Annotated in this window: 49 protein-coding genes and 1 riboswitch (1 of these 50 only partly in view); of the genes, 30 read left to right on the top strand and 19 right to left on the bottom strand. The window is 69.0% G+C overall.

Going from position 1 to position 57,249, the window contains the following annotated elements; translation table 11 throughout:
* Both ACH4EW_RS22895 and ACH4EW_RS22890 read right to left on the bottom strand, forming a co-directional pair.
* On the bottom strand, positions 1–650 hold the 5' portion of the coding sequence (locus tag ACH4EW_RS22895; protein WP_398259668.1) for an LLM class F420-dependent oxidoreductase. It extends 280 nt beyond the left edge of the window; the window shows 650 of its 930 coding nt (coding positions 1–650); it begins with the start codon at positions 648–650; the stop codon falls past the left edge of the window.
* Positions 651–662: 12 nt separating this feature from the next.
* Entirely contained in the window at positions 663–956 is a 294-nt protein-coding gene (locus ACH4EW_RS22890) for a hypothetical protein (protein WP_398259666.1), read from the bottom strand.
* A 423-nt stretch (positions 957–1,379) separates the two neighbouring features.
* Between ACH4EW_RS22890 and ACH4EW_RS22885 the strand changes: the two genes are divergently transcribed.
* The 12 genes from ACH4EW_RS22885 (at position 1,380) to ACH4EW_RS22830 (ending at position 18,180) form a co-directional block, all read left to right on the top strand.
* Positions 1,380–3,917 (top strand): Pls/PosA family non-ribosomal peptide synthetase, encoded by a 2,538-nt coding sequence (locus ACH4EW_RS22885; protein WP_398259664.1) that lies wholly within the window; start codon positions 1,380–1,382, stop codon positions 3,915–3,917.
* 63 nt (positions 3,918–3,980) lie between these two features.
* On the top strand, positions 3,981–7,235 hold the full coding sequence (locus ACH4EW_RS22880) for an amino acid adenylation domain-containing protein (RefSeq protein ID WP_398259662.1): 3,255 nt from the start codon (positions 3,981–3,983) through the stop codon (positions 7,233–7,235).
* Between the two features lie 23 nt (positions 7,236–7,258).
* Positions 7,259–8,263: a TauD/TfdA family dioxygenase gene (locus ACH4EW_RS22875; protein WP_398259660.1), complete on the top strand. Its 1,005-nt coding sequence runs from the start codon at positions 7,259–7,261 to the stop codon at positions 8,261–8,263.
* Complete coding sequence (gene sbnB, locus ACH4EW_RS22870; RefSeq protein ID WP_398259658.1) at positions 8,260–9,330, top strand: 2,3-diaminopropionate biosynthesis protein SbnB; 1,071 nt, start codon at positions 8,260–8,262, stop codon at positions 9,328–9,330. The genes ACH4EW_RS22875 and sbnB overlap by 4 nt, the downstream gene beginning before the upstream one ends.
* A 213-nt stretch (positions 9,331–9,543) precedes the next feature.
* Positions 9,544–10,620, top strand: coding sequence for a 2,3-diaminopropionate biosynthesis protein SbnA (gene sbnA, locus ACH4EW_RS22865; protein ID WP_398259656.1), 1,077 nt, complete (start codon positions 9,544–9,546; stop codon positions 10,618–10,620).
* A gap of 394 nt (positions 10,621–11,014) precedes the next feature.
* Complete coding sequence (locus ACH4EW_RS22860; RefSeq protein WP_398259654.1) at positions 11,015–11,314, top strand: hypothetical protein; 300 nt, start codon at positions 11,015–11,017, stop codon at positions 11,312–11,314.
* A gap of 174 nt (positions 11,315–11,488) precedes the next feature.
* Positions 11,489–11,929 (top strand): CBS domain-containing protein, encoded by a 441-nt coding sequence (locus ACH4EW_RS22855; protein WP_398259652.1) that lies wholly within the window; start codon positions 11,489–11,491, stop codon positions 11,927–11,929.
* Between the two features lie 504 nt (positions 11,930–12,433).
* Positions 12,434–14,248: an ABC transporter ATP-binding protein gene (locus ACH4EW_RS22850; protein ID WP_398259650.1), complete on the top strand. Its 1,815-nt coding sequence runs from the start codon at positions 12,434–12,436 to the stop codon at positions 14,246–14,248.
* 209 nt (positions 14,249–14,457) lie between these two features.
* Positions 14,458–15,564, top strand: coding sequence for a spermidine/putrescine ABC transporter substrate-binding protein (locus ACH4EW_RS22845; RefSeq protein WP_398259648.1), 1,107 nt, complete (start codon positions 14,458–14,460; stop codon positions 15,562–15,564).
* Positions 15,561–16,385 (top strand): ABC transporter permease, encoded by an 825-nt coding sequence (locus tag ACH4EW_RS22840; RefSeq protein WP_398259646.1) that lies wholly within the window; start codon positions 15,561–15,563, stop codon positions 16,383–16,385. The genes ACH4EW_RS22845 and ACH4EW_RS22840 overlap by 4 nt, the downstream gene beginning before the upstream one ends.
* A complete protein-coding gene (locus tag ACH4EW_RS22835) occupies positions 16,382–17,179 on the top strand; it encodes an ABC transporter permease (protein ID WP_398259644.1) in 798 nt (265 codons plus the stop codon). Before ACH4EW_RS22840 ends, ACH4EW_RS22835 begins: the two co-directional genes overlap by 4 nt.
* Positions 17,176–18,180, top strand: coding sequence for an ABC transporter ATP-binding protein (locus ACH4EW_RS22830; RefSeq protein ID WP_398259642.1), 1,005 nt, complete (start codon positions 17,176–17,178; stop codon positions 18,178–18,180). Before ACH4EW_RS22835 ends, ACH4EW_RS22830 begins: the two co-directional genes overlap by 4 nt.
* 227 nt (positions 18,181–18,407) lie before the next feature.
* Here the strand turns inward: ACH4EW_RS22830 and thiD are convergent, their stop codons facing one another.
* The 3 genes from thiD to ACH4EW_RS22815 form a co-directional block, all read right to left on the bottom strand.
* Positions 18,408–19,250 (bottom strand): bifunctional hydroxymethylpyrimidine kinase/phosphomethylpyrimidine kinase, encoded by an 843-nt coding sequence (gene thiD / locus ACH4EW_RS22825; protein ID WP_398259640.1) that lies wholly within the window; start codon positions 19,248–19,250, stop codon positions 18,408–18,410.
* A riboswitch (TPP riboswitch) is annotated at positions 19,242–19,336 on the bottom strand. Its footprint overlaps the gene before it by 9 nt.
* A 97-nt stretch (positions 19,337–19,433) precedes the next feature.
* Entirely contained in the window at positions 19,434–19,694 is a 261-nt protein-coding gene (locus ACH4EW_RS22820) for a hypothetical protein (protein WP_398259638.1), read from the bottom strand.
* Between the two features lie 263 nt (positions 19,695–19,957).
* Complete coding sequence (locus tag ACH4EW_RS22815) at positions 19,958–20,242, bottom strand: SHOCT domain-containing protein (protein WP_398259861.1); 285 nt, start codon at positions 20,240–20,242, stop codon at positions 19,958–19,960.
* A 1,113-nt stretch (positions 20,243–21,355) separates the two neighbouring features.
* Between ACH4EW_RS22815 and ACH4EW_RS22810 the strand changes: the two genes are divergently transcribed.
* The gene (locus tag ACH4EW_RS22810; RefSeq protein WP_398259636.1) at positions 21,356–21,856 is read left to right on the top strand and encodes an ATP-binding protein; all 501 of its coding nucleotides are present in this window, start codon (positions 21,356–21,358) and stop codon (positions 21,854–21,856) included.
* 219 nt (positions 21,857–22,075) lie between these two features.
* Here the strand turns inward: ACH4EW_RS22810 and ACH4EW_RS22805 are convergent, their stop codons facing one another.
* Positions 22,076–22,660 carry an IPT/TIG domain-containing protein gene (locus ACH4EW_RS22805; protein ID WP_398259634.1) on the bottom strand — a complete coding sequence of 195 codons (585 nt, stop codon included), beginning with the start codon at positions 22,658–22,660 and terminating at the stop codon, positions 22,076–22,078.
* A 964-nt stretch (positions 22,661–23,624) separates the two neighbouring features.
* Here ACH4EW_RS22805 and ACH4EW_RS22800 point away from each other — a divergent pair.
* From ACH4EW_RS22800 to ACH4EW_RS22790, 3 genes are all read left to right on the top strand, one after another.
* Positions 23,625–23,771: a DUF5988 family protein gene (locus ACH4EW_RS22800; RefSeq protein WP_398259632.1), complete on the top strand. Its 147-nt coding sequence runs from the start codon at positions 23,625–23,627 to the stop codon at positions 23,769–23,771.
* A 186-nt stretch (positions 23,772–23,957) separates the two neighbouring features.
* The gene (locus ACH4EW_RS22795; protein WP_398259630.1) at positions 23,958–25,241 is read left to right on the top strand and encodes a beta-ketoacyl synthase N-terminal-like domain-containing protein; all 1,284 of its coding nucleotides are present in this window, start codon (positions 23,958–23,960) and stop codon (positions 25,239–25,241) included.
* 331 nt (positions 25,242–25,572) lie between these two features.
* Positions 25,573–26,958: an MFS transporter gene (locus ACH4EW_RS22790; RefSeq protein WP_398259628.1), complete on the top strand. Its 1,386-nt coding sequence runs from the start codon at positions 25,573–25,575 to the stop codon at positions 26,956–26,958.
* Positions 26,959–27,012: 54 nt separating this feature from the next.
* Here the strand turns inward: ACH4EW_RS22790 and ACH4EW_RS22785 are convergent, their stop codons facing one another.
* The 4 genes from ACH4EW_RS22785 to ACH4EW_RS22770 form a co-directional block, all read right to left on the bottom strand.
* A complete protein-coding gene (locus ACH4EW_RS22785) occupies positions 27,013–27,492 on the bottom strand; it encodes an NUDIX hydrolase (RefSeq protein ID WP_398259626.1) in 480 nt (159 codons plus the stop codon).
* 30 nt (positions 27,493–27,522) lie between these two features.
* Entirely contained in the window at positions 27,523–29,124 is a 1,602-nt protein-coding gene (lnt, locus tag ACH4EW_RS22780) for an apolipoprotein N-acyltransferase (protein WP_398259624.1), read from the bottom strand.
* A gap of 177 nt (positions 29,125–29,301) precedes the next feature.
* Positions 29,302–29,865 (bottom strand): hypothetical protein, encoded by a 564-nt coding sequence (locus ACH4EW_RS22775; RefSeq protein WP_398259622.1) that lies wholly within the window; start codon positions 29,863–29,865, stop codon positions 29,302–29,304.
* Between the two features lie 57 nt (positions 29,866–29,922).
* On the bottom strand, positions 29,923–30,708 hold the full coding sequence (locus tag ACH4EW_RS22770) for a glutamate racemase (RefSeq protein ID WP_398259620.1): 786 nt from the start codon (positions 30,706–30,708) through the stop codon (positions 29,923–29,925).
* A 58-nt stretch (positions 30,709–30,766) separates the two neighbouring features.
* Here ACH4EW_RS22770 and ACH4EW_RS22765 point away from each other — a divergent pair, with 58 nt between their 5' ends.
* Positions 30,767–31,939, top strand: a complete 1,173-nt coding sequence (locus tag ACH4EW_RS22765) for a glycosyltransferase (protein WP_398259618.1) — start codon at positions 30,767–30,769, stop codon at positions 31,937–31,939.
* 52 nt (positions 31,940–31,991) lie between these two features.
* Here ACH4EW_RS22765 and ACH4EW_RS22760 read toward each other — a convergent pair whose 3' ends face one another.
* Positions 31,992–33,305 (bottom strand): TerD family protein, encoded by a 1,314-nt coding sequence (locus ACH4EW_RS22760; protein WP_398259616.1) that lies wholly within the window; start codon positions 33,303–33,305, stop codon positions 31,992–31,994.
* A gap of 257 nt (positions 33,306–33,562) precedes the next feature.
* Here ACH4EW_RS22760 and ACH4EW_RS22755 point away from each other — a divergent pair, with 257 nt between their 5' ends.
* From ACH4EW_RS22755 to ACH4EW_RS22745, 3 genes are all read left to right on the top strand, one after another.
* Positions 33,563–34,033: a DUF6643 family protein gene (locus tag ACH4EW_RS22755; RefSeq protein WP_398259614.1), complete on the top strand. Its 471-nt coding sequence runs from the start codon at positions 33,563–33,565 to the stop codon at positions 34,031–34,033.
* A gap of 353 nt (positions 34,034–34,386) precedes the next feature.
* Positions 34,387–34,896, top strand: coding sequence for a hypothetical protein (locus ACH4EW_RS22750; RefSeq protein WP_398259612.1), 510 nt, complete (start codon positions 34,387–34,389; stop codon positions 34,894–34,896).
* A 151-nt stretch (positions 34,897–35,047) separates the two neighbouring features.
* Complete coding sequence (locus ACH4EW_RS22745; protein WP_398259610.1) at positions 35,048–37,474, top strand: right-handed parallel beta-helix repeat-containing protein; 2,427 nt, start codon at positions 35,048–35,050, stop codon at positions 37,472–37,474.
* Here the strand turns inward: ACH4EW_RS22745 and ACH4EW_RS22740 are convergent.
* Positions 37,444–39,840 (bottom strand): hypothetical protein, encoded by a 2,397-nt coding sequence (locus ACH4EW_RS22740; protein WP_398259608.1) that lies wholly within the window; start codon positions 39,838–39,840, stop codon positions 37,444–37,446. The two genes, ACH4EW_RS22745 and ACH4EW_RS22740, sit on opposite strands and share 31 nt — an antisense overlap.
* A gap of 189 nt (positions 39,841–40,029) precedes the next feature.
* Between ACH4EW_RS22740 and ACH4EW_RS22735 the strand changes: the two genes are divergently transcribed.
* On the top strand, positions 40,030–40,866 hold the full coding sequence (locus ACH4EW_RS22735; RefSeq protein ID WP_398259606.1) for a DeoR/GlpR family DNA-binding transcription regulator: 837 nt from the start codon (positions 40,030–40,032) through the stop codon (positions 40,864–40,866).
* A gap of 427 nt (positions 40,867–41,293) precedes the next feature.
* A complete protein-coding gene (locus tag ACH4EW_RS22730; protein WP_398259604.1) occupies positions 41,294–41,773 on the top strand; it encodes an SRPBCC family protein in 480 nt (159 codons plus the stop codon).
* Positions 41,774–41,811: 38 nt separating this feature from the next.
* On the opposite strand, the gene ACH4EW_RS22725 is transcribed toward ACH4EW_RS22730, so the two are convergent.
* Entirely contained in the window at positions 41,812–42,945 is a 1,134-nt protein-coding gene (locus ACH4EW_RS22725) for a PLP-dependent cysteine synthase family protein (protein WP_398259602.1), read from the bottom strand.
* A gap of 207 nt (positions 42,946–43,152) precedes the next feature.
* Here ACH4EW_RS22725 and ACH4EW_RS22720 point away from each other — a divergent pair, with 207 nt between their 5' ends.
* Positions 43,153–43,470, top strand: a complete 318-nt coding sequence (locus ACH4EW_RS22720) for a hypothetical protein (RefSeq protein ID WP_393702976.1) — start codon at positions 43,153–43,155, stop codon at positions 43,468–43,470.
* A gap of 183 nt (positions 43,471–43,653) precedes the next feature.
* The gene (locus ACH4EW_RS22715; protein ID WP_398259600.1) at positions 43,654–44,175 is read left to right on the top strand and encodes an ATP-binding protein; all 522 of its coding nucleotides are present in this window, start codon (positions 43,654–43,656) and stop codon (positions 44,173–44,175) included.
* A gap of 131 nt (positions 44,176–44,306) precedes the next feature.
* Here the strand turns inward: ACH4EW_RS22715 and ACH4EW_RS22710 are convergent, their stop codons facing one another.
* Positions 44,307–45,521 (bottom strand): ROK family protein, encoded by a 1,215-nt coding sequence (locus ACH4EW_RS22710; RefSeq protein ID WP_398259598.1) that lies wholly within the window; start codon positions 45,519–45,521, stop codon positions 44,307–44,309.
* A gap of 121 nt (positions 45,522–45,642) precedes the next feature.
* On the opposite strand from ACH4EW_RS22710, the gene ACH4EW_RS22705 reads away from it, so the two are divergent.
* The gene (locus ACH4EW_RS22705) at positions 45,643–46,857 is read left to right on the top strand and encodes an MFS transporter (RefSeq protein WP_398259596.1); all 1,215 of its coding nucleotides are present in this window, start codon (positions 45,643–45,645) and stop codon (positions 46,855–46,857) included.
* A 180-nt stretch (positions 46,858–47,037) separates the two neighbouring features.
* Here the strand turns inward: ACH4EW_RS22705 and ACH4EW_RS22700 are convergent, their stop codons facing one another.
* Complete coding sequence (locus ACH4EW_RS22700) at positions 47,038–47,742, bottom strand: TetR/AcrR family transcriptional regulator (protein ID WP_398259594.1); 705 nt, start codon at positions 47,740–47,742, stop codon at positions 47,038–47,040.
* A 129-nt stretch (positions 47,743–47,871) separates the two neighbouring features.
* On the opposite strand from ACH4EW_RS22700, the gene ACH4EW_RS22695 reads away from it, so the two are divergent.
* Positions 47,872–48,324: a nitroreductase/quinone reductase family protein gene (locus tag ACH4EW_RS22695; RefSeq protein ID WP_398259592.1), complete on the top strand. Its 453-nt coding sequence runs from the start codon at positions 47,872–47,874 to the stop codon at positions 48,322–48,324.
* Between the two features lie 54 nt (positions 48,325–48,378).
* Here the strand turns inward: ACH4EW_RS22695 and ACH4EW_RS22690 are convergent, their stop codons facing one another.
* Positions 48,379–49,593, bottom strand: coding sequence for a geranylgeranyl reductase family protein (locus ACH4EW_RS22690; protein WP_398259590.1), 1,215 nt, complete (start codon positions 49,591–49,593; stop codon positions 48,379–48,381).
* A gap of 183 nt (positions 49,594–49,776) precedes the next feature.
* Between ACH4EW_RS22690 and ACH4EW_RS22685 the strand changes: the two genes are divergently transcribed.
* Positions 49,777–51,141, top strand: coding sequence for a dipeptidase (locus ACH4EW_RS22685; protein WP_398259588.1), 1,365 nt, complete (start codon positions 49,777–49,779; stop codon positions 51,139–51,141).
* A 318-nt stretch (positions 51,142–51,459) separates the two neighbouring features.
* Entirely contained in the window at positions 51,460–52,170 is a 711-nt protein-coding gene (locus ACH4EW_RS22680; protein ID WP_398259586.1) for an MBL fold metallo-hydrolase, read from the top strand.
* Here ACH4EW_RS22680 and ACH4EW_RS22675 read toward each other — a convergent pair.
* Positions 52,129–53,166, bottom strand: a complete 1,038-nt coding sequence (locus ACH4EW_RS22675) for an NUDIX domain-containing protein (protein WP_398259584.1) — start codon at positions 53,164–53,166, stop codon at positions 52,129–52,131. The two genes, ACH4EW_RS22680 and ACH4EW_RS22675, sit on opposite strands and share 42 nt — an antisense overlap.
* Before the next feature lie 192 nt (positions 53,167–53,358).
* On the opposite strand from ACH4EW_RS22675, the gene ACH4EW_RS22670 reads away from it, so the two are divergent.
* Positions 53,359–53,511, top strand: coding sequence for a hypothetical protein (locus tag ACH4EW_RS22670; RefSeq protein ID WP_398259582.1), 153 nt, complete (start codon positions 53,359–53,361; stop codon positions 53,509–53,511).
* Positions 53,512–53,549: 38 nt separating this feature from the next.
* Here the strand turns inward: ACH4EW_RS22670 and ACH4EW_RS22665 are convergent, their stop codons facing one another.
* On the bottom strand, positions 53,550–54,500 hold the full coding sequence (locus ACH4EW_RS22665) for an ROK family protein (RefSeq protein WP_398259580.1): 951 nt from the start codon (positions 54,498–54,500) through the stop codon (positions 53,550–53,552).
* 179 nt (positions 54,501–54,679) lie between these two features.
* Here ACH4EW_RS22665 and ACH4EW_RS22660 point away from each other — a divergent pair, with 179 nt between their 5' ends.
* Complete coding sequence (locus ACH4EW_RS22660; protein WP_398259859.1) at positions 54,680–55,708, top strand: LacI family DNA-binding transcriptional regulator; 1,029 nt, start codon at positions 54,680–54,682, stop codon at positions 55,706–55,708.
* A 48-nt stretch (positions 55,709–55,756) separates the two neighbouring features.
* On the opposite strand, the gene ACH4EW_RS22655 is transcribed toward ACH4EW_RS22660, so the two are convergent.
* Positions 55,757–57,055, bottom strand: coding sequence for a DUF6986 family protein (locus ACH4EW_RS22655; protein ID WP_398259578.1), 1,299 nt, complete (start codon positions 57,053–57,055; stop codon positions 55,757–55,759).
* Between the last annotated feature and the right edge of the window lie 194 nt (positions 57,056–57,249).

Genomic DNA, 57,249 nt, shown 5'->3' with positions numbered 1-57,249 from the left:
TCCTCGGCCAGCCGAGCGGGGCCCATGGCCAGGGGCATCCAGCCGTCCGCCCGGTCGACGAGACGGCGGGTGGCGCGCGGGCTGTTCGCTGGCAGGTAGACAGGAATGGGGCGCACAGGCTTGGGGCCGACCTCGGACGGGGCGATGGTGGTCAGCTCTCCCTCGTAGGAGACAGGGTCCGGGCCCCAGACGGCCGCGCACACGTCCAGCAGCTCGTCCAGGACCGCACCACGCCTCTCGAAAGGCGCGACGGAGGCAGCTGCATACTCGTCCAGAGACCATCCCGTGCCGAGGCCCGCGATCACCCGCCCACCACTCGCGACGTCGAGCGAGGCGAGCGTACGGGCCAGTTGGAACGGCACGTGCAAAGGCGCGACCAGGACGCTGCTGCCGAGCCGGGCCCGGCCGGTGGCCGCTGCGGCCAGCGTGAGCGTGACGAGCGGGTCGGCGACACTGCGGTACTGGTCGGGCCACGGCAGCCCCGGTACGCCGTACAGTCCCTGGGTGGCGGGCTCAGGAAACAGGACACGCTCGAAGACCCAGAGACTCGCGTAACCTGTCTCCTCCGCCGCGCGTGCCACGGTGGCCACGTCGCGGCCGATGTCGTACTGCTTCATCTGCGGGAGACCGAGACCGAGCGAGATCGTCATGTGCGCACTCCTTCATGATGACTGCGGGCCAACCAACCTTAGGTCGACAGGCAGACGGAATTCGGCGACCAGCACGGTCAACCGGCTCTGGTAGCCCTTGTGGGGCAGCGGCTCCTTCGGCAACGCCTGTGCGACGCGGACCTCAATGCGAGCCTGCTCGCCCGCCTGCACCACTCGATCGGCCCCGACCTGGGCAGCCGTCACCCCGGAGGCGGCGCCCGTCCCGACTGCGCCCGGTTCACCCAGCGGTCCGATCAGTCGGTCGTCACGGTGAGCAAGTCCAAAGAGGGCGGGCGCGTTCGCCATCGACTCCGACCAACTTGTACGCATCCACGCGACCCTGCGGGTCGGTCGCCCTCTTTTGGCGGACCGGACACACGCCACTCGCATGCAGTACGGCCAGCCCCGTACGCAGCTCAGCGCCGTCCCGCACGGCGGGATCGTGGATGAGGGATGAGCCTGGCGGCGGGCGCTCCTCGCTCCCGACGCCAGGCGTCCGGCAGCGAGAACCCCTCTGGCCCCTTCGAGAGCTGCTGCCGCACCTACGCGATCGAGTTCGAGTGGCAGCCCGACGGGTGGGCGGCTAAGACTGAGGCGACGGTTTGGGAATCGGACGACGAATCCCGGCCTCGTGACTTCCGGACTACTCGCTCCGGCCATCGAATACCGCGAGTACAGGGCGCCGACCGTAATGGACGACGGCGCTCGAAAGTTCCTCAAGGAGCTCGCATGGAGGAGAAATCCATCGAAGTCTTGACGCCGCCCGGGCCAGATGAATCTGCGATCGACGCACGCAGGTACACCGGCCCGACGACCGGCATCGAGACAGATCTCGTCGCGGTGCTGGCTGACGTCATGTGCGTCGAAAAGGTGTCGGTCGACAGCAACTTCTTCGAAGATCTCGGCGCCAACTCGTTGGTGATGGCGCATTTCTGTGCACGAGTCAGAAAGCAGGCGGACCTTCCATCGGTGTCGATGAAGGACATCTACCGTTACCCGACGATCCGAAGTCTGGCGACGGGGCTCGCGGACACCGCGCCCACCCCTGTCGAGTCGTCGGTCCCGGCGTCGACCGAGACGGTCACCCCGGCCGGCACGGTGCAGTACGCCCTCTGCGGAACGCTGCAGTTCCTGCTTTTCCTGGGATATTCCTTCCTCGCCGGACTTGTTGCCGACCGAGGCTTTGCATGGGTCTCCGCCAGCTCGGATGCGACCGATATCTACCTGCGATCATTCGTCTTCGGCGGCGTCGGCTTCGTCGGTCTGTGCACTTTCCCGATCGCGGCCAAATGGCTCCTCGTCGGCAGGTGGAAATCGCGCGAGTTCCCGGTCTGGGGTCTGACGTATCTGCGCTTTTGGACCGTCAAGGTGCTGATCCATGCCAACCCGATGATGCTCTTCGTCGGTAATCCCTTGTACGTGCTGTACCTGCGAGCCCTGGGCGCCCGGATCGGCAAGGATGTCACGATCCTCTCCCACAGCATGCCGGCCTGCCCCGACCTGCTCACGATCGGCGCCGGCACGGTGATCCGCAAAGACTCGTTCTTCCTCTGCTACCGGGCGCACGCCGGCCGTATCCAGACCGGCCGGGTCACCCTTGGCCGGGACGTGTTCATCGGCGAGAAGACCGTGCTCGACATCGACACGTCGATGGGCGACGGAGCACAACTCGGCCACACGTCCACGCTGTACAGCGGCCAGTCGGTCCCGGACGGCCAGCACTGGCACGGATCCCCGGCCCAGCACACGGAGCACGACTACCTGAGGATCGCGCCGGCCGAATGCGGAACGCTGCGCCGGGCCGGCTTCGGCCTCGTCACCGTGCTTCAGCTGTTCTTCCTCTACGTGCCGCTGACTGTCGGGGGCGCGTACATGCTCGTGACCCTGGTTCCGGCGTTGCACAACCGACTGGGACCGGGCGCGATGGGGTCCACATGGCCCGATCTCTGCATCGACGCCCTCGTCCTCTCCTCCGTGCTGTTCTTCGGTTTCGTCGTCGTGGGCCTGGCCCTGATGTTCACCGTTCCGCGCCTGCTGAACCTGGTCGTCAAGCCGGACAAGGTCTATCCGCTGTACGGGTTTCATTACTCGACACACCGGGCGATCGGGCGCATGACCAACATCAAGTTCTTCAAGTGGCTGTTCGGTGACAGCTCCTACATCGTCCACTATCTGCGCGGCCTCGGATACGACTTGTCCCGGGTGGAGCAGACCGGGTCGAACTTCGGCACAGAAGTGCAGCACGAAACCCCGTATCTGTGCTCCATCGGCAGCGGAACGATGGTCGCTGACGGGCTCTCCATCGTCAACGCCGACTACTCGAGCACGTCCTTCCGGGTGTCCCGGGCCTCGATCGGGCCACACAACTTCCTCGGGAACAACATCGCTTATCCCTCAGGGGCCAGGACGGGCGAGAACTGCCTCCTCGCGACAAAGGTGATGATTCCGCTCGACGGCGAGGTGCGTGAGGGGGTGGGCCTGCTCGGCTCACCGTGCTTCGAGATTCCCCGGTCGGTCGAGCGTGACACCCGGTTCGATCACCTGCGGACCGGCGACGAGTTGCGCCGCAGCCTCGCCGCGAAGAACCGCTACAACATCCGCTCGATGCTCTTTTTCCTGCTCGTGCGGTGGCTGCACGTCTTCGTGCTCACGCTGCTCGGCCTGGCGAACATCGAACTGTACGATTCCTACGGGCATGTGCTGATCGCCGCGTACCTGGTGTTCAGTGTTGGGTTCACCGCCGTCTATTTCGTACTGGTGGAGCGCGGCATCGCCGCATTCCGTGCGCTGCGACCGCAGTTGTGTTCCATCTACGACCCGTACTTCTGGTGGCACGAGCGCCTCTGGAAGGTGCCTGACGAGTACCTCGAAGTCTTCAACGGCACCCCTTTCAAGAACGTGATCTGGCGGATGCTGGGGGTTCGGCTCGGCAGCAGGGTCTTCGACGACGGCTGCTACGTGACGGAGCGGACGCTCACCACCATCGGGAACGACTGCACGCTCAACGCGGGAAGCAAGATCCAGTGCCACTCGCAGGAGGACGGCACCTTCAAGTCGGATCGCAGCACCATCGAGGCCGGCTGCACTGTCGGTGTGGGAGCCCACGTCCACTACGGCGTGACGATGGGCGCCGGCGCGGTGCTCGAGCCCGACTCCTTTCTCATGAAGGGCGAGGAGGTCCCCCAGCACGCGCGCTGGGGAGGAAACCCCGCCACGGAACTGCGGGATGCCCTGTATCAGCCCGAGGCGCTGACGCGGAACGGGTAGCAGCCCCGCCCTTGTCGGTGCTGAACAGCACGGTGGCGACGGTGAATGGAGAGGGACGACCAGATGGGAATGCAAGTGCAGGCCGGCCGGGAGTTCTGGCGCGCTGTGCTCGTCGCCGGCGGATTCACCGCAGTCCCGCGGTGGACGCGCAATCCGGTGACGGGCATCGGCGAACACGACGCGACGGTCCCGGACGACGTCGTGGCTGCGTTGGGCCGGTTGGCCAAGGAGCTGGCGGTGCCGCTCGACTCGGTGCTGCTGGCCGCGCACGCCAAGGTGCTCGCCGCGCTGTCCGGCGAGCACGAGGTCACGACCGGCTACGTCACTGCGGAGGGCGTCCGGCCGCTGCCCTGCCGGCTGACCACCGAACCCGACTCGTGGCGAGGGCTGCTGCTGGACACCCATCGCGTCGCGTCAGATCTGCTGCTGCACAAGGACTTTCCGGTCGATGAGCTCAGGCGCGAACTGGGCCTGGCCGAAACGTCGATCGAGACCGTGCTCGATCCGCACGACCTGGGCGGCGAACTCGCCGGTAGCACTGTGCTGCGGGTGGGATTCTCACAACGCGGCGGCCACTTCGTGCTGCGGATGCGGTATCGGACCGACGCGCTCGACACGGACTGCGCCGCCAGGATCGCCGGATACCACCTCACCGCGCTCGCGCTGATCGCCGCCGATCCGGACGCCGAGCACAGGCGGCAGAGTCTGCTCTCCGCCGAGGAACTCCGCTTCCAGCTAGAAGGGCTCGCCGGTCCGCGCCGGGAGCTGCCGGACCACCGGTTCCACGAACTGTTCGAGCAGCGGGTGGCGGCACACCCGGACGCCGTCGCGGCGGTGCATGGTGAGCGGCAGCTGACTTATCGGGAACTCAACGCGCGTGCCAACCGGGTGGGACGAGCCCTGCTCGCGAGGGGGCTGCGCCCCGAGGGTGTCGTCGCGGTGGTGACGGAGCGCAACCTGGACTGGATGGCCGCCGTCCTCGCAGTCTTCAAGGCCGGCGGCGTGTACCTGCCCGTCGAGCCGCATTTCCCGGCCGATCGCCTCGCGGCCATGCTCTCCCGTGCCGCATGCGGGCTCGTGCTGACCGAACCCGGCAGCACCTCCACGCTCGACCAGGCCCTCGACTCGCTGTCCGGGGTCCAGAAGCTCCTCGTCGGCACAGCCTATGAGGAAGACCATGCGGACAATGATCTGGGCCTGAGCGTCGCACCGGACCAGCTCGCCTACATCTATTTCACCTCCGGCTCCACAGGTGAGCCCAAGGGCGCCATGTGCGAGCACGCCGGCATGCTCAACCACCTCTACGCCAAGATCGACGACCTCGAGATCGGCGAGGGACAGGTGGTCGCCCAGACCGCACCCCAGTGCTTCGACATCTCGCTGTGGCAACTGGTGTCCGGGCTCCTGGTCGGGGGGCGGACCCTGCTGGTGGAGCAGGAGGTGATCCTGGACGTCCAGCGGTTCGTCGACAAAATCGTCGACGGCCGGGTCGCTGTCCTCCAGGTCGTACCGTCCTACCTGGACGTCGTCGTGTCCTTCCTGAATGAGCACCCTCGCGAACTGCCGGACCTGCGGTGCGTGTCCGTCACCGGCGAGGCGCTGAAGAAGGAGCTCGTGCAGCGCTGGTTCACTGCCCAGCCCGAGATCAAGCTGGTCAACGCCTACGGGCTGACCGAGACCTCGGACGACACCAACCACGAGGTCATGGACCGCGTGCCCGACGGAGACGCGGTCCTGCTGGGTCCCGCGGTCAACAACGTGCGCGTCTACACCGTGGACGAGCACCTGAACCCGGTGCCGCTCGGCGCTCCCGGCCTGATCGTCTTCTCCGGCGTCTGCGTCGGCCGCGGATATGTCAACGACCCCGAGCGCACCCGGCAGGCCTACCTGACCGATCCGCACGGTGAGGGTGCCCGGCTCTACCGGGGCGGCGACTACGGCCGCTGGCAGCCCGAGGGGAAGCTGGAGTTCCTCGGCCGCCGGGACAGCCAGGTAAAGATTCGTGGCTTCCGGATCGAAATCGGCGAGATCGAGAACACCCTGTTGCAGGTGCCCGGTGTTCGCGACGGTGCCGTGGTCGTCGCCGAGCGGGCCGACCAGAGCAAGCACCTGGTCGCGTTCTACTCCGGTCGGCGGCCACTCGATGTGGACGTACTGCTGGACCGGCTCGGTCGGTCGCTGCCCGAGTACATGGTCCCGTCGGCCTTCCACTGGCGGAAGAGTCTGCCGCTGACAGCCAACAGCAAGATCGACAGGAAGACTTTGCGGTCGCTCGCCGGAGAACTCGGCATCGTCCAGGACGACTACCACGCGCCGAATACGCCGACCGAACAGCAGCTGGCGGCCGCATGGGCGAAGGTGCTCGGCATCCCGCAGAACCAGATCGGACGGCGCGACCACTTCTTCGACCGGGGCGGCACGTCCCTGTCGGCAGTGAAGCTGGCGATCACCCTCGACCGTACGGTGTCCCTCAACGACGTCACCCGTCACCCGGTCCTTGCCGATCTTGCCGGGCTGGTCGACGGCCGGTCCGAGCGGCGCTCCGGGCTGCTTCAGTCGCTGTCGGAATCGGACGGTGTGCAGACCACTGCCCTGGTGTGCTTCCCCTACGCCGGGGGCAACGCGGTGAACTTCCAGCCGCTGGCCACGGCACTGTCGGGCGGCGGGCCGGCAGTCTACGCAGTCGAGCTGCCCGGTCACGACGTGGCCGCCTCGAGCGAGCCGTTCACCCCGATGACACAGGTGGTCGAGCAGGTCGTCGCCGAGATCATCCGGCATGGCCTGACCAGGGTCCTGCTGTGGGGCCACTCCTCGGGCACCGCTCTGGCCGTGGAAACCGCCCGAAAGCTGCAGGAGCGCGGGGTGGACGTCCAGCGGGTGTTCCTCGGCGCGCAGCTGCTCGGCGACGCCGCCGACCGGCGCGCCACCATCACCGAGCTCACCGCACGAAGCAACTCCGAGATCGCCGCGAAGCTGAGCGCGGACGGCGGATACACCGAACTCGGTGAGCTGGATACCCAGCACGCCGAGCACGTCGGTGCCGCCTACCGGCATGACTGCCTCTGCGCACACCGCTATTTCGCCGACGCCCTGGACAGCCCGCCGGCGCTGAAACTGCCCGCGCCGGTCACCGTGGTCGTCGCCCCCGACGACCCGAGCACGGCGGAGTACCGGCACCGCTACCGCGACTGGCAGCTCCTGGCCGAGCAGGTCGACCTGCACGAGCTCACAGACGGCGGCCACTACTTCCTGCGCACCCGTCCGGCCGAGGCGGCACAGGCCGTGCTGCGCGCCGCCGAATTGTTCGCTTCCTCCTGAGTGGCAACTGAAAGGAAATCGAGATGTCGTCCGTATCCACGGCGTCGCTGGTCGACGTGGAACTTGAGCCCGGAAGACCTCCGCTCCTGCGGGCCGATGCCACCGGCGACGCACTGAGCTGGGCGGCCGAGCACCGGGACGCGCTGCGCGCTGTCGTCGCCGAACACGGTTCGGTCCTGGTCCGCGGCCTCGGGCTGCGCGAAGCGGCCGAGACCGGCGCCGTCTTCGCGAGGCTGGCCACCGGTCTGATGACCGAGAAGGAGGTCTTCGCGCCCCGGCAGACCTACTCCGACGGCGTGTACTCCTCATCGAAGTGGCCGCCGAACCAGCCGATGTGCATGCATCACGAACTGAGCTACACGCTTGAGTTCCCCGGCCTGATGATGTTCGCCTGTCTCAGCGCGCCGACCGATGGCGGGGCGACCGCGGTGGCCGACTCACCCACCGTGCTCGACGCGCTGCCCGCAGAGTTGACCGAGCGGTTCGAACGGCAGGGCTGGGTGCTCACCCGCAGCTACAACGACGAGATCGGGGCGTCCATCGCCGAGGCATTCGGCACCGACGACCGTGGCGCCGTCGAGAGTTACTGCCGCGCCAACGCGATCACGTTCGAGTGGCAGCCCGACGGTGGACTGCGCACCAGGCAGCGCCGCAGCGCCGTGGTGCGTCACCCGGTCACCGGCCGTCGCTGCTGGTTCAACCAGATCGCGTTCCTCAACGAGTGGACGATGGCTCCCGAGGTGCGCGAGTACCTGGTGGACGTCTACGGCGTCGACGGACTGCCGTTCAATACCCGCTACGGCAACGGCGACCCCATCGGCGAGGACGTCGTGCAGCTGCTCAACAGCGTCTACGAGGCCAACACCGCGCGCGAGCCGTGGCAGGCCGGCGATCTGATGCTCGTCGACAACGTCCGCACCGCGCACAGCAGGGAGCCGTTCGAAGGACCGCGCGAAGTGCTCGTCGCCATGGCCGACCCGGTGCGTCTGGCCGACTGCTCGCCGACCATCGAGGTGACCGCAGGATGACCACCCTCAGTTCCACCGCAACGGATTTCGCGATCGCCGCTCCGATCAGCGTGCCACCATTCTCCGTGATCTCCGGTGCCCAGGTCCGGCGCGCGCTGCACGGACGCGAGAAACAGATCGTGGAGTTGGTCGAGGCCACCTACCGGGTGCACGGCGCCGGTGATTCGGTGAACCCGCCGTCGTACTTCCTGCGTTTCCCCGATCGCCCGTCGTCCCGGATCATCGCGCTGCCCGCCTCGATCGGCGGGAAGGTGCGGGTGGACGGCCTGAAGTGGATCTCCAGCTTCCCGGAGAACGTGACGGCAGCCATCCCGAGGGCCTCGGCCGTGCTCATCCTCAACGACCACGACACCGGCTATCCGTTCGCCTGTCTGGAGAGCTCGATCATCAGCGCCACCAGAACGGCCGCCTCGGCGGCGTCGGCAGCCGACTGGCTCAGCCGCGACCGGCCGCGACCCAAGCGTGTCGGGTTCTTCGGAGCGGGCCTGATCGCGCGCTACATCCACACCTTCCTGATCGGCAATGGCTGGTCGTTCGAGGAGATCGGCGTGCACGACCTGTCCGCCGACAGCGCGGCAGGCTTCCGGTGCTACCTGGAGCAGTCGGGCACCACCGGCCGGATCACCGTGCATGACAGCGCCGAGCAGTTGATCCGAAACAGCGACCTGGTGGTCTTCGCCACCGTCGCCGGTCAGCCGCATGTCAGCGACCTGTCATGGTTCACACACAATCCGCTGGTGCTGCACGTGTCGCTGCGCGACCTCGCGCCGGAGATCCTGCTCGCCTCGACCAACTTCGTCGATGACATCGAGCACTGTCTGAAGGCCAACACCTCGCCGCATCTGGCCGAACAGCTCACGGGCAGCCGGGACTTCCTGAACGGCACGCTGGACGACGTGATGGCCGGGCGGGTGACGGTGCGGGCGGACCGGCCGGTGGTGTTCTCGCCCTTCGGCCTCGGGGTGCTCGACCTCGCGGTGGGCAAGTACGTCTACGACGAAGTGGTCCGCAGCGGAGAGTTGCACGTCGTCGACGACTTCTTCCACGAACTGAGCCGGTACGGATGAGCCGGCCGCAAGCGCGGGAGGCCTCTCCAGGGCTGACCCCGGGAGAGAACACCGGTCAAGTCGCAGCAGGTCAGGACGGACGAGACAGCGGCCGCTGACACAGGGCCCCGTCCGGCTTGGTCGCACACGGGCTCCCGCCCGCACAAGCGAGAAGCCCGCCCACGGTCGGCTGGGCGTTCCGAAAGTGCTCTGCTTCAGATAGAGGAGACCATCGTGCCCATCATATCCGTTCCCTACGCGTTCAACGAAGAGCAGCTCTATGTCGACCTTCGGTCGATCTTCGGGCACTCGCTCTTCCTGAAGTGCGAGGGCTTCAACTTCGCCGGCTCGATCAAGTTGAAGGCCGCGACCGAGATGGTGGAGGCCGCTGAGCGGGATGGAATCCTGACGCCGGAATCGATCCTGGTCGAGTCCTCCTCCGGAAACCTCGGCGTGGCACTGAGCATGATTGCGGCGAGCAAGGGCTACCGGTTCCTTTGCGTGACGGACTCCCGCGGCAACCTGTCGAACAGGATGATGATGGAGGCGTTGGGCAGTCAGGTGCACGTGATAGCCGAACAGAAGGCCAACGGAGGCTTTCTCGGCGCGCGGCTCGAGTACGTCCGCGCGCTGTGCGCCTCCGATGACCGGTACGTGTGGCTCAGCCAGTACACCAATCCGAGCAACTGGAAGGCGCACTACCGCAGGACAGCGCCGGAGATCGCCCGTCAGTTCCCGCAACTGGACGTGCTGTTCGTCGGGACCGGCACCACCGGCACCCTGATGGGCTGCGCGCGCTACTTCCGGGAGTGGCACCGACCGGTGCGGATCATCGCGGTGGACAGCGTCGGCTCGGTGTCCTTCGGCGGTCCGCCGGGCCGCCGGATGATTCCCGGCCTGGGGATGAGCATGCGCCCGCCACTGCTCGACGAGTCCTATGTGGATGAGGTGATAAGTGTCGAGGAGGCGGACACCATCCGTGCCTGCCATCGTCTGGCCAGACGCGGATTCCTGTTCGGCGGCTCCACCGGCACGGTGGTCAGCGCCGCAACAGACTGGTTGGCCCGGCATGACGCGCACGAACTCACCGCAGTGGCCATCGGCCCGGACCTCGGCGAGCGCTACCTCGACACCATCTACCAGACCAACTGGCTGCAGGATCTTTACGGCGAGGACGTGCTCAACGCCGACAAGGAGGCCGCTGGTTCCTGGGCAGACTCCCCCTCACCAGCGAACCGGTGGGGCCGGCGGCTGGACCCTGCAGACCGGCGACCGCAACCGCAACCAGCACCATCAGCTCCGGGATCGTAACGAACTCACCCACGATCGGCAGTGGGAGAAGGAGCGGAGCCTGGGGCCTTCGAATCCAAGGCGGAGGAGGGAGCCGGATGGGGTCTCCCCTGCTCGAACGCAGCTGAGAGCTTGGGGAAGGAGCGTCGGCAACTGACGACTACGCCGGAGGCGGAGGTCCCGGACACCGCGACGCCGCTGACAATCGTGGGCGAGGTCGTAAGACCTGGGTGTTCTGTCCACGGGCCGACAGCCCCGACAAGGTGGTGTCCCACCACGCGAATCGTCCCGTCCCCCGCTCTGGAAGCGGTGGCCACGGCTGCCTCGGCATGCGGCGTGCGGCATGCCGGAGCACTCTGATGCTGAGGCTGTCTGTTCCCCGCGACCGGCAGCCGGCCAGGAAGGGGTGGCAGCGATGTTCGCGAGGCTGAGCACCTATGAGGGATCACCGGTTCCTGCGCAGGGAGAGCTGACGGCGAACTGGGATGCGACTCTCAAGCAGGTCCAGGACGTTCCCGGCTTCCGGGGCGTGTACTACCTCGTCGACCGGGCCTCTGGCAGGGCCAAATCGTTGACCTTGTGGGATGACAAGCAGACCATGCAGGCCAGCGAGGAAAGGACTACCGAACTCCGCGAGAAAGTCGCGCGGCGGGAAGGCCAACGGGTTGTCTCGGTCGAGCGCTTCGAGGTGGGATTCAGTCACCTGGAGCCGTAGCGGTCGTCGCACGGCCGATGACACCGGAGGCATTGTACGAGTGCCTGGATCCGTGCGCGATCGCGGCAGGGCTGGGTTCCCCCGACCTGCTGACGCTTCCAGGGAGCGGTGTTGAGCCATTCGTGTTGTGATCGATGACGAAGGACACAACGGCGTCGAGAACGGGAGGAAATCATGACTGAGAAGCTACGAGCGCGAGACATCATGTCCAGCGGCGTCCAGTGCGTCGGTGCGCACCAGTCGTTGTTCGACGTGGCGAAGATGATGCGCGATCTGAACGTCGGTTGCCTGCCCATCTGCGGCGACAACAACAAGCTCACAGGCTTGATCACCGACCGTGACATCGTCGTCAAGTGCTGCTCCGAGGGCGTCGACCCGGCCACCGTGCAGGCCGGATCGCTCAATGCCAAGGTGTTCTGGATCGATGCCGAAGCGGACGCCACGGATGTCCTGACGACCATGGAGGAACACCAGATCAAGCGGTTGCCGGTGATCGATGTCCAGGGCGGTCACCGTCTGGTCGGCATGATCACGGAGGCCAATCTTGCGAAGAATCTGAGCGACGAGCAGATCGCCGAGTTCGCGAGCCGTGTATACGCGGGTGCCCGGGTGTAACGGTCGGTCCGCGAGCTGAGGTGCCTCGTCGCAACCCCGGTCTCCGTGGTCCACCGGCAGGGCGCCAATGCGAGCCGGTCCGCTCGGCGACCGGCTCGCATGAGCCGGCCCGTGCGAGCGTGGGCAACATGCCGGTCAGGCCCTCGGCCGGCTCGCCGGCCGAGGGCCTGGACGCCGGACCGGGCCTGTTCTCCGGCGAGGTATTCGTCGGGACGTCGGCCGTCTCCGACGTCTGCGGGGCGCCTGCGGGATGGCCGTCGGCTGAGAAAAACGCTTGGACACCGCGGGCGCCGTCGCGGGACACTTCGTTTCCCGGCCTCCCCGTACTCGCACGGACGTGTCGCCGCGAGCAGCGCGGGGGGCTCCGCCGTCGTGCCCCCGCCTCCGGAAGACGACCAGACGACCCGGGCGAAGGCACTCACTCGAACCCAAGCTCCGCACGGCCGGGGGCAATGGCTTCGCCCCGGAGGGCACGTGGCGGGCTGCCGAGGACAACACAGGGGGATGGGGTTGCCTGAATCGCACGAGATTCCGCCCGGCAGGGGCTCGGTGCTCCTCGCCCTTCGTTACTACGGACGGGAGTTAGCCCGGCTCCGGTGGCTGACGGTGCCCGCGATGCTACTGCCGGCGCTGGGCAATATCGGCATCAGCTACATCGCGCCACTGCTTGTCGCGAAGCTTGTCGGCCGAATCGCCGACGACGCCGCAATCGCCATCGGCCCGACGCTGCCCTACATCCTCGGCTTCGCCGGCGTCCTGCTTCTCGCGGAGACGCTGTGGCGCATCGGCCTGCACTGCCTGAACCGTGTTGACGCCCTCGGCATCGAGCATCTGTACGTATTCGGCATGGATGAGCTGTTCACCAAGGACGCCGCGTTCTTCCACGACAACTTCGCCGGATCGCTGACCAAGCGGGTCCTGAGCTTCGCCTCCCGTTTCGAGGAGTTCGTCGACACGCTGACGTTCTCGATCGTGGGCAGCTTCGTGCCCCTGGTGTTCGGTTCGGTGGTGCTGTGGCACTACGAACCGCTGCTCGTTGTCGGGCTCTTGGCGATGATCGCACTGACGGCGCTGTGTGTGACGCCCCTCATCCGCCGCCGCCAGGCGCTCGTCGACCAGCGCGAGGAGGCGATCGCCCAGGTGTCGGGCCACGTCGCCGACAGCCTGATGAACATGGACACGGTCCGCGCGTTCGCCGCCGAGGAACGCGAGGCCGCCGAGCACCGCTCCCGCGTCGCGGTGTCGCGGCGGCTCACGCTGCAGTCGTGGGACTACGGCAACCTGCGCATCGACACGCTGGTCGCGCCGATGTCCGTGCTGACCAACGCGCTGGGCCTGCTGCTCGCTGTCGCGATCGGCGGGCGCGGGCACGGCGTGGAGGCGATCGTGGTCGCCTTCACGTACTACACCAACGCGACGCGGATCATGTTCGAGTTCAACCAGATCTACCGCCGCCTGGAGGGCTCGATGACGGAGGCCGCTCAGTTCACCGAACTGCTGTTGAGGCCGCCGACCGTGCTGGACCCGGCGTCGCCGGAGCCACTGCTTTCCCGGGCCGCCGACGTCCGCTTCGAGCACGTGACCTTCGCCCACGCGGGCGCGGAGCCGCTCTTCGAGGGCCTCGACCTGACTGTGCCCAGCGGGGCGAAGATCGGTCTCGTCGGCCGGTCCGGCGGGGGCAAGACCACGCTCAGCCGGCTGCTGCTGCGGATGACGGACATCGACGCCGGCCGGATCCTGATCGGGGGGCAGGACATCAGCATGCTGCGCCAGGCCGACCTGCGCAGCTTGATCGCCTACGTGCCGCAGGACCCGGCGATGTTCCACCGCACGCTGCGGGACAACATCGCGTTTGCCCGGCCGGACGCCACCGACGCCGAGATCCGCCGCGCGGCCGAGGCGGCGCACGTCACGGAGTTCGCCGACGCGCTGCCGGACGGCTTCGACACCATGGTGGGCGAGCGCGGTGTCAAGCTGTCCGGCGGACAGCGCCAGCGCGTCGCACTCGCCAGGGCGATCCTGCGCGACGCGCCGATCCTGCTGCTCGACGAGGCGACCAGCGCTCTGGACTCCGAGAGCGAGAACCTCGTCCAGGAGGCGCTGTGGCGGCTCATGGAGGGACGAACGGCGCTCGTGGTGGCGCACCGGCTGAGCACGGTCGCCACCATGGACCGGCTTGTCGTCCTCGACCACGGACGGATCGTCGAGCAGGGCACGCACCAGGAACTGCTCGCGTCGGACGGCGCCTACGCGAAGCTGTGGCAGCACCAGTCGGGCGGCTTCCTCGACGACAGCCCCGCGCAGGCCGGCCTGCACTGAACGCCGGCCCGGGGGGGGTGTGGCCCTGCGGCTGCCGACAGCCTCATCCGTACCGGTCAGACGGTTCTGCATGCTTCGTGGGGTTTACCCCGGCCCGTCGGTCCGGCGTCCGGCCGCCTGACGTGCCCCGGCCAACGCACCATTGTGAAAGATGCGGCGTGATGCGAGACTCGCGCTGCAACTGGAGCTTCGGCGGGGGGAGTTGTGATATGAGAGGCATGCGTGCGGTGAGTGCGGTGGCTACGGGCCTTGCCCTGTTACTGCTCACCGGTTGCGGAGAAGGCGAGACCCGGAGCAACGGCCCGGACACACTCGACCCGAAGGCCGACATCACCAAGCAGTCCCTCACGGTCTCCATCTGGGACGGCTACAGCCCCGAGGACCTACCCGAGCGGGTCAAGAAGAATCTCGGCGTCCCGATACAGATAGCGCACCACGCCACCAACGAAGAGATCATGGCCAAGCTGACGGCCGGCGGCGCGGCAGGGAGCGACAGCGGTGTCGACGTCGCCTTCGTCTCCGGCCAGTACGCCCAGGCCCTGAACGAGGCCGGACTGCTTGAGCCCATCCACGCGGACCTGGTCCCGAACCTCAAGAATCTCTATCCCGAGGCCCGGCAGCTCGCCTACGACAAGGGCAACACCTTCTCCGTCCCCTACACCTGGGGGACGACCGGGATCTGCTACCGCACCGACTTCGTGAAGCAGCCCCCGACCAGCTGGAACGACCTCCTCAGGCCCTCGCCCGCGCTGAAGAAGAAGGTCACGATGATGACCACCGAGCGCTGGCTGGCCCTCCCCGCGCTCAAGGTGCTCGGTCACTCCGTCAACACCACCAGCGACCAGGAACTCACCGCCGCCCGTACCCTGCTCCTCGACGCAAAGAAGAACCTGCTCGCCTACGACGACACCACCTTCGGCGACCGGCTGACCGAGGGCGAGTCGGCGATGGCCGAGGCCTGGGACGGCTGGTGCCCCACCAGCGACCCGAAAATCAAGTTCACCGTCCCGAAGGAGGGCAGCGACCTCTGGGTCGACACGATGGTCGTGCTGAAGTCCTCCAGGAACAAAGAGGCCGCGCACGCCCTCATCAACTACATCCTCGCGCCGGAGATCCACAGCTGGGCCGCCGAGAACATCCTCTACAAGGTGCCCAACAAGGCCGCGATGGAACAACTCGACCCGAAAGTACTCGCGGCCAACGCACCACTGCGCATGACCCCGGCCGAGCTGCTGAAGGGCGAGTCCATCGTCGATGTAGGCGAGGCGGCCACGAAGTACACCCGGCTGTCGACCGAGGTGGCCGCCGGCTCATGAAGCGGTGGCCGCTGACCGGGCCCGGCCTGACCTATCTGACCGTCCTCATGGCCGTCCCTCTGGGCCTGGTGCTGAGTTACGCCTTCCTCCGGCGTGGCCGCTTCGGCGGCGTCGTGTACGAGCCGACCACCGAAAACCTCACCCGCCTCGCCGACCCCCTCTACGCCGACGTCGTCCTCCACTCCACCTGGATCGCCGCCCTCACCACCGGCCTGGCCCTCCTGATCGGCTATCCGACGGCGTACGTGATCGCCGGTCTCCCGCGCCGCCGGCAGACGATCGCCCTGATCGCCGTCGTCCTGCCCTTCTGGACCAGCTTCCTGATACGCGTCTACGCGTGGATCGTGCTGCTGAGCGGGCCCGGCTGGCTCAACAAGGCGCTGGGCGCGATCGGCCTGGGCCCTATGGATGTCCTCTACACGGACGGCGCCGTCGTCGTCGGTCTGTTGTACGCGTACCTGCCGCTGATGATCCTGCCGCTCTACGCGTCCCTCAGCCGGCTCGATCCGCAACTGCGCGAGGCCGCCGCGAATCTGGGCGCCGGGCCATGGACCACCTTCCGTACGGTGACGCTTCCCCTCACCCTCCCCGGGGCCCTCACCGGCTGCCTCTTCGTCTTCGTACCGAGCTTCGGGAACTTCGTCGTCCCCGAACTGCTCGGCGGTGGACGGTCGGTGATGGTCGGCAACCTCATCCGCGACCAGTTCCTCAAGGCACGCGACTGGCCCTTCGGCTCGGCGCTCGCGCTCGCACTGCTGGCCGTGCTGATGCTGTTGCTCTTCGCGCAGGCGTGGGCGGCGAGGAGGTACGCGCCCCGATGACAAACACCCCGAACCGGCTGGTGACACGCCTTCCGTTCTGGCTGACGTACGTCTTCCTCTACGCGCCCGTCGTCGTCCTCGTCGCCATGTCGTTCAGCGCGGGCGGCTCTCCGTACGCCTTCGAGGGGTTCAGCCTGCGCTGGTACGGCGAGCTGGCAGGCGACGACGAGATCCTGCACGGGCTCGTCAACACCTTGATCGTCGCGGCGGGGTCCGCGGCGCTGTCCACCGTCCTCGGTACCCTGCTCGCGGTCGGCGCAGGCCGTGACAACCGTTCACGGCTGCTGGACGCGGTGACCCTGCTCCCCGCCGTCGTCCCCGATCTGCTGCTCGCCATCGGCCTGCTCGTCTTCTACGCGGCCGTCCAGCTCACTCTCGGCCTGCACAGCGTGCTGCTCGCGCACACCGTCTTCGGCACCGCCTTCGTCGCCGCGCTCGTAAGGACCCGGCTGGCACACACCGATCCCTCACTGGAGGAAGCCTCCCGGGACCTGGGTGCCACGCCGCTGGCGACGTTCGTCCGCATCACCCTGCCGTCCCTCGCGCCCGGCATCGCGGCCGGGGCGCTGCTCGCCTTCACGCTCTCCGTCGACGAATTCGTCATCGCGTTCTTCACCGCCGCTCCGACCGAGCCGACGCTCCCGGTCGTTGTGTACTCGATGGTCCGCTTCGGTGTCACCCCGGAGATCAACGCGCTGGCGACACTGCTGCTGGCGGTCAGCTTCACCGCCGTCGTGGCCGCGCAGCGGCTCACCCGTACGACCGACCCCGGTGCTCCGGAGGCGACAAGTTGATCGAGATCAAGGGCATCGACCACCGCTTCGGACGGACGCGGGCGCTGGACGGCGTCTCGCTGGACATCGGCGAGGGCGAGTTCTGCGCACTGCTCGGGCCGAGCGGCTGCGGCAAGACGACCCTGTTGCGTATCCTCGCCGGTTTCGAGACCCCGGACGCGGGCACGGTCACACTGGACGGGGAGGACCTGCTGGCCGTGGAGCCGCACCGGCGCCCGGTCAATCTGATGTTCCAGTCGTTCGCGCTCTTTCCGCACATGTCGGTCGAGCGCAACGTGGCGTACGGGCTGGAGCGGGAAAGGCTCCCGCGCCGTGAGGTACGCGACCGGGTCGACGCGGTCCTGGCCACCGTCGGTCTGACCGCGTACGCCCGCCGCAGGCCGCACGAACTCTCCGGCGGACAGCGCCAGCGGGTCGCGCTCGCCCGCGCGATCGTGAAGCGGCCCCGTCTGCTGCTCCTCGACGAGCCGCTGTCCGCGCTCGACAAGCAGGTGCGGGCTGAGATGCAGCTGGAGCTGAAGCGGCTGCAGGACGAGGTCGGTATCACCTTCCTCGTGGTCACGCACGACCAGGAGGAGGCGATGTCGCTCGCCGACCGGATCGCCGTCATGAACGCGGGCCGCATCGAGCAGACCGATGCACCGGTGGCGCTGTACGAACGCCCGCGCACCGCCTTCGTCGCGGGCTTCGTCGGCGCGAACAATCTCCTTCCGGGCCCGTACGGCATCACGGCCGTGCGCCCGGAGCGCATCCACATCGGCGCCGGTGAAAGCCACGGCAGCGACGTCGGGGACGACCGGCTCACGGGCATGGTCGTCGACGTCAGCTTCCACGGCGGTACGTCACACCTCGCCGTGCGCGTCCCCCACCTGGAGGAGCCGGTACTCGTCGCCGTCCAGGGCCCGTCCCGTGTAGTGCCCGGCGAGCGGGTCTCGCTCTCCTGGCCGTCGGAGGCCGCCGTCCGCATACCTGCCGGACCGATCGAGGGGGAAGAGCCATGACAGAGCACCGGCTCACCGCGCTGTTCGTACCGGAGAGCGCGTACGGACCCAGCAACAATTGCGTCGCCATCGGCGATGAGGACCTGGTCGGCCTCGTACCCGCAGGCGAGCAGGACGGGGGCCGGTTCGACCTGCTCGACAGCCCGAACCGCAGGAATGTCTCCGCACAGTCCGCCACCCGGCGGGGCCAGGTGACGGACCGGCAGTGCGCGACTCGTCCGCTTGCGTCAGTTGCGCGCTCGGATCCGCCAGCCGTGGTCCACCGGCCCGGTGCCGCCCCCCAGAGCGAACCCCGCCGCGATCGCCGCGGTGGCGTAGTCCTTGGCCTGGCTTACGGCATGGGGAACCGGGCGGCCTTGCGCCAGGCCCACCGCGATGGCCGAGGCGAGCGTGCAGCCCGTACCGTGGGTATGGCGGTTGTCGTGCCGGGGCGCGCGCAGCCAGTGCTCTTCTTCGCCGTCCGTCAGCAGGTCCACTGCCTCGCCCGGCAGGTGACCGCCCTTCACCACCACCCAGCGGGGACCGTACGTGAGCAGCAGCGCGGCGGCGCGGCGCATGCCTGCTTCGTCCGTCACCGCGATGCCGGTGAGCTGCGCGACCTCGTCGAGATTCGGCGTGGCCACCGTCGCAACCGGCAGCAGCGTGGTCCGTACGGCATCCAGCGCGTCGTCGGCCAGCAGCTTGTCTCCGTGCTTGGACACGCTCACCGGGTCCACGACGACCGGGGCCGCCACATCCGACAACAGCTCGGCGACCGCCCTGACCAGTTCGGGCGAGGAGAGCATCCCCGTCTTGACCGCCTGGACACCGATGTCGTCGACGACACTGCGGTACTGCGCGCGCACCGCTTCCACGGGGACTTCCCATGCGCCCTGCACACCCAGGGAGTTCTGTGCAGTGACAGCCGTGAGCACGCTCATTCCGTGGGCGCCGAGCGCCAGCATGGTCTTCAGGTCGGCCTGGATTCCGGCTCCGCCGCCGGAGTCGGATCCGGCGATCGTCAGGACGCGGGGTGGCGCGGTCTGCCGGCCGTCGGCGGGCAGCCCGCCGGAAACATGCGCCAAAGGCATGGATGACATCCCTCCGCCAGTACGAACTGGTTCAGGTTCGACGGGTGTGATCTCAGCCCTGGGATGGGGCACCCCGTGTCCGGTACGGCGGACAGACTAACCCGATCGCTCCGGCTCTCACATCGCCGGGACCAGTACTCGCACTCCCTATCGGCCCCCGATGGCCTCCCTCCTTGTACTCGCTCACTTCTGGCTGAGCTTGATCTGCTGGGTCAGGTTGCCGACCTCACCGCCGAGTTTCTGCGCGGGGGCGGCGAGGGCGGCCAGTGAGGACTCGACATCGACCGCTGCGGCCGTGTGACGGTCCATGGCGGCTGCGTGCTCCAACTGTGCCCACACGGCGGCTTCGGCCACCAGCGCGTCGCGCTGAGGACTGGCAACCGGATGCTGGGATGCCTGGGTAAGCAGCTCGCGGGCCTTCCGGCCAGGGGTGCTGTCGGTCATGGACCGAATCTTGCCAGCGGACGCGAGGCGACGGACGGGTTTCGGAGGTGGGCGCGGCTCGCGGCCCGGCGAGCATGCCTTGGCCGGCACATAACTCCGTTGCACCTCCGAGCCGGTGGTGTACACGCTGCTTTCGCCCCGCAGCCGACAGGCCCGGGCGTAGACGTCTGCACCCGAGTAGGGGCCTGCGAGGCGGCCAGGAGGTCGGCAGCCGATCTCCCGGACCTTCCACGTACGGTCAGCCGCCGGTCTGCGGCTGAGATCTACGCCGGGCCCGGTCGTGAGCCGCGAAGGGTAGCCAGGCGACGCTGGTATTCCTCTTCGTCGATCTCGCCGCGCGCATACCGCTCGGCGAGGATCTGCTCAGGTCCGCCCGGCGGGGGTGTCTTGTGCCAGGCGGGGTGCTCGCTGCTGGGCGGGGCGGGGCGGGCCAGGGCTCGGTAGAGCAGGACGCCGACGGTGATGATCAACGCCCAGAACAGCACCGTGCCCACGGCCATCGCGAACCAGCTCCAGCCGCTCATGCCGTGGTCGTACCAGAACATCATTTGCACGTCACTTCCCCAGGTCATCCCTCGTAGGGGGACCGACGGGACAAACCGCTTCGCCATCCATCATCGCTCGCCGCGGGTCTGGCAGCGAAGGGCCGCACGGCCTCGGCCCCCAGGGCCGCCGGGCCCGCCTTCGCCAGGCGATGCATGCTGGAGGTGAAGGCGGTTTCCGACAAGGCGCAGGAGGCCCGTGACGGTATCGCCGACATCGTCGCGGCCATTGGAGCGGCGGGGGACTCAAATTCCAACTAGGTGGATCACAGATGGAACGGAACCCTGGGGCCCGCACGAGGCCTGCTCAACTCCTGCTGGCCGCCTCACGTTCATCCGGTTACACAGAGCAATATCCAACGAGGGACCTTTTGGCCGAATCGATGCGATGACGGCAAAGCTCCCTCCCTTGACTCATCTGCAAGAACCAAGCGTGATCACCTTAACCGTGAAAGGAGTCTCACTTTCCCGTAAATGCGCGCTCTCGAGATCCGGGCGGGCACTTCGGGATGAGCAAAGGAAACGGTTTGTCTGTGATGCAGACATGGATGGAGAGCATGGCTGGATCTCACTCACCCGACACGACGTCACTGCAGGAAGCCTGTCGCTCTGGCGTCCAATCCATGGCCGAGCCCCTCACCGCCGTTCACTTCATTCGCAGCACCGAGGCTGCACTAAAGCGGTTCGGCGCGGGGCACTCATATTGCTACGACTACGCCATTCGAGTGGTAGCCTGTCAGCTTTGTTGCTGTCATATCTGACGCAGAGGATAACTATCACTATCCAAACCGGTGGGCCGCCCACCCTCTCCGGGGGAGCGGCTGCTCATTTCTCTTGTAGCTGTCCAGGCGCGGTGAAGGCCTGGGGATCTGCCGAGGGGGGTCTGCCGCAATGGGCACCCCCGTGGGAGGGGTTTGGATCCGCCAGTCGGTGCCGGCATCCGGTGCCGACTGGCCGCTTCCTACCGCTGAACGCCCCTGGGCTCCCTGCACGGTGGCCCCGTCCGGCGCACATCGCAGGGCAGGAAATTCGCAGCCAGCGGCTTGTGCCGCGTCCCGTCCGGAAGCGCGAACCTGCCTCCCCGCCGTCTGAGCAAGGCCCAGGACGAGAGGAAGAGCAATGCTGCCGACTGCTTGGTCGGGGGCACAGATCGCACTGTCCCCCCAAGAGATTGAACAATGGCCGAAAACGGCATCAGCCCGGGCCCTGGCCGACGACAGGCCTACGAGACAGTCCGCCTCGTTCCGCGTGCCGTCACTGGAGCGAGCGGTGCCGGTCTGCCGCCATCTGGCCCGGGTGTGGATGGATTCCGAGGACGTGACAAATGAGGGTGCCCGATGTGCGGCCCTACTCGTGATCTCTGAGCTGATGACCAACGCCATCGTCCACACGAACAGCATCTCGATCACCTGCCGCCTGCGAACGGACGGCGACTGGCTTCTCGTGGAAGTCCAGGACGAAGGCGGCACATCGTTCGTCCCGTACCCGCGTCGCGTCGGCAACGCCAACGAACATGGTCGAGGTCTGGTGGTGGTCGCGCACTCCGCCCAGGCACTGGGAACGCGGTTGGAGGCCGACGGCGGCCGCACGTTCTGGGCACGGATCTCACTGACCGGGTGAAGTCCGTCCGGGTTGCGTTCCGCGACGGGCTCATCCCCCGGCACTCTCATGGGCTCCAACGCGTCGGCGTGCGGCCTGGTCACGCCCGGCCGGGACCGAGTTCACCGGGCCCGGAGCCGCCCCGATTCCGAACAGCGCCGGCCTGCGCGTGGAACTCGCAGGCCGGCACTGTTCGAAGCCCTGGCCAGTCGGTGTGGCGACGCGGCAGGAGAGAGGTGGTCAGATGTAGGTGTACCCGCCGGGGACGGTGGCGGTGCCGCCGGCGGTCGTCACCATGACCGGGACGTTGCCCACGGTGGAGCCTGCCGGGGTGATCCCGAACAGCAGGATCCCGGTGGGGTCGCTGCCCAGCACGGTGGCCGGAACTCCGTTGACGGTGACGGTGGCACCGTTGAGGTCGGTGCCGGTGATAACGAACGGGGTGGCGCCGGCGACCGGGCCCGAGGCCGGGTTGATGCTGGTGGCGGTGGGCGGTGCAGGCGTGGACGGATCCACGTAGGTATAGGACACCGGGTTGCTCGTGCCGTTGCTGGTGGTCACGGTGACCTGAACTGCGCCTGCGGCATGCGCTGGGACCACGATCGTGAGAGTGAGCCCCAGTACGTCCTGGGAGACGATGGTGGCCGGCGTGGTGTCGAACAGAACGCTGGTGGCACCGCCGAGGCCCAGGCCGAGGAGCTGGACCGTGTTGCCGCCTGCGACCGGGCCGGAGTTGGGCAGGACCGCCAGGATTAACGGACCGAGGGCGAAGGGCAGTTGGGCGACCGACCGGGACTGGTCGGACGAGGTGACGTTGGTGGACATGATGGGTCCTCCTGCGACAGGCGGACCGTCAGGTCCGCATAGGAACTGGCCGAGAGCGACGACCGGCTTCCCTCGTGACCGACACCGGGCCAGGGGTGAGACGAAGAACGGCTGTCGGTTCCGGGCGGGGCCGACCGGGCAGTGGCTTGCGGCGGCGAGCCCGCTGGGGTGGGGCGGACTCGACGGCGACCGAGGGGCCGACGGGCACCAGCCGCGATATGCGCACCACTGCCCGGTCTCAAGCAGGGCGGGCCGCTCCACCAGCCGATGGCCGGGAGCGCCCATTGGCTGGCGGCTCTCCGGAACAGCCGCCGCGGCAGTTGCTCCACTCGCCGAGCCCTGCCAGCAGGAAGGGCCGAAACGGGCGGGCCAATTGCCGAGCTTCCCGGAGAGGGATGGGCGGCCCACCGGTTAACGACTTCAGTAAGCCTAATGAATGAACTGCCATCAACCCCTGCGCCGATGAGTCACCCGATTGGCTCAGTCCATAACTTTCCCAGAGGGAGGGGACGAGCTGCCGGCCAACACCACCGTGATCCCTTCGGTCGAACCGGCGAGAGCATTTCCCCGAAGCATCCGATACAGGCCGACCACCCGGTGCGGGCCCTTTCTCTTCAGCCGTGACATTTCGGCGACAAATCACCATGAATCCGACTTCGCGACCCAGTGAGACGCGTTTTGGAGGACTCACCGAGAAGCAGGTGCTCCTCATTTACCAAATTACGCCATACGGATGAACTGCCATCGGCCTCATTGCAACGCTATCCAACTCCATGGGATAACCGTTCTGAATCCAACCGGTGGGCTGCCCTCCTCTCCGGGGAGCGAGGCAACCGACGATCCGCCGCAGCACTGGCCGGCCAGTAGTGAGCAGCATAGAGATCGTTCGTCGCAATCAGCACCCCTCGGCAATTGCCTGCACCCCTGCGCTCCGCCCTGAGACCACGCCGGTCAATGCGGGGAAGTGAAGCCGCCGGAAGACGAGACAAGAGTGGCAGTCCCCCGAGGGAACGGTCATGGGCATTTTGAGTCTGCGGATCACCATGCCGAATTCGATGGCGAACTGCTGCCGGTCCATCGCTGGATCTACCGCACATACATTGCCGAATAGCGCCTGTTGAGATCTGTCGGCCGCTGTTGGGAAATCTCTTCCCCAGCAGCAGGACACAACCTCTTGCATGTGGGTGCTACCGACTGATCCGGAGTGGATCAAAATGAAGAATTCTCTGTTGCACGTAGGTGTGTCGTGAGTGGGGCAGCCCCCCTATCGGGCGATGGCAGGCAAGCGCGGGATGCCGTGGTCACTGGCATCGGTTTCTGCCTTCCTGGTGACGGGCGACCCGTCTTCACCGCAGACGACCTGTGGAACATCGCCTCCCGAGGAGCCTCCTGCCTCAAACAGCGCGGCACCTATTACGGCTCCGTAGACCTCTCGGACGCGATGTTCGACGAACGGCTCCCCGCTGTCGCCCCGTTCTTCTCACGCCACTACACCGCAGCGCATCGGTTCGGCCTGGTGTCCATGGCGGAGGCATGCTCGGACGCTGAGCTGGATCCCCTCTCGGGCGACCTGGCCGACGCGGCGATCCTGGCCGGACGCGGCGGTGTGGACGGGAACATCGACAGCTACCTTGCCGTGCTGCGAGCCGACCCCGAGACCATTCGCGTGACGGAGGCGCTGGAACTGTTCGTCGCGGCGGAACAGGCCGTGACTCCTTCCGACGTCGCTCTGGTCCAAGGCGCGCTGTCCCGATCGAGAGGCCCCAACTTCACGGTGTCGTGCGGCTGCGCGTCATCCGCGGTGCAGATCGGCAACGCCCGACGTCTGATCGCCACCGGCGAGGTCGATATCGCCGTCGTGACCGGAGTCGACATCTTCAGCGTCGAACTCATCCATAACATCCAGCGCCTGCTGCAGGGCGCGCAGAAGACGTACGAAATCATCCGGTCGGACGGCATGCCCGCACGGCTGCCGTCCTTCGACTCCCTCATGCGCCCCTACGACCGGCGTGCCGACGGCATCAACCACGGCGAGGGATCGGCGACTGTCATCATGGAGAGCCGCGAGCACGCGTCCCGGCGCGGAGCCCATCTGTACGGTCAGGTGCTCGCCCAGGCCACCACCCGCGACGGACTGACCAATCCTCTGGCCTCCGACGAGACGGGCAGCGAGCTGGTGACCGCCGTCCGCCGATGTCTCGGAGACCGCTGGGAGATCGGCCAGGTGCCCTACGTCCACGGTGGCAGCGACGGCAACGTGGTGGTCACCGCCTTCGAGGCAAACGCGATCAACAAACTGTACGGATCCGCCGCACGGGACCTGCTGATGACATCTCAAGAAGGCTGCTTCGGCCACAACGGCGCACCGGCAGGCTGTCTCGGCGTCGCTCTGACCCTGCTCATGATGGAGCGCGGCGAGGTGTGCCCCACCGCCAACTGCGAGCAGCCGGCGGACAACCTCCCCTTCGACCCCGTTCCCGGCGTGCGTACCCGGCCTCTCCACTTCGACTACGCGCTGAGCTTCAACTACCAGGCCGGCGGCGTGAAGAGCGCGATCCTCCTGGGAAGCCCCGACGTCTGAGGCCCACCCCCGCTCGGGCGTGTTCTCGAAGCCGGCGTCGTCCGCCCGCAGGGCGGGGCCCCGACCGGACGGGACTGTCGAAACACGCCCCGACGCCTCACGCCGTTGCGGCGGCGGACGCGCACATCCCGCATGCCGAACGACGCAACTCCGACAGATACCCGTAACCCGCTCAGCGATCGTCGACGGAGCCCGAACCGCCGCCTCATGGTGCTCGCGCGCACAACGGTCTCCCGAACTATGGTCTCCCACCACATACGCCCCTGACCTGCCCCTTCCTACGGTGTGGCGACACGAAACCGTCCCCGCCAACCGTCCGGAAGTGGTGTCCATGGCTGCCTCGGCGTCCGCCCCGCCAACCACCCGCTCGCTCAAGCGCATCGTCGCCGCAAGTCTCATCGGGACCACCATCGAGTGGTACGACTTCTTCCTGTACGGGTCAGCGGCCGCGTTGGTCTTCAACAAGCTGTTCTTCCCCGAGTCGGACCCGCTCGTCGGTACGCTCCTCTCCTTCCTCACCTACGCGGTCGGCTTCGCCGCCCGGCCGCTCGGTGCCCTGGTGTTCGGGCACTACGGCGACCGGCTCGGCCGCAAGAAGCTGCTGGTGCTCAGTCTGTTGATGATGGGCGGAGCGACGTTCGCCATCGGGCTGTTGCCGACGCACGCCACAGTCGGGTCCGCCGCTCCCGTACTGCTCACCGTCCTGCGTCTGGTGCAGGGCTTCGCTCTCGGTGGTGAGTGGGGCGGGGCCGTGCTGCTGGTGTCGGAACACGGGGACGCCAAGCGGCGCGGGTTCTGGGCCTCCTGGCCGCAGACGGGTGCCCCGGCTGGGCAACTGCTCGCCACCGGGGTGCTCTCCGCGCTCACCGCGCTGACATCGGACTCGGCCTTCGGGTCATGGGGCTGGCGCATTCCCTTCCTGCTCTCCGGAGTCCTGGTGGTCGTCGGCTTGTGGATTCGTCTCTCCGTCGATGAATCGCCGGTGTTCAAGGCCGCGCTGGCGCAGGCCGACGAGCGCAGGTCCGCTGCGGGGGCAGCCGAGAAGATGCCGCTCATCGCCGTACTGCGGCACCACTGGCGCGATGTGCTGATCGCCATGGGAGCCCGGATGGCCGAGAACATCAGCTACTACGTCATCACGGCGTTCATCCTCGTCTACGCGACCACGGAGGCGGACCTGAGCAAGCAGACGGCGCTCAACGCGGTGCTCATCGCCTCGGCCGTCCACTTCGCCGTCATTCCGATGTGGGGCGCGCTGTCCGACCGGTTCGGGCGCAAGCCCGTCTATCTGGTCGGTGCGATCGGCGTGGGGCTCTGGATGTTCCCGTTCTTCGCGCTGATCGACACCCGGAGCTTCGGAAGTCTGCTGCTCGCCGTCACTGTCGGGCTCATCTTCCACGGCGCCATGTACGCACCTCAGGCGGCCTTCTTCTCGGAGATGTTCGCGACCCGGATGCGGTACTCGGGAGCGTCGATCGGGGCACAGTTCTCGTCAGTGGCAGCCGGTGCTCCGGCGCCGCTGATCGCCACCGCGCTGCTCGCGGACTTCCACAGCTCGACGCCCATCTCGCTGTATGTCATCGCCGCGGCGCTCATCACCGTGCTGGCGATCGCCTGCGCCAAGGAGACCAGGCACCGGGATCTCGCGGACATCGAGGGTGCTGCCGCGGAGCCGGACGCACCCGCGGCGCTGCCGGCCGACGCCCGTACCGTCTGAACCGTGCTCGCCGGGCGGGCCGGAGAACCGGGCCCGTCCGGCGATCGCCGGATGTCACTGCTGGGCAGTGGGTTCGAACCAAGTAGGTTCGTCGGTCAGGGACTTCTTGATCCTGAAGAGGCCGAACTCGTTCAACGGCGGCAGTGCGTCCACCGGGAACCAGCCCACCTCCAGCAACTCGTCGTCGTTGACGCATGCCTCGCCACCGGTCGCCCGGCAGCGGAAGGTGACGTCCAGATACTGACAGCGGTCGCCGTTGGCATACTGCACCGGCGCCAGGGCCTGGGTGAGCACCACCCGCTCCGCCACACAGCGCACCGCGGTCTCTTCGTACACCTCGCGCTCCGCCGTCGCAGCGGGCTGCTCACCCGGCTCGCAGATGCCGCCGATGACCGACCACTTGCCGGTGTCGGAACGTCGTCCGAGGAGCACTCTGCCCCCGTCGTCGAAGACCACGGCGGTGACGCCCGGCAGCAGGAGCAGTTGCCGGCCCGCAGTGGCGCGGATTTCACGGATGAAATCAGGAGTAGCCATGGGCCCGACCCTACGTGGCGCGCGAGTGGATCAGCGGCTCCGCCGGAGCCGTACCGAACGGACGGTGGCCCATCCGAGTCCCGCCACGGCGATCAGTGCGAGGACTGCTTCGGGGAGCGCGCCCATCCGGGTCGCGGGCGTCAGTGAGGACCTCAGCGGCACCGTGTCCACGAGCGCGTCCGGGGTGAACAGTTCCGTCTGCTGGGCGATCGTCCCGTCCGGACGGATGATCGCGCTGACCCCGCTGGTGACGGGGACGACGACGGACCTGCTGTGCTCGACCGCCCGCACCCTGGACATGGCGAGCTGCTGATAGGTCATCTCGCTGCGTCCGAAGGTGGCGTTGTTGCTGGGTACGGCGATCAGTTGGCCGCCGTGCTCGACGGTGTCCCGTACGGCGTCGTCGAACGCGGCCTCGTAACAGGTCACGAGCCCCACGTCCGTACCCGCCAGATCGAAGACGCCAACCTCCTTTCCGGGGCCGAAGTCCCGCTGCACACGGTCCACGTCGGAGCTGAAGAGGCGTACGAAGGAGCGCATCGGGATGTACTCGCCGAACGGCTGGATGTGGCGCTTGTCGTATGTGCTGACAGGCCCCTTCTCCGGATCCCACTGGATGAGGGTGTTGCGCAGCTTGCCGGTGTCGGGCTGGAGCACCGCCCCGATCACGGTGGGTACGCCGATCGCCTTCACCGCTTCGTCGATCACGATCCGGGCGTCGGCGTTCCGGTAAGGGTCGAGGTCGGAGGAGTTCTCCGGCCACAGGACGAAGTCGGGCTGGGGAACCTTGCCCGACTTCACGTCCTGGGCGAGCTGTTCCGTGCGGCGCGCATGGTTGTCGAGAACGGCGCGGCGCTGAGCGTTGAAGTCGAGTCCGAGCTGCGGCACGTTGCCCTGGATCGCGGCGACGGTCGCCGTGCCGTCCTCGGCCGAGTCGTCCACGAGCGGCGTGGCGGCGAATGCGGCGGCGATGGGTACGACGACGGTCGCGGTGGCTGCGGCGACGGCGGCCCGGGGCACCTCACGCGTGCTGCGGTAGGTACGGAACTGACGTACTGCTTCATAGAGGCCGAAGCCGCACAGCACCACCGCGAAGGAGAGGAACGGTGTGCCGCCCACGGCCGCGAGCGGCAGGAACACGCTGTCCGCCTGTCCGAAGGCGATCTTCCCCCAGGGAAAGCCGCCGAACGGCACCCTGGCCCGGATCCCCTCGTCGAGGATCCAGACAGCGGCTGCCCACACCGGCCAGCAGGCGAGGCGGGAGACGGCGGCGATACCGATGCAGCCGACCGCGATGAACAGTGCCTCGGCCGCTGCGAGTGCCAGCCACGGCACCGGACCGACCTCTTCGCCCGTCCAGTGCAGCAGCGGCAGCATGAAGCCCAGTCCGGCGAGAAGGCCGAGGCCGAACGCGGCGCGCAGTCTGCGTTCGTGCAGCACCCAGCCGAGCAGGGCGAAACCGGGCAGAACCAGCCACCACAGGGGACGGGGCGGGAAGCTCAGATACAGCAGCACGCCCGAAATCACGGCGGCGGCTGGACGCACGAGCCGTGGCATCAACCGTCTTACCCGGGACGCGGTGACGGAGGCGGGCTGCTGCGGGTTGTCAACTGGGGTGATGGTGGCGCTCACCCGGCGGAGTCTACGGTGGTCGGCTGTGCGCCGGGCAGTCCCGATCGCGTGACGGAACCCTTCGCGCTGGATCGTTTCGCCACCTTCCCGGCGAGCGGACCGCACCACCCCGCTCCGAGAGCCTGCCGGGCCCGGATTCCGAAGCTCAGCGCATCGGACCGCGGGCGGTGTCGTGGATCACGCCCCGGCCGGTGCGCCGGTCGCCGACAGGTGCAGGCGCTCGCGGATGAACCGTACGCCCGCTTCCGCGTCGTCGACCGTGATGGTGAACGTCCTGCCGTCACCGAGGCGGAGCACCAGGCCCTCGCCCCTGCGGACCACCACGGCCGTACCCTGCTCGGGGCGCCAGCGGTAGCCCCAGCCGCCCCACTGGCGCGGGGTGACCCGGGGTACGAACTCCGCGCCCACCACATGGGTGAGCAGAATCCGGCGGCGCGGCAGGCCCATGTGGCCGCAGCGCACTTCGAGGGCGTCCCCGTCGACCCTGACGGCCACGTTCACAAAGGCGAGGGTGCCGAACAGCATGAGCAGACCGGCGGCGACACATCCGATCACGGACATCAGCAGCGCGGCGATCGAGGAGGCCCAGTCGGAGGTGACGGCCAAGTGGATGCCGAGCGCCAGACAGGCCGCGCCTGCGGCGGCGAGTACCCACTGGGCCCGGTTGGTTGCCCGGCCGATCCAGACGTCGGAGTGGGGGTCGGCTCCGGTGTCCCTCGGTTTTCGGGGGTGGTCCCTCATGTCAAGCAGCGTACTTAAGATTCCGCACACGGGGGATGGCCCCATGGCCGGGGCAGGTCAGCGGGCGGGGCTGACGGCCCCCAGCAGCTGCCCCTCGGCGTAGGCCAGAGCGGGTTCCGGCAGCTCGGCGGTGCGCCCGCCGAGGAGCACGGTGAGACCGGTGGCCGGTTCGGCCGACGGAGCGGGTGCGATCCCGATTCGGCGCAGTGCCTGGGCGGCGACGGCACCGGCGGAGCCGTGCAGTGTGACCGGAGGCAGACCGGGCTGCCGAACGGCGGCGCGGATGCGTTCGGCGACCAGTTCGTAATGGGTGCAGCCCAGGACCACGGCCCGCACATCGCGCGGAGTGAGTGCGGCGGCTTCGGCGATGGCCCGGTCGATCGCTGGTTCGTCCGCATGCTCCACGGCGTCGGCGAGACCTGGGCACGGGACCTCGGTGACGGCGACGGAGCCGGCGAATTCCCGGATGAGCCCGCGCTGGTACGGGCTGCCCGTGGTGGCGGGCGTGGCCCAGATCGCGACGGGGCCGCCACCGGCGACGGACGGCTTGATGGCGGGAACGGTGCCGATGACCGGCAGTGCGGGTTCCAGCGCGGCGCGGAGCGTCGGCAGGGCGTGCACGGAGGCCGTGTTGCAGGCGACGATCAGTGCGTCGGGACGGTGGACGGCGGCCGCGCGGGCCACGTCCAGCGCGCGGGCGGTCACGTCCTGGGGGGTACGCGGCCCCCAGGGCATGCTGCCGGGATCCGAGGAGAGCACCAGATCGGCGTCGGGCCTCAGGCGGCGTACCGCGGCGGCGGCCGCGAGCAGGCCGATTCCGGAGTCCATGAGCGCGATCTTCACCCGGTCACCTTAGTCGACCGCCCTTGCGGTTCCGTCACAGTGGGGCAGACTGCGGCAAATGAGTGCCGTTTCCTGGACCGCCGTGGGTTCGCTGGCCGCATGGGTGTGGCTGCTGCTGGGACAAGGGTTCTTCTGGCGGACCGATCAGCGGCTGCCGTGCCGGGAGGCCCCGGAACGCTGGCCGTCGGTGGCGATCGTCGTGCCCGCACGTGACGAGGCAGACATGCTTCCGGTGAGTCTGCCGTCGCTGATGGCGCAGGACTATCCGGGGATCGCGGAGATCTTCCTCGTCGACGACTGCAGCAAGGACGGCACCGGGGACGTCGCCCGTGCGCTTTCCGTACGGTACGGGGGCCTGCCGGTGACGGTGGTGTCTCCCGGTGAGCCGGAGCGGGGCTGGACGGGCAAGCTCTGGGCCGTGCGGCACGGGATCTCGCTGGCCCGGGCCCGGGAGCCGGAGTATCTGCTGCTGACGGACGCCGACATCGCGCATGAGCCGGACAGCCTGCGGGGGCTGGTCGCCGCTGCGGTGTCGGGCGGGTTCGACCTGGTCTCGCAGATGGCCCGGCTGCGGGTGTCGAGTGTCTGGGAACGGCTGGTCGTACCGGCCTTCGTGTACTTCTTCTCGCAGCTCTATCCCTTCCGGTGGGTGAACCGGGCGGGGTCGCGGACGGCTGCGGCGGCAGGTGGATGTGTGCTGCTGCGGACCGCGGCCGCGGACCGGGCGCGGGTGCCGGAGTCGATCCGGCAGGCGGTGATCGACGACGTGTCGCTGGCGCGGGCGGTGCAGCGCAGCGGCGGGCGGATCTGGCTGGGGCTCGCGGAGCGGGTGGACAGCATGCGGCCGTATCCCCGGCTGGCGGATCTGTGGCGGATGGTGTCGCGGAGCGCGTACGCCCAGTTGCGGCACAGTCCGCCGCTGCTCCTCGGGACGGTGCTGGGGCTCGCGCTGGTCTATCTCGCGCCGCCGGTCACGCTCGTCGCCGGGCTGCTGGGCGGTGCTCCGGTGGCGGCGTGGGCGGGCGGGGTGGCGTGGGCGGTGATGGCCGGGACGTACATGCCGATGCTGGGCTACTACCGGCAGTCGCTGTGGCTGGCGCCGCTGCTGCCGTTCATTGCTGTGCTGTACCTGCTGATGACCGTCGATTCGGCGGCTCAGTACCACCGGGGGCGGGGCACGGCCTGGAAGGGGCGTACGTACGCCCGTCCCGAGGCCACGCCGGACCGTTGAGCGGAGCCCGCCGTGGGCCGATGACCGCAGTTACGGCCGGACCTTCGGGGGGTCATTTACGGCCGGGTGTCCAGTTCATTCCCCACCCGTAGGCGTAGTCGATGGTGCGCTGCGGGCTGACTCCGCGCTCGGGTACGAGATAGCGGGCCTCGCGTTGCACCGTGAGGTCTCCCCCGTTGTTGGTGAGGAGCGCGAGCGCGCAGACGGTGGACGGCACGGTGCATTCGTCGAGCGAGAAGTCGATCGGGGCGCCGTGCTGCGGCCAGAGGGTGACGGTCGCATGAAGATCGGCGAAACTCCGGGCGCCTTCATAGATGGTGACGAAGATCAGGACGCGGCGGAGTTTGTCTTTCTGGTCGAGGTTGACGGTGAGGTTCTCGCCGGTGGAGACGGCGCCGGTGCGGTCGTCTCCGTCGAGATGGATATAAGGGGGCCGGCTGAGTGCGCCGAACGCGTTTCCGAGCGCCTGTACGACTCCCTTGCGGCCGTCGGTGAGTTCATAGAGGGCGCAGAGATCAAGATCGAGGTCCGCATGGTTGGCGACCGCTCTGCCGAGTTTGCTTCCCCAGCCCTTGAACTGTTTACGCACTTCCCAGTTGAGATTGACGCGGAGGGCTCCCGAAGTGCCGCCCTGTTTGGCGAGGGAGACCGATGGCGCGTCCTTGGTGAGTGTCACCTTGGACAGACGAACGGGCTGGGCGGCGGGAGGTGCGGGGGGTTCCGGCGGTGCGGGCGGAACCACCGGCGGAGGTGGCGGCGCATGGCCAACCCGCGTTCCCCCCTGAAGTTGTTGAGGCGATTGGGGTTGTTGATTCGGCTGGGGCCGCTGTGGTTCATCGACGGAAATACCGAAGTCCGTCGCAAGACCTTCGAGGCCGGTGCTGTAACCCTGGCCGACGGCCCGGAATTTCCAGGCGCCCTGGCGCCGGTAGAGCTCCCCGAGAATGAATGCGGTCTCGACCGTCGCATCCTCACTGTCGAAGCGCGCGATCTCCGAGCCGTCCGCCGCGTCCGTGATCCGTACGTACAGCCCCGTCACCTGCCCGAAGGTGCCGCCGTCCGCGGAGGCTGCCAGGACGACGCGCTCGATGGCCGGCTCGATGCGCGCCAAGTCGACCGCGAGGCTCTCCGTCACCCCGTCACCGGCGGCCCGCCTGCCCTCGTGGCGTACCGCGCCGGATGCGTGGGAGCGCTGGTTGTAGAAGACGAAGTCGGCGTCGTTGCGCACCTTTCCCGACACGAGAAGGAGCGCCGAGCCGTCCACGTCCGGTGCCCCGGGAGAGGTACGCCAACCCAATTCGGCCCGCACGGCGTGAGCCGCCACCGGAACATTGGCTCCTTTTAGCATGGTCATGCCCGCCCCCATCGCGAGTCCTGCTGCCCGAAGTCTTTTCTCCGCCAACCTAATCCCCTGCCCCTCGCGAGGCCCACAGCGCTGCAGCCACCGTCCGGTGATCCGCCGGTCACCTCCAGAAAACTCGGCTCTTACACGATCTCAACACATCTGGGTGCCCTTTTTTCCCAAGTTCGCTCGCATTGGGGATCGAAGTTCGCTCACAGCGCGTAAAACAACCCTCTTGCCTGACTCCCCAATCAGCACATCGTGGGCTTAACTTAGGTGTCATGACCTCCGCCCGCTCCACCTACGGCGGCGGCTACTACGCCGCACCGTCGTTCCCCGAGACTCCGATCTACGACTCCCTGGTCGCGGAGCGGGGCACCCCTCAGATCGCTCCGATCCGAGTGCCTGCCGCCTACGACACCGGCAACAGCTATCTGCCGGCTCTCCCGGCGGCGCTGCCGGCTCTTCCCGCGGCGCCTTCCCAGCCCAACCCGTCGTACGGCTACCAGCAGCCGGCCCAGCAGGGTTACACGCCGATGCAGCCCGCACCGCTGCAGCACGCCCCGGCGCCGTACATCCCGCAGCAGCCGGCCGCGACCCGCGGCGGGTACCAGGCGCCCTATCCGCAGCAGCAGCGCCCCGCGCCCGGCACCGGTTACGAGGCGATGCGTCCGGCGTCGCCTCGCCCCGCCCCGGCACCCTCGCCTCATGAGGACCCGTACAACCGCCCGTACCAGGGCCGGGGGTACTGAGCCCGGAATCTCGCACGATCGCACGGGGTCGTCGTCGAGCCCTGGGGGCTCGACGGCGACCCCGGTGTTCCCGCACCGGCAGCACAGTCCCCGGCCACGCGCGCCCCGGACGGACCGTCAGCCCGGCCCGGTGGCAGGGGAACCCGCCGAGGCTGTCCGCGCGTTGGCCAGGGTGAGGTTGCTCTCTCTTCACTGCTCAAGCGAGCGAAGCGTGCCGTCTCGGGTCAGGACGGATACGGAAGGGGGCCAGGACTGTGCGAGCGGTTACGGGAGTGTGGCGTTGGCGGCACAATCCCCTGTGCCGCGCCACTGACCGGCGCGAGGCATGGGTTGCTCTTGTCGCGCTGCTGCTCATGGTGCTGGCAGCGCCGGCAGTGGGCTGGGTGTGCGGTTCGCTCACGGATGACGCCCTGCAGAAATCGGTGCGGGCCCAGCAGACCCAGCGTCACGCCACGACCGCGGTCGTGGTGCGCCGCGCACCGGAAGCACCACATCTCATGGCCGATCCCGAAGTGTCCTCGGAGCGCACCACGCAGACCTCGGTGATGGCGCGCTGGAAGGCTCCGGACGGCACGAACCGCCGCGGTACGGTGACCACCTCCTGCCGTGAGACGGATCCCGGGGCCGAGGTGGAGATCTGGACGGACCTCGACGGCCGCCCCGCGCTGCGGCCCATGGACGCTTCGACGGCTCATGCGCACGCGGCGCTGGCCGGGCTCGGGGCGATGCTGCTCGCTGCCGGACTGGTCGAGGCCGGCCGACGCCTGATCGTCTGGCGCATGGTCCGAGGGCGCTGTACCCGGATCGACCGGGCCTGGGCGAATGCCGGTCCGGACTGGGGCAGGACCGGGGCCGGCAGCTGATCAGCTGCCGATCGGTCAACTCCCGGCCGCCGCGCGCGCTACGGTGGACCGGCCCGCCCGCTTCCTCGGTGGGCGGGCCCGGGATTCGTCGCTGCCGGCAGGCCGGTGACACGGGCATCACACACGCACGAGGTGGGGGCACAACAGCGCCATGGCACAGGGCACGGTCCAGGTGACGCACACCGGCACATCGCGGTGGCGGCGCCGCACAGGCGAATACGCCTCCCTCACCGCGGCCCTGGAGGCCGCGGCGGACGGTGATGTCCTCACCGTCGCGCCGGGCACCTACCGGGAGAATCTGGTCCTGCACCGCGCGGTGACGCTGCGCGGCCCCGAGGGCTCGGTCGGTTCCGTACGGATCGCTCCGGTCGACGGCGTACCACTGACCGTCCGTGCCTCCGCCGTCGTCTCGGACCTGCATGTGGAGGGTCAGGACTCGACGGCTCCGGCACTGCTCGTCGAGGACGGCGCACCGGAGCTCGCGGATGTGCGGATCGTCACGCGTTCGGCCGCCGGAATCGAGGTGCGCGGTGCGGCCCGTCCGACCATACGCCGTTGCACGATCGACAATCCGGCCGGGGTCGGCATCGCCGTACTCGACGGTGCGGGCGGGGTGTTCGAGCAGTGCGAGGTGGTCTCGGCCGGACAGTCCGGTGTCTCGGTACGTGACGGTGCGCATCCGCGGCTGGAGCGCTGCCGGATCCACCATGCGTCGGGCGCGGGGCTGAGCATCAAGGGCGAGGGCAGCGGCCTGGAGGCCGTCGGCTGCGAGGTGTACGAGATCAAGGGCAGCGGAATACAGGTGACCACCCGCGCGGCCGCCCACCTCACCGACTGTACGGTGCACCGCACTTCGGGGGACGGGGTCACGCTCGACACCGACGCCGTACTGACGCTTGCCGACTGCGACATCCACGACATCCCGGAGAACGCGGTGGATCTGCGTTCCCGTTCGGTTCTCACGCTGACCCGCTCCACGGTGCGCCGGTTCGGCCGCAACGGCCTGTCGGTCTGGGATCCCGGCACCCGTGTCGACGCCAACCAGTGTGAAATACATGACAGTACGGGCGATTACCCGGCGGTCTGGGTGAGTGACGGGGCGACCCTGATACTGGAGTCCTGCCGGGTCCACGACGTACCGGACGCCATCTTCGTGCTCGACCGGGGATCGCGTGCCGATGTGGTCGACAGTGATCTGTCCCAGGTTCGCAATACCGCGGTGTCGGTGAGTGACGGGGCGACCGCCCAGCTCGACGACTGCCGCATCCGTGAGGCGTCCACCGGCGCCTGGTTCCGCGACCATGGCAGCGGCGGCACGCTGAACAACTGCACCATCGACGCCGCGCAGACCGGAGTGATCGTCACCAAGGGCGCCGACCCGACGATCGAGCGCTGCACGGTCTCCTCCCCCGCCGAGGCCGGTTTCTACGTCTCCGCCGAGGGCCGCGGCACCTTCCACAGCTGCCGGGTCACCGGGAGCGAGGGCTATGGCTTCCATGTGATGGACGGCTGCCGTACAGCTCTGACCCGCTGCCGTACCGAGCGGTGCGCCCGCGGTGGATATGAGTTCGCCGAAGGCGGCGACGGTCAGGGAGCGGGGCCTGTCGTGGAGGACTGCACGAGCGACGAGAGTGCGCTGCGCTCCCCCGCGCCCCCTGCCCCGGCCATGCTGAGAGCGACCCAGTCGGCCCCCGGGCTGCTCGGCGCGGTCCCCGGGAAGCGTGCCGTGGCGCCCGCCCCGGCCGAGGTGCCCGCCGCCGAGCCGGTACGCGCGTCGGAGGCCGTTCTCGGGGAACTGGACGCGCTGGTGGGCCTGGACAGCGTCAAGCGGGAGGTGCGCGCCCTCACCGACATGATCGAGGTCGGTCGCCGGCGTCAGGAGGCCGGGCTCAAGGCCGCGTCGGTCCGGCGCCATCTCGTCTTCACCGGCTCCCCCGGCACCGGCAAGACCACCGTGGCCCGGCTGTACGGCGAGATCCTCGCCTCGCTCGGGGTGCTGGACCGCGGCCATCTGGTCGAGGTGTCCCGCGTCGATCTGGTCGGCGAACACATCGGCTCCACCGCCATCCGCACTCAGGAGGCCTTCGACCGGGCGCGCGGCGGGGTGCTGTTCGTCGACGAGGCCTACGCCCTGTCGCCCGAGGACTCCGGCCGGGACTTCGGCCGGGAGGCGATAGACACCCTTGTGAAGCTGATGGAGGACCACCGGGACGCGGTGGTCGTCATCGTCGCCGGGTACACCCATGAGATGGAGCGCTTCCTCACCGTCAACCCCGGTGTGGCGTCCCGTTTCTCACGGAACATCACCTTCAGCGACTACGAGCCGGCCGAGCTGCTGCGGATTGTCGAGCAGCAGGCCGACGAGCACGAGTACAGCCTGGCCGCCGGGGCCGGGGAAGCGCTGCTGAAGTACTTCACAGAGCTTCCCAAGGGCCCGGCGTTCGGCAATGGGCGGACGGCTCGGCAGACCTTCGAGTCGATGGTGGAGCGGCATGCGAGCCGGGTCGCCCAGCTCGCCGAGCCGAGCACGGACGACCTCACGCTGCTCTACCCGGAGGATCTGCCGGAGCTCCCCTGAGCCCGCGGGGCCTCCTGTCCCCCCTCCCCGTCGGCCTGGCGCGGAATGACCGGTGCCAGCCGCTCCAGCAGCGCGGCCCGCTCCCGGGCGAAGACCGGGTCGGCCTGGTAGTCCGAGTGCCCCAGAACAGGTTCGGGCAGCGGATGTTCGGGGGTGCGCCCGTAGACCAGCGGGTCCTTCAGCGGCCCCCTGTCCACCTCGGGCCCCGGTCCCTCGTCGAGCCCGATCCGGCCGCCGATCGGGTCGGTGGCCCGCCAGAGGTTGCGCCAGCAGTGCACGGACCGGTGCAGCCCATGCAGCGGTCCGGGGCCGAAGTAGGCCGGGAACCAGCGCGCGTACAGTCGCTCGATCGGTGAGCCGTAGGTGAGCAGGGCGACCCGGCTCCGGGTCTCGGCGGGCAGCTGCCATACCGCGGACGCCGCGAGAACGCTGCCCTGGGAGTGGCCGGAGATGACGAGCCTGCCACGGGTCTGTCCGGTCCAGCCGGACATCCGTGATGCCAGATCCGGGACGGCGCGCTCGGCGTAGCAGGGCGGCGCGAAGGGGTGGGCGGCGCGCGGCCAGAACGTACCGACATCCCAGAGGATGCCGATGGTGCGCCGGGCTGAGGCGTCCCGGTAGGCGCGCCGTCCCCAGGTGATGAAGAGTACGAAGCCGAGTCCGATCATCCAGGATCCGGTCGACTGGGCCGCTTCGGCCGCGGACTCGACGAAGGCGCCGTTCCCCTCCATCGCGAGCCCGGGCACCTCACCGCTCGCCCAGGCTCCGCCGACCGCCGCCGCGCCGAGCAGCAGCGTGGCACCGGCGACCGGGCCGAGGATCCAGGGCGCGGAGTCGGTGAGGGCTGCCGTGGCCCGGATCCGGGCGATCTGCCGGGTCCGGGCGGGGTCCGGCCGCTCCTCCTTGTACTCCCGTTCGATCTCGGGCTGCAGAGAGCGGGCGGCGAGCCAGGTGCGTACGAGCAGCAGGACAGCGGGGACCGCCAGCAGCATCAGGAGCACCGGGATGACCGAGGCCTGCCAGCTGAGCAGCACCGGCGGTCCCTCGATGGCGGCGTTCCTGCCCATGCCCGGGGTGCCGGAGCCATCGAGCCAGTCGGCGACGCGCTGGGCGACTCCGCCGGTCATGACACCGCCGAGAGCGCAAGCGAGCATGGCTACGGCAGGCCCACCGAGCCCGTACATGACGGTGCGGGGTTCGGGGGTCCGGCGGTACAGGCCCAGTGACACCATGGCGAGTACGACGACGAGCGCCGCCTGGCCGAGCGTGACGACGCTGAAGGTGACGTCGCCGGGCAGGGCGCCCGCCGAGACCCAGGCGGGGCGCGACCAGGCCGCGTACACCGCGGCGAGGACGAGCAGGGCCAGGGCGGCGCCGGGCAGATAGGTGATGAGGGCGTGGTCGAGCCGCTGGTCGAGACGCCGCTCACTGCGGCCGCGGCGGCAGACGACCCAGAGCACGACAAGCGCGCCCACGACGAGCGCCGCCTCGATCAGCCGGCCGAGGATCTCGGGCACGGGGCCGGTGACGGCGCGGTCGTGGCGGGCCGCGGCGCCTACGACCGACGCGGCGACGGTGAGGAATCCGGCGGCGGTGTGGGCGGCGCGCAGCCGGGCGACCAGTCGGCGGCCGTACCAGAATCCGGGCCGGCCGAGGTCCGGGCCGCCACCGGCCGCGGTGCCGGAGGGCTTCGGGTCGTGCGCGGTTTCCGGGTCGGCGTCGTCCGGTTGGGATCCGGTGAGCGGGCGCTGTGATTCGTACGCGCTCCATGTCCGGTTGGACAGGAACCAGAGCAGTCCCACCAGGGCGGTGGGCACCAGAGAGGCGAGGGCGAGCCTTCGGCCCGGCTGGGACCACCAGCCGCCCTGCGCTGTCGACAGGAAGCCGAGCCAGGACCGCCGGTTCGAACAGTCCGGCACGCCCGCGCACTGCCAGGCCGTCAGGTCGAGGGCGACCTCGCAGGCCGCCGCGGTCAGCAGAACGGTGAGGCTGAGCGCGACAAGCCTGACCAGGGCGCCGTACAGGCGCACCGCACGGGTACGGCGCCGGGCGGTCGGGCGCATCCAGTGGGCGAGGTTGACCACCATGAAGGGCAGCAGCAGCAACCACAGGGCGCGGGAGCCGTTGCCGGAGGTGAGGTTGGACCAGCAGTAGGCCTCGGCGATGGGCCGGTCGCGGTACCGCTCCGGGTGCTGTTCGGCGTCCATGTCCCCGGCGCGTCGGTAGATGGCGGCGGTCGCGTCGCCGGTGACCCGGACCGGATACGGATCGTCGAGCATCTCCTGCGGGGTGGCTCCGCCCACGCCATGAACCAGCAGTTCCAGCGCGGGCTCCGGACTCTGCGGGGCCTGGGGGGCAGGTGGCACTGGAGTGACTCGCTCTCTCGGTCAGTGGGGGCGGTGCTGATGCACGGTCACAAGGATCACGGATGAGGGGCCCTGGTTCGCACCGCTCTCAGGGAATCTCCCCAGTACGGGGGTCGACGACACCGCGTGGCAGGATGGCCCCCGTCCCCGGAGACTGTCGCACGGCCAGAGGGAAGGACCGGACCGGCGTTGAGCGAGAATCAGAATCTGCTCGCGGAGCAGCGGCGTGCCCTGATCCTCGACGAGGTGCGCAGACGTGGCGGGGTCCGGGTAAATGAGCTGACCCGGAAGCTGAGCGTCTCCGACATGACCGTCCGCCGGGATCTGGACGCGCTGGCCCGCCAGGGTGTGATCGAGAAGGTGCACGGCGGGGCCGTTCCCGTGGTCGAGGCCAGTACGCACGAGCCCGGTTTCGAGGCCAAGTCGGCTCTGGAGCTGACCGCCAAGGAGGACATCGCGCGGGCGGCCGCGGCGATGGCGGTGCCGGGCAGCGCCATCGCGCTCTCCGGCGGTACGACGACGTATGCGCTGGCCCAACAGCTGCTGGACGTACCGGATTTGACCGTAGTGACCAACTCGGTGCGGGTCGCCGATGTGTTCCATTCCGCGCAGCGGTCGGGGACTGCAGGCGGGGCGCGTACCGGGGCCGCCACGGTGGTGCTCACCGGTGGGGTACGGACCCCGTCCGACTCGCTGGTCGGCCCGGTCGCCGATCAGGCGATCGCCTCGCTCCACTTCGATGTGCTGTTCCTCGGGGTGCACGGGATCTCGGTGGAGGCCGGTCTTTCGACACCGAATCTGGCGGAGGCCGAGACCAACCGTCGTTTCGTCCACTCGGCGCGACGTGTGGTGGTGGTCGCCGACCACACGAAGTGGGGCAAGGTGGGCCTGAGTTCGTTCGCGAATCTGGAGCAGGTGGACACGTTCGTGACGGACGCGGGTCTACCGGCTGCCGCCCGCGAGGAGATCGAGGAGCATCTTCCGGGCCTGCTGGTGGCGGGCCGCATGGCGGACGGCGGCTCCTGAACCGTCGGGCGGTGCTGAACCGTCCGGGGCAGCCGCATCCGCAGCGCGGTCCGGCCGAGCGGCGCCCGGGGCCGGCGGTTCGGTGAGGCGGGGTGGTCCGCGTGCCGCCGATCGATGTCCTCCACCGGGGTCAGTGCAGACAAGGACATCTGACGATACGTCAGCTATCCTCGGCGCTAACGACCTGGGGAGCGATAGGGAGCGGATCAGGGAGCGTCGTCGTGCGGCTTCGATTGCAAGGCGGAGGAGAGAGTCGGATGGGGTCTCCCCTGGTCGAGCGAAGCCGAGAGCTCGGGGAAGGCGCATCGATGACCGACGACAACGCGGCAAGCGGAGTCGCAGGGCGGCGCGAGCCCGCTCCCTATCGGCCCCCAGGTCGTAACCGCGCTACCCCCGCCCGACGCCGACCGCACGGGAGGTGCGATCCATGCCACGCCGACTCCGTTCCGTGGACCTCGACTTCGTCGAGTCCGCTCCACTGCGACTGGTCTTCGCCGCCGAGATGTCAGCGCCTCCCGAGTTGGTCTACCGTGCACTCGCCGATGATGTGGCGGGCTGGCCGAGCTGGTTCACCTCGGTGACCGCGGCCCGGCCCACCGACAACGGCGCAGGTCGTGAGGTCCGGCTCAAGGGCGGCACGGTGTTCCGCGAGACGATCGTCGCGGCGGCACCCTGCGAGCAGTACGCCTACCGGGTCGACGAGTCGAACGCACCTGGCCTGCTGGCCCTGTTGGAGGATTGGCGGCTCACCCCGGCCGGGACCGGGACGCGTGTGCAGTGGACGTTCGCCGCAGACGGTGCCGCGCCCTTCCGGTTCGCCCTGCGACTGGGCCGGTCGGGAATGGGCCGGGCGTTCCGGGACGCGGTACGCAATCTCGACGGGCGGCTGGCCGGGTCTGCGGCCTGAGAGCGGCCGCGGACCGCGTACATCGCGTGCCCTCCGGATTATCCGAGCCAGTTGCCGCCGGCCAGGAAGGAGTCGATGGTTTCCATGTACGGGGCGATATCGAGGCCCTGTTCGGCGAGCCAGCTGTCGGAGTAGTACTTGTCGAGGTAGCGGTCGCCCGGGTCGCAGATCAGGGTGACGACGCTGCCGGTGCTGCCCTGCTCGACCATTTCGGCGACCAGTTTGAACGCGCTCCACAGCCCGGTGCCGGTGGAGCCGCCCGCCTTCCGGCCGATTGCCTTCTCCAGGGCGCGCACAGCCGCGACACTGGCCGCGTCCGGCACCTTCATCATCCGGTCGATGGCCCCGGGCAGAAAGCTCGGCTCCATCCGGGGCCTGCCGATGCCCTCGATCCGGGAGCCGCAGTCGCTGGTGGCAAGGAGGTTGTGCTGCGTCCAGCCGTCGAAGAAACAGGAGTTCTCCGGGTCGGGCACACAGACCCTGGTGTCGTACTGCATGTAGTGCGCGTAGCGGGCAATGGTCGCCGAGGTGCCGCCGGTTCCGGCCGTGGCGACGATCCACGTGGGCTCCGGGTAGCGCTCCAGTCTCAGCTGCTGGTAGATCGACTCGGCGATGTTGTTGTTCCCGCGCCAGTCGGTGGCCCGTTCGGCGTAGGTGAACTGGTCCATGTAGTGGCCGCCGGTGTCGGCGGCGAGCATGGCGGACTCCTCGTACAACTTCCGTGAATCATCGACGAAGTGGCAGCGGCCACCGTGGAATTCGATCAGCCGGCACTTCTCGGGGCTGGTGGTGCGGGGCATCACGGCGATGAACGGCACACCGATCAGCTTGGCGAAGTACGCCTCCGAGACGGCCGTCGAACCGCTGGAAGCCTCGATCACCGGCTTGCCCGGCCGGATCCAGCCGTTGCAGAGCCCGTAGAGGAAGAGCGAGCGGGCCAGCCGGTGCTTGAGGCTGCCGGTGGGGTGCGTCGACTCATCCTTGAGGTAGAGGTCGATACCCCATCGCTCGGGCAGCGGGAAGCGCAGCAGATGGGTGTCGGCGGAGCGATTGGCGTCGGCCTGAACCTTGCGCACGGCTTCCTTGAGCCAGGCCCGGTACTCGGGGTCGGAGCGGTCGACGTCGATGGTCGCCGTGGTCCGGCCGTCATCTCTGTGCTTTACGGTGCCCATCAGCGCGTTCCTCCTCGTGTGACCGGACTCTCCACCGTCAACGATATTCCCCCTACCTGCACAAACGTTCACTTTGATGCTCCATAGCCCTGCCTTGGCATTGACGGACGGGGCAGCTGTGGTAGCGAGCCCGGACGCGGCCTGGCGCGTCGGTCCCGGCTTGTGCAGACTGCCCATCAGAAGCATTACGAAGGGGGCGAAGCAGTCATGCCGGAAACGGAGTTCAGTGCGACGGGGGTACGGATCGAGCGGTGGGCCCGCTCGCTCACGAGGGCGGGGCAGGTGATCGTCAAGGACGGCAGGCTGGCTCTGCTGACCAGTTACGGCCGGGAGATCGACAGCGCCCCGGTGGTGGCGGTGAGCGCGGGCAGGCCGTGGTTCGCCGGAGCCGGTGCGGCCGTGGCGCGCCTCAACGGGACGCGGTACCGGCTGACGATGGGGCAGCGCAACCACGGCCCGGACAAGGCCGGACCGGCCCACAGATTTCTCGAGACGCTGCGCAGTGCGGGCGGCCGGATGATCTGACAGGGTGCCGCCGGTACACCGCGAGTTGCGCAGCCGTGCCCCCTGAGCGACATTGGTCACACGTCACTCATGGTTTACCGGCGGTGACACTGCGATCCGTACCGCCGGAGCCGAATCAGCAGCCAGTCATCTGCTGGATCGTTCCTTCGTCTTCTTCCGGACCTATTTCGGGGAGTCGCAGCCGTGATCAGCGAGCCGAGCAGGCACTGGACGGTGGAGCTCCAGGCCCTGCCGTCGCGGATCGGTCAGGTCCGCAGAATCGTTTCGGCGCAGTTGCGCTACTGGCATCTCGATCCTCTGATCGACCACGCGACGCTCGGCGTCACCGAACTGCTGACCAATGTCCACCGGCATGCCCAGCCGGACAAGTCATGCACCGTCGAGATCAAGCTGCTGCTCGAACGGCTGACGGTGTCCGTCCACGACCACGACCCACGGCTGCCGACCGTGCGCGAGGCCACTGCGTCCAGTACGTCGGGGCGCGGGCTCGCACTGATCGCCGCAGTCAGCGAGAGCTGGGGGGTCTGCCCGAGGGGCGGGGCCGGGAAGGTTGTCTGGTTCACTCTTCCGGCACCGTCCCCGTTCGCCGCACAGCCGCTGCACTCGGTGTACGGGGCAACCACTGACGGACCGTTCGAGCCGGATGCTGTCACGTACCTGGAGAGCAGGACCCCCTCCGTGGCGCGGTCGTCGGTGGTCGGCTAGGGCGTGTGATCGCAGGGCGGAGGAAGGCGTTCGACACCATCCTGGTGGACGCCGCGGCACGGGCGTTCGCGTGGAGGACGCCATCGGGCCTGTCCGACGACCGAGGACGGAGCGGCCGCCCGAGCCCCCCGTCACGCAAGCGCGGCCAGTGGATCGTCCAGCACCGGCTGCCAGGCCAGCTCCGCCGCTCCCACCAGGCTGTTGTGGTCGAGTGTGCACGGCAGGATGGGCACACTGCCGCTGCGCCCCCACAGGCTGCGGTCGGCCACCACCGCACGCAGCCGCTCCGGATCCGCGTCGAGCAGTGCGCGGTGCAGACCGCCGAGGATGATGCGGTCGGGGTTGAGGATGTTGACCAGCCCGGCGAGCCCGAGACCTAGGCGGTCGATCAGTTCCTCGGCCGCGCCCCGTACCGTGGCGTCCTCGTACTCCGTACGCAGCAGATCGCCGGCCTGCTTGAGCAGCGACTCCTCCGGACCGGGTTCGCGACAGGCTGCGATGAGGAAGGCCAGCGGATCGGTCTCGACGTCCAGGCAGCCGCGACCTCCGCAGTGGCACGGGCGGCCCTCGGGGTTCACCGTGAGATGGCCGACCTCCAGCGCGAGTCCCGAACTCCCGGTGTGCAGACGGCCGTCGAGGACCAGGGCGCCGCCCACGCCGCGGTGGCCGGTGGCCACACAGAGCAGATGCCGAGCACCGCGTCCGGCACCGTGCCGGTGCTCGGCGAGCGCAGCGAGGTTGACGTCGTTCCCGGTGAACGCGGGGCCGGGGATGCCCGCTTCCCGTACACAGGCGGCGAAGATCTCGCGCACCGGGGCGCCCGCCGGCCAGGCGATGTGGAGCGGGTTGAGCGCGGTGCCCTCCGGTTCGGCGACCGCGGACGGCACCGCAAGGCCTGCTCCGACGCAGCGCAGTCCGCTGTCCCGCAGCAACCGGGCGCAGTCGTCGACCACTTCACCGATGACCTGTGCGGGGTCTGCCGTGACGGTGACACAGCCGGGGGCGGTTGCGACGAGCCGTCCACCGAGCCCGACGAGCGCGGCCCGGAACCCGTCGGCGTGCACCTGCGCAGCGACGGCGACGGGCCCGGACTCCCGGATGGCCAGTCGGTGCGAGGGGCGGCCCTGCGAGCCGGCAGCGGAGCCCGGCCGGGAATCGACCCGGATCAGGCCGAGCGCCTCCAGCTCCGCGGCGACCGCACCGGCCGTCGCCCGGGTGACCCCGAGTTCGGAGGTGAGGACGGCACGGGTGGGCGCGCGTCCGGTGTGGACCAGTTCCAGCGCGGGTCCGAGCGCGCTGCGGCCCCGCTCCAACTTTGTCCGGGTGGTGGACACCTTGCCGTTCATGGGGGCGAGTCTCCCACGATCCGCGGGTGTCGCCGACTCCCCCGTGGCGCACTTGCGCCCCTTGCGTCCGCGGCGGGCGGTCATCTTGCGCCTTCTGTCCGGACACCCCTATGCTGAGTTTGTGCCACAACTAAACAAACTGCGGACAGCCCTACCGGGGGGACCGGGCGGAAGCACGGCCTCGCCTTCATTGGCCCGCCTCCGTACCGCACTGACCGTGTTCTTCGCCCTCGACGGCTTCCTCTTCGCCGGCTGGGTGGTCCGCATCCCGGCCATCAAGCACCAGACCGGCGCCTCTGCCTCCACCCTGGGCCTCGCTCTGCTCGGCGTATCCGCCGGGGCCGTGGTGACCATGATGCTCACCGGCGGGCTGTGCCGGCGCTTCGGCAATCATCCGGTGACCGTGGTCTGCGGCATTCTGCTCTCCCTCAGCATCACCCTGCCCGCGCAGACACATTCGGCACTCGCACTCGGCTTGGTGCTGCTGGTCTTCGGCGCCGCGTACGGCGGGATGAACGTGGCGATGAACAGCGCGGCGGTCGACCTGGTCGCCACCCTGCGGCGTCCCGTGATGCCCAGCTTCCACGCCGCGTTCAGCCTCGGCGGAATGATCGGTGCCGGGCTCGGCGGGCTGGTCGCAGGCGGCCTCTCCCCCGCCAAGCATCTCTTCATCCTCAGCGGGATCGGACTCCTGGTCACGGCGGCGGCCGGACCGGTACTGCTGCGCCACCCGGCACCGAAGCCCGCGTCCACGGCCGACGACGCCGAGAAACCGCGACGGCTGGACGGGCGGGCCCGCCGCACGGTGCTCCTGTTCGGCGTGATCGCGCTCTGCACCGCGTACGGCGAAGGCGCGCTGGCCGACTGGGGTGCCCTTCATCTGGAACAGGACCTGCACGCCCAGCAGGGCATCGCCGCCGCCGGATACTCCCTGTTCGCACTGGCCATGACGGCCGGTCGACTCAGCGGCACGGCACTGCTCGAACGGCTCGGCCAGACCCGGACCCTCGTCACGGGCGGTGCGACGGCAGCCGCCGGAATGCTGCTCGGCTCGCTCGCCCCGACCACCTGGCCGACGCTCCTCGGTTTCGCCGTCACCGGTCTCGGCCTGGCCAATATCTTCCCCGTCGCGGTCGGCCGGGCCGGTGAGCTGGCCGGGCCCGCCGGAGTGGCCGCCGCGTCGACGCTCGGCTACGGCGGGATGCTGCTCGGACCGCCCGCGATCGGCTTCCTCGCCGACTGGTTCTCCCTCCCGACGGCCCTCACCACGGTGGCGCTGCTGGCCATCGCAGCCGCGGCGCTCGGGTACGGAGCACCCAACGCAGCGCAGACATGAGCCATCGGACGCTGCGAATTCTCACACCCTCGCCGAGGAAGCCGATTGCACCTGCACGGCCAGCTGGGGGCGGCGAGCCGGCCGCGCGTCATGGAGCTCGCACGCCATCCGCAGCCGCTCCTCGTCGGCCCGGCGCTGCTCCGCGGCCTCCCGCTCCACGCACTGGTCACGGGACAGCCCTTACGCTCTGGGGCCCAGCAGGCCGACCGTGCGGGCCAGTTCGGTGACGGCTTCCCGGTAGAAGATCTCCCGGGCCTCCACCACCCGGTTGAACTGGCCGAAGACCTCGAAGGAGATCAGCCCGAACAGCTGCGACCAGGCGGCGATCAATGGGGCGGCGACCTCCGGAGGAAGGCCGGGGGCGAATTCGGCGACCATCCGCCCGGCCTCGGCGCGCAGCTCATCGGCGAGCGGCGGCAAAGCGAGACCGTCCGTGCGGTAGGCATCTTCGACGACGGCGATCAGGACGAGACCGACGCGGGAGGCGGGGCCGATCGTCGCCTGCGGTGCGGTGTAACCGGGCACGGGCGAGCCGTAGATCAGGGCGTACTCGTGGGGGTGGGCGAGGGCCCAGTCGCGTACGGCGTGAGCGACGGCGGTCCAGCGGGTGAGGTGAGGGGCGGCGTCGGCACGGGCGGCCCGGTGGGCGGCCTCGGCGGTCTCGCCCACGGAGTCGTATGCATCGACGATCAGGACCGTGAGCAGTTCGTCCCGGCTGGGGAAGTAGCGGTAGAGCGCGGAGGACGCCATACCGAGTTCCCGTGCCACGGCGCGCAGCGAGAGCTTGGCGGCTCCTTCCGCCGCGAGCTGCTTCCTGGCCTCGTCCTTAATGGCGGCGGTGACCTCGATACGGGCCCGTTCCCTGGCTCCTCGGACAGTACTCATGATCTCCAGTCTGCCATGGGAGAAGAGCACCGACCAGCAACAAGAGCACCGCTCTTGCATTTGAGCACCACTTCAGCGCACACTGATCTCAAGCGAGAGCACCGCTCTCAAGAGCAGTAGGGAGTCACCATGTCTCAGCCGTACTACCTTCAGGGCTACGCCTTCAACGTCCGGATGAACAGCATCATCGGCTGGCTCGCCCGGCACGGCGTCAGCCTTCTCGGCTCGGCCGAGATGTCGGTGCGCGGCCGCAAGAGCGGACAGATGCAGCGCATCCCCGTGAACCCGCACACCTACGAGGGCACGCAGTATCTGGTCTCCGCGCGGGGCCACTCCCAATGGGTGCGCAACATGCGGGTCGCCGGCGGCGGCGAACTGCGGGTGGGCCGGAAGATCCGTACCTTCACGGCCGTGGAGATCGCGGACGACGAGCAGAAGGCGCTGATCGTCCGCGCCTACCTGGAGCGGTGGGGCTGGGAGGTCAAGCAGTACTTCCAGGGCATCACCGCAAAGTCCACGGACGCAGAACTCCTGGCCGCCTGCCCGGACCACCCCGTCTTCCGGATCACCGCGGAGGGCTGACCGTGCGGCCCGGCCCGCCATCGGCGCCAGATGTCAGGGGCCAGATGTCAGATGTCAACGGTCCATCGCCGACAAGGCCCGCTGTGCCAGCGGATGTGTACGGACCAACTCGGCCAGCGAAGTCGTTCCCCGGGTGATGCCGGCAAACGCGTTCCAGGCCGGGCGGAATCCCGTCAGCACCGCATGCAGCACCCCCGGACGGCGCTCGAACAGCTTCAGCATGCGCCGTCCGACACCCATCTCGACACCCAGGCCGGCCTTGATGGCGAAGGCGTAGTTGAGTGCCTGGCGTCGGGCGTCCACCGCATCGTGCGACTCCGCGATCCGGACCGCCCACTCACCGGCGAGCCGCCCCGACCGCAGCGCGAAGGAGATGCCTTCGCGGGTCCACGGCTCGAGCAGCCCTGCCGCATCGCCACACACCAGTACCCGCCCGCGCGACAGCGGCGAGTCCTCGCTGCGACAGCGCGTCAGATGCCCGGAGGAGATCTTGGGCTCGAAGCCGGCAAGACCGAGCCGGGCAATGAAGTCTTCCAGGTACCGCTTGGTCCCCGCCCCGTCACCCCGCGCCGAGATCACGCCGACGGTGAGGGTGTCCCCCTTGGGGAACACCCAGCCGTAACTGCCGGGCATGGGGCCCCAGTCGATCAGCACCCGCCCCACCCAGTCCTCCGCGACCGTTTCCGGAACCGGGATCTCGGCCTCCAGGCCGAGATCCACCTGGTCGAGTTTCACCCCGACATGGGCTCCTATACGCCCAGCACTGCCATCCGCTCCGACGACTGCGCGGGCCAGGACGGTCTCGCCGCCGGACAGCACCACGGCGACTGTGCGCCGGTCCGGCACCGCGGCACCATGCTGCTCGACCCTCGTCACCGTCGCTCCGGTACGGAGTTCGGCGCCCGCCTTCTGCGCCTCCTCGACCAGCCCCGCGTCGAACTCGGGACGGTTGATGAGCCCGAAGAGCATTCGCTTGGAGCGGCGGGTCCGCGCCAGCCTGCCGTTGAGCGAGAAGGTGACCGCGTGGATCCGGTCCCGCAGCGGCAGTTCGAATCCGGGTGGCAGCGAATCACGCGAGAACCCGATGATGCCGCCACCACACGTCTTGTAGCGGGGCAGTTCCGCCTTCTCGAGGAGCAGTACCCGTCGTCCGGCGACCGCCGCCGCGTATGCCGCGGAAGCTCCGGCCGGTCCGCCACCGACTACGACGACGTCCCACACGGACGACTCTTCGTGCTCATGTACGGCGTCTGCGTTCTCGCTGCTCACGATGTGCTTCTGCTCCCGATCCCACCAGTGGCCCATGCTGCTCACGGCATCCTACGGCGCGCCCGGCCCGGCACCCGCTGTGGGAGGATCGACCGTGCGTTCGTCCTACATGCAACGCCGCACACTCGGTGTACATGTACCCGGATTCGTACACATAACGTCGCACCCACGAGGAGCGTTCCCATGACCGCCCGTCCGATCTCCGAGACCATTGCCTCGCTGATGCCCCGTGCCAAAGCGGAGCTGGCCGAGCTCGTGGCCTTCCAGTCGGTGGCGGATCCCGCGCAGTTCCCGAAGAGCGAGTGTGAGGCGGCCGCCAACTGGGTCGCCGACGCGCTGCGCGCCGAGGACTTCCAGGATGTCGCCCTGCTCGACACCCCCGACGGCACCCAGTCGGTGTACGGCTTCCTGCCCGGCCCGGCCGGCGCCCCGACCGTACTGCTCTACGCGCACTACGACGTGCAGCCGCCGCTCGACGAGTCCGCCTGGCTCTCCCCGCCGTTCGAGCTGACGGAGCGCGACGGCCGCTGGTTCGGGCGCGGCGCGGCCGACTGCAAGGGCGGCTTCATCATGCATCTCCTCGCCCTGCGCGCCCTCAAGGCCGACGGCGGCGTCCCGGTCTCCGTCAAGGTGATCGCCGAGGGTTCCGAGGAGCAGGGCACCGGCGGTCTGGAGCGGTACGCCGAGGCGCACCCCGAGCTGCTGACCGCCGACACGATCGTCATCGGCGACACAGGCAACTTCCGGGTCGGTCTGCCGACGGTGACCGCGACGCTGCGCGGAATGACGATGCTGCGGGTCACTCTCGAAACCCTTGAAGGAAACCTGCACTCCGGACAGTTCGGCGGCGCCGCCCCGGATGCGCTGGCCGCGATGATCCAGCTGCTGTCGTCGCTGCGCGCCGAGGACGGCACCACGACCGTCGACGGGCTCGCCACGGACGCCGAATGGGACGGACTGCAGTACGCGGAGGCCGAGTTCCGCAAGGACGCGAAGGTCCTCGACGGCGTCGAACTGATCGGCACGGGCACGGTCGCCGACCGGATCTGGGCACGGCCCGCCGTCACCGTCATCGGTATCGACTGCCCGCCGGTGGTCGGCGCGACGCCGTCGCTGCAGGCCAGTGCGCGGGCACAGATCAGCCTGCGGGTGCCGCCGGGTCAGGACGCCGCGCAGGCGACCGAGTTGCTGACCGCCCACCTCAAGGCGCACGCTCCGTGGGGGGCCAGGGTGTCCGTGGAACAGGTCGGCCAGGGCCAGCCGTTCCGCGCGGACACCTCCAGCCCGGCGTACACGTCCATGGCCCAGGCGATGGAGGCCGCGTACCCCGGCGAGAAGATGCAGACGTCCGGGATGGGCGGCTCGATCCCGCTCTGCAACACCCTCGCCGCCCTCTACCCGGAGGCCGAGATCCTCTTGATCGGCCTGAGTGAACCGGAGGCGCAGATCCACGCGGTGAACGAGAGCGTGTCACCCGAGGAGCTGGAGCGGCTTTCGCTCGCCGAGGCCCTGTTCCTACGGAACTACGCGGAGTCGAAGCGGTCCTGACCGCGCGTCACCCGTTCGGTCCGGTCCCGCCGCCCGGCGGCGGGACCGCCGCCGGGCGCGCCCGGCAACACCGGGCCGGGCCATGGCGACCTCACGCCCATCAAGGAGTTGCTGCGGTAACTCGTCCGGTACGAAGGCCGGTTCCGCACCGAAGAACTGCTGCCGCCGAAGGTGCGGAACATTCCCCGGCGATGCCCCCGGTTCACGCCCGGCCCCGCGGGTTCCTCGCCGTCCGTACAGCCGCACTACGCGCTGAGCGAAGCTCGCCCAGAGCGTAGATCCGGGCAGCGGGCGGTTACGTCTGCGTACGTTCGCCGTATGGATCTCGTCGAAGTACTTCCTCAACTGCACATGTTCCGCTTCCGCATCGGCCAGGCGTATCTGTGGCGCGAAGGCGCGAACCTGACTCTGATCGACGCGGGTGACATCGATGCGGCGCCCGCGATCGAGGACGCGGTACGCGGCCTCGGCCTGGATCCGGACGGGATCAACCGGATCGTCGTCACCCACGGGCACCGCGATCACTACGGCGCCGCCCAGGAGCTCGCCGACCGGCACGGCGCCGAGATCCTGGCCCATCGGCTGGACGCCCCGGTGATCCGTGGCGAGGAGGAGATCGCCGACCCCGTTCTGCTGGACTGGGAACGCCCTTTGTACGAGCACGGGCTGACGGTGCCGCCGGCCCCGCCGACCAGAGTCGACCGCGAACTGACCGACGGCGACGAGATCGGCTTCGGCTCGGGGGCCCGGGTCGTCCACGCCCCCGGCCACACACCCGGCTCCATCGGCATCCATCTGCCGCACCACGGTGTGCTGTTCACCGGCGACTGCGTGGCCGGAGTCGGTCAGGTGATGCTGGGCGTCTTCAACATCGATCCGGCGCAGGCCGCGGCCTCGTTCCGGCGGCTTGCCTCGCTGGAACCGGCCACGGCCTGCTTCGGGCACGGTGATCCGCTCACAGTCGACGCCGCGGCGGTGCTGCGTGCCTCAGCCGACCGGGATTCCGGCCTCCAGGTTGAGCACGGTTGACCGCTCCCGGGCGCGCAGCGCCCAGCGCAGCCGTTCGTACCGGGTGGACGGCAGCAAGGTGGCCGCCTCCTCCTCGGTGACGAACCGCCAGCCGCGGAGTTCGGAGCCGGGCAGCAGGAGCTGTTCGGCGTCCGCAGCGGCCAGCAGACCGCCGTCGAAGAGCATCCGCAGACCGCCGTAGCCGGGCGGTTTCGGCTCCTCCCAGTCGACGACGAGCAGTTTCGGCACCTGTTCGAGGTGAATACCTATCTCCTCGGCCACTTCGCGGATCCCGGCCCGTGCCGGTGCCTCACCGGCTTCGACCACGCCTCCAGGGAATTCCCAGCCGGGTTTGTACGTCGGGTCGACGAGCAGCACCCGGTCGTGTTCGTCGAAGAGGAGCACACCGGCCGCGACGGTCTCCGCCGTCGGCTCGGGCGTCTGCACGATCTCGCATGCGGTGGCCGCTCCGGTGCGGACAGCCTCGGCTATCCGCTCGGCGGTCTCGCGTGGCGTGAGCGCGCTGGTGTCGATGGTGTGGGCGTCCCGGGTGAGCCAGCCGAGCGCCGCCCGGTAGGGCTCGATGTGCTCGTAGGCCCACTGCCGGATCCGTTCGCTGTGTTCCGGGTCGTCGGCGAATTCCACCCGGTTGGCGATCCTTTTACGCAGGATCGTTTCCTCAGGTGAGAGCAGCACATGGCGCACCGGAATACGCCGGGAGGCCAGCCCTCCGAAGATCTCGTCGCGGTACTCCTGTCGCAGCAATGTCATTGGCACCACCAGCACCCCGGACACCTCGGCGAGCAGGGCCGCGGCGGTGTCCACCGCCAGACGCCGCCAGATCGGCAGGTCCTGGAAGTCCGTCACCTCGGCAAGTCTCTTCTGGGGCAGCAGATACCGCAGCCCCGCGCCGATCAGCTCGGGGTCGTAGAACGTGCTGTTCGGGATCAGATCGACCAGCTCGCGCGCGGCGCTCGTCTTGCCCGCGCTGAACGCACCGTTGATCCAGACGATCACGGTTCCCCCTCTTCCGTAGCCCCCTGTGGCTTGCCCGTAACACCCTGCCGCGAAAACTCCGATGTGGCGATGCTGTTACCGGGACTCTTGCAGAAAGCCCCGGCGTTCACGACTCCGTTGGGAAAGTCGTGATTCGAGCAGACTGTGTCGTTCGTCTTGCTGATGGGTCGTTGGGGGGACGGGGAGAGCGGGATGTCGCTGGAGTCGCGGCCGGATGACAATGCCCGCCCGGAGTGGGCCGAGCAGGTAGGACGGGACGGGTTCGCACTCCTGGATGCCATCGATGACGCGTTTGCTCCGGCCTGGCTGGGCAAGACCCTCACCCCTGCGATGCGCCACATCTGACGCCGCACGCTGATCCACCACGGATTACGGGACAGCCCTCAAACGGCCTCGGCCTCACCCGAGCCCACCCGCACCGCCGCGGCTGCCGCGCCCACCAGCCCTGCGTCTGTGCCCATCACTGCCGGGGCCACCATGAGCTGCTGGACGAAGGAGAGCGTGGCGTACCGGCGCAGAGCGCGGCGCAGCGGAGCGAAGAGGATGTCGCCCGCTCCGGCCACTCCCCCGCCGATCACCGCGATGTCGATCTCGACGAGCGTGGCGGTGGCGGCGATTCCGGCGGCCAGCGCCTGAGCGGCGCGCTCGAACGAGGCAACGGCGACCTGGTCCCCGGCGCGCGCGGCGGCCGCCACGGCGGCGGCCGAGGCGTCGCCGTCCGGTCCCGGCCGCCAGCCGGCCTCCAGCGCCCGGCGGGCGATGTTCGGTCCGCTGGCGATGCGCTCGACACAGCCGCGCGAACCGCACGGGCACGGGTCACCGTCCAGGTCCACGCTGACATGGCCGATGTGCCCGGCGTTGCCCGTGGGGCCGGGGTGCAACTTTCCGCCGAGGACGAGTCCGCCGCCGACGCCGGTCGACACGACCATGCACAGCGCATTGTCATAGCCGCGAGCCGCGCCCAGCCAGTGCTCGGCCGCCGTCATGGCGGCGCCGTCGCCCACCAGTTCGACGTGCAGCCCACCGACCGCCTTGCCGACCCGTTCCACCAAGGGGAAGTCGCGCCAGCCGGGGACATTGACGGGGCTGACCGTACCGGCCGAGGCGTCCACAGGGCCCGCACTGCCGATACCGACGGCGGTCACCCGCTCCCACAGCGGCGATCCCTCCAGCTCGGCGAGCACCTCCGTCACGGCCCCCATCACGGTCTCGCCGCTCTCCCGGGCGGGCGTCGGCCGCTGCGCCCGTACGAGGAGCGCGCCGCTGCCGTCCACCAGTGCGGCGGCGATCTTGGTGCCGCCGATGTCCAGCGCGGCAACGAGGTCGGTATGCATCGGTGAGGCTCCGTGAGTAGAGGGCGAGGACCTGCGGCTTCGGTAAACAGTCTGCCCAGTCTCCAGTCAGCTGACAACGTTGTCCAGGGCCTATGCTCGACGGCACAGCCTCCGGCCTCTCCGCGGCACCACTCGCGGGTCCGCCGGACGGCCCGCACCCGACGACAGGACAGCGCACCGTGGCCGAGACCGCCCGTCATTCCGAGACCCGTTACGGTAACCGGCCGACCATGAAGGATGTGGCCGCCCGTGCCGGAGTGGGCCTCAAGACGGTCTCCCGTGTGGTGAACAGCGAGCCGGGCGTCACGCCCGACACCGAACGCCGGGTCCAGGAGGCCATCGAGGCGCTCGGCTTCCGCCGCAACGACAGCGCGCGCGTCCTGCGCAAGGGCCGCACCGCCTCCATCGGCCTGGTCCTGGAGGATCTCGCCGACCCGTTCTACGGACCTCTGAGCCGCGCGGTGGAGGAGGTCGCCCGGGCACATGGCGCCCTGCTCATCAACGGGTCGAGCGCCGAGGATCCGGAGCGCGAGCAGGAGCTCGTGCTCGCGCTGTGCGCCCGACGGGTGGACGGGCTGATCGTGATTCCGGCCGGCGACGACCACCGCTATCTGGAGCCGGAGATGAAGGCCGGCGTCGCCACCGTCTTCGTGGACCGCCCGGCAGGCCGCATCGACGCCGACACGGTCCTCTCCGACAGCTTCGGCGGCGCCTGCGAGGGCGTCACGCATCTGATCGCGCACGGTCATCGCCGGATCGGCTTCATCGGCGACCAGCCGCGCATCCACACCGCTACCGAGCGATTGCGCGGTTACCACGCAGCCATGACGGACGCCGGGGTCACGGTCCAGGACTCATGGGTCTCCCTCGGCTCGACCGACCCCGACCGGGTCCGGGCCGCCGCCGAGCAGATGCTTTCCGGCCCCGAGCCCGTCACCGCGCTGTTCGCGGGCAACAACCGGGTGACGGTGACGGCGGTCCGTGTCCTCGCGGAGCAGGAACGCCGGGTCGCCCTGGTCGGCTTCGACGACATCGAACTGGCCGACCTGCTCGGCATCACCGTCATCTCCCAGGACGCCGCCGCCGTCGGCCGCACCGCCGCCGAGCACCTCTTCCGCCGCCTGGACGGCGCGGACCACGCCCCGGCCCGCGTGGAGCTCCCGACGACGCTCATCCAGCGCGGCTCGGGCGAACTGCCGCCCGCCTGATCCGCGCTGCCACGGCCACCAGGACACGACGGCCGGCGCGAGCACCCGCTACGGCGCGGTCACCGTGAGCCCGCCGCGCCGCGGCGAAGCGAACGCGTCCAGGTGCGCGCGCGTCAGCCCGGTCAGGCGGGCGGCCTCTGCGGTGTCCAGGGCGCCGCAGTCGATGCCGCGCAGGAGGTATCCGCTGAGCGCCTTGGCGGTGGCGGGTTCGTCCATGACATCGCCGCCGGCCTTGGCCACGTACGCGGCGAGGCGGGCCGCGGCCTGCTCCAGGCCCTCGCGGTAGAAGGTGTACACGGCCGCGTAGCGGGTCGGCAGATGGCCCGGGTGCATGTCCCAGCCCTGGTAGTAGGCACGGGCCAGGGCACGACGGGTGAGGCCGTAGTGGAGCCGCCAGGCTTCGTGGACCTGGTGGGTGAGGCCGACCGGGAGGACGTTGGTGGAGCCGTCGCAGACCCGTACGCCGGTGCCTGCGGCGGCCACCTGCATGACGGCCTTGGCGTAGTCGGCGGCCGGGTGGTCGCTTGCCTGGTAGGCAGGGCTGACGCCGACGCAGGCGCTGTAGTCGAAGGTGCCGTAGTGCAGACCGGTGGCGCGACCCTGCGCGGCGTCGATCATTCGGGCGACGGCGGCGGTGCCGTCGGCGGCGAGGACGGCCTGGCTGGTCTCGATCTGGATCTCGAAGCGGAGCCGGCCGGCCGGCAGCCCGTGCGCCTGCTCGAACGCTTCGAGGAGCCGGACGAAGGCGGTGACCTGCTCGGGGTACGTCACCTTGGGCAGGGTGAGGACCAGCCCGTCCGGAAGGCCACCCGCCTGCATCAGACCGGTGAGGAAGATGTCCGTGGTGCGGATGCCGCGGTCGCGTACGGCGGCCTCCATGCACTTCATCCGAATGCCCATGTACGGGGCCGCCGTGCCGTTCCCGTACGCCTCCGAGACGAGCCGGGCGGCGCGGGCGGCGGCCTCGTCCTCCTCGACGTCGGGACGGGGGCCGTAGCCGTCCTCGAAGTCGATGCGCAGGTCTTCGACGGGCTCGCGCTCCAGCTTGGCGCGTACCCGGTCGTGGACGGGTACGGCAAGTTCGTCCGGGATGCCGAGTACGGCGGCGAACGAGGCCGCGTCGGCGGCGTGCTCGTCGAGGGCCTTCAGCGCCTGGTCGCCCCAGGAGCGGATGGTGCCGGCGGTGAACGTGTCGCCGGGGACGTAGACCGTGTGGACCGGCTGGCGCGTTCCCGGGTCACCCGGATAGCGATGGGCGAGCTCGGCGTCGACTGCGGCAAGGGAGGCGCTGATCTCGTCGCTGACCGCACCGACGAGGCTCGTTGCCACCTTCTCCTGTTGGCCCATTTCCACACCCTCCACACTCAATGCTTCCGCGCTTCGGAATCAACAGTCCATATGGTGAAGCTATGAGGCTGTCGGACCTGCGTCAATGGTGCTCAGAAACGGTCCGGGGCCGCGTGGTGGGTTCACACCGCGCGGCCCCGGGCTTTGGGACGGGGTACAGCTCGACAGCGGGTCAGCCCTTGCGGGACTTGACT

This window comes from Streptomyces sp. NPDC018000, from assembly GCF_044328025.1.
GTDB lineage: Bacteria > Actinomycetota > Actinomycetes > Streptomycetales > Streptomycetaceae > Streptomyces.
The sequence above is the reverse complement of the archived record's forward strand: the minus strand, read 5'-3'. Positions and strand labels throughout refer to the sequence as shown.

What these genes read in the sequence shown, in the direction of transcription:
- ACH4EW_RS22890 (WP_398259666.1), bottom strand. Translation starts at nt 956, where the DNA reads ATGGCGAACGCGCCCGCCCTCTTTGGACTTGCTCACCGTGACGACCGA.
- ACH4EW_RS22885 (WP_398259664.1), top strand. Translation starts at nt 1,380, where the DNA reads ATGGAGGAGAAATCCATCGAAGTCTTGACGCCGCCCGGGCCAGATGAA.
- ACH4EW_RS22880 (WP_398259662.1), top strand. Translation starts at nt 3,981, where the DNA reads ATGGGAATGCAAGTGCAGGCCGGCCGGGAGTTCTGGCGCGCTGTGCTC.
- ACH4EW_RS22875 (WP_398259660.1), top strand. Translation starts at nt 7,259, where the DNA reads ATGTCGTCCGTATCCACGGCGTCGCTGGTCGACGTGGAACTTGAGCCC.
- sbnB (WP_398259658.1), top strand. Translation starts at nt 8,260, where the DNA reads ATGACCACCCTCAGTTCCACCGCAACGGATTTCGCGATCGCCGCTCCG.
- ACH4EW_RS22860 (WP_398259654.1), top strand. Translation starts at nt 11,015, where the DNA reads ATGTTCGCGAGGCTGAGCACCTATGAGGGATCACCGGTTCCTGCGCAG.
- ACH4EW_RS22855 (WP_398259652.1), top strand. Translation starts at nt 11,489, where the DNA reads ATGACTGAGAAGCTACGAGCGCGAGACATCATGTCCAGCGGCGTCCAG.
- ACH4EW_RS22850 (WP_398259650.1), top strand. Translation starts at nt 12,434, where the DNA reads ATGGGGTTGCCTGAATCGCACGAGATTCCGCCCGGCAGGGGCTCGGTG.
- ACH4EW_RS22845 (WP_398259648.1), top strand. Translation starts at nt 14,458, where the DNA reads ATGAGAGGCATGCGTGCGGTGAGTGCGGTGGCTACGGGCCTTGCCCTG.
- ACH4EW_RS22840 (WP_398259646.1), top strand. Translation starts at nt 15,561, where the DNA reads ATGAAGCGGTGGCCGCTGACCGGGCCCGGCCTGACCTATCTGACCGTC.
- ACH4EW_RS22835 (WP_398259644.1), top strand. Translation starts at nt 16,382, where the DNA reads ATGACAAACACCCCGAACCGGCTGGTGACACGCCTTCCGTTCTGGCTG.
- thiD (WP_398259640.1), bottom strand. Translation starts at nt 19,250, where the DNA reads ATGCCTTTGGCGCATGTTTCCGGCGGGCTGCCCGCCGACGGCCGGCAG.
- ACH4EW_RS22820 (WP_398259638.1), bottom strand. Translation starts at nt 19,694, where the DNA reads ATGACCGACAGCACCCCTGGCCGGAAGGCCCGCGAGCTGCTTACCCAG.
- ACH4EW_RS22815 (WP_398259861.1), bottom strand. Translation starts at nt 20,242, where the DNA reads ATGATGTTCTGGTACGACCACGGCATGAGCGGCTGGAGCTGGTTCGCG.
- ACH4EW_RS22810 (WP_398259636.1), top strand. Translation starts at nt 21,356, where the DNA reads ATGCTGCCGACTGCTTGGTCGGGGGCACAGATCGCACTGTCCCCCCAA.
- ACH4EW_RS22805 (WP_398259634.1), bottom strand. Translation starts at nt 22,660, where the DNA reads ATGTCCACCAACGTCACCTCGTCCGACCAGTCCCGGTCGGTCGCCCAA.
- ACH4EW_RS22790 (WP_398259628.1), top strand. Translation starts at nt 25,573, where the DNA reads ATGGCTGCCTCGGCGTCCGCCCCGCCAACCACCCGCTCGCTCAAGCGC.
- ACH4EW_RS22785 (WP_398259626.1), bottom strand. Translation starts at nt 27,492, where the DNA reads ATGGCTACTCCTGATTTCATCCGTGAAATCCGCGCCACTGCGGGCCGG.
- ACH4EW_RS22775 (WP_398259622.1), bottom strand. Translation starts at nt 29,865, where the DNA reads ATGAGGGACCACCCCCGAAAACCGAGGGACACCGGAGCCGACCCCCAC.
- ACH4EW_RS22765 (WP_398259618.1), top strand. Translation starts at nt 30,767, where the DNA reads ATGAGTGCCGTTTCCTGGACCGCCGTGGGTTCGCTGGCCGCATGGGTG.
- ACH4EW_RS22760 (WP_398259616.1), bottom strand. Translation starts at nt 33,305, where the DNA reads ATGGGGGCGGGCATGACCATGCTAAAAGGAGCCAATGTTCCGGTGGCG.
- ACH4EW_RS22755 (WP_398259614.1), top strand. Translation starts at nt 33,563, where the DNA reads ATGACCTCCGCCCGCTCCACCTACGGCGGCGGCTACTACGCCGCACCG.
- ACH4EW_RS22750 (WP_398259612.1), top strand. Translation starts at nt 34,387, where the DNA reads ATGGTGCTGGCAGCGCCGGCAGTGGGCTGGGTGTGCGGTTCGCTCACG.
- ACH4EW_RS22745 (WP_398259610.1), top strand. Translation starts at nt 35,048, where the DNA reads ATGGCACAGGGCACGGTCCAGGTGACGCACACCGGCACATCGCGGTGG.
- ACH4EW_RS22730 (WP_398259604.1), top strand. Translation starts at nt 41,294, where the DNA reads ATGCCACGCCGACTCCGTTCCGTGGACCTCGACTTCGTCGAGTCCGCT.
- ACH4EW_RS22725 (WP_398259602.1), bottom strand. Translation starts at nt 42,945, where the DNA reads ATGGGCACCGTAAAGCACAGAGATGACGGCCGGACCACGGCGACCATC.
- ACH4EW_RS22720 (WP_393702976.1), top strand. Translation starts at nt 43,153, where the DNA reads ATGCCGGAAACGGAGTTCAGTGCGACGGGGGTACGGATCGAGCGGTGG.
- ACH4EW_RS22710 (WP_398259598.1), bottom strand. Translation starts at nt 45,521, where the DNA reads ATGAACGGCAAGGTGTCCACCACCCGGACAAAGTTGGAGCGGGGCCGC.
- ACH4EW_RS22700 (WP_398259594.1), bottom strand. Translation starts at nt 47,742, where the DNA reads ATGAGTACTGTCCGAGGAGCCAGGGAACGGGCCCGTATCGAGGTCACC.
- ACH4EW_RS22695 (WP_398259592.1), top strand. Translation starts at nt 47,872, where the DNA reads ATGTCTCAGCCGTACTACCTTCAGGGCTACGCCTTCAACGTCCGGATG.
- ACH4EW_RS22685 (WP_398259588.1), top strand. Translation starts at nt 49,777, where the DNA reads ATGACCGCCCGTCCGATCTCCGAGACCATTGCCTCGCTGATGCCCCGT.
- ACH4EW_RS22680 (WP_398259586.1), top strand. Translation starts at nt 51,460, where the DNA reads ATGGATCTCGTCGAAGTACTTCCTCAACTGCACATGTTCCGCTTCCGC.
- ACH4EW_RS22670 (WP_398259582.1), top strand. Translation starts at nt 53,359, where the DNA reads ATGTCGCTGGAGTCGCGGCCGGATGACAATGCCCGCCCGGAGTGGGCC.
- ACH4EW_RS22665 (WP_398259580.1), bottom strand. Translation starts at nt 54,500, where the DNA reads ATGCATACCGACCTCGTTGCCGCGCTGGACATCGGCGGCACCAAGATC.
- ACH4EW_RS22655 (WP_398259578.1), bottom strand. Translation starts at nt 57,055, where the DNA reads ATGGGCCAACAGGAGAAGGTGGCAACGAGCCTCGTCGGTGCGGTCAGC.